The organism is Lelliottia sp. RWM.1 (genome assembly GCF_016859735.1).
Lineage (GTDB): Bacteria > Pseudomonadota > Gammaproteobacteria > Enterobacterales > Enterobacteriaceae > Enterobacter.
This window is the reverse complement of sequence record NZ_WLVC01000017.1, coordinates 1-57671: the sequence shown is the minus strand read 5'-3', so window position 1 is coordinate 57671 and position 57671 is coordinate 1. Positions and strand designations below refer to the sequence as shown.

General features: G+C 51.6%; 51 protein-coding genes, 1 tRNA gene, 1 other RNA gene and 3 pseudogenes (1 of these 56 running past the window's edge). 21 read left to right on the top strand and 35 right to left on the bottom strand.

From position 1 onward, the window contains the following. Together GF617_RS13975 and GF617_RS13970 are read left to right on the top strand one after the other, a co-directional pair. Window positions 1-401, top strand: partial view of a multidrug/biocide efflux PACE transporter gene (locus tag GF617_RS13975; RefSeq protein ID WP_181620650.1) — the 3' portion only. Its footprint begins 61 nt before the window's first position; the window shows 401 of its 462 coding nt (coding positions 62-462); the start codon falls outside the window, past its left edge; it ends in the stop codon at window positions 399-401. Window positions 402-520: 119 nt separating this feature from the next. Next, a complete protein-coding gene (locus GF617_RS13970; RefSeq protein ID WP_203451858.1) occupies window positions 521-1750 on the top strand; it encodes an amino acid permease in 1230 nt (409 codons plus the stop codon). Window positions 1751-1768: 18 nt separating this feature from the next. Here GF617_RS13970 and GF617_RS13965 read toward each other — a convergent pair whose 3' ends face one another. Together GF617_RS13965 and GF617_RS13960 are read right to left on the bottom strand one after the other, a co-directional pair. Next, the gene (locus GF617_RS13965) at window positions 1769-2296 is read right to left on the bottom strand and encodes a GNAT family N-acetyltransferase (RefSeq protein ID WP_203451877.1); all 528 of its coding nucleotides are present in this window, start codon (window positions 2294-2296) and stop codon (window positions 1769-1771) included. Window positions 2297-2300: 4 nt separating this feature from the next. Continuing rightward, the gene (locus tag GF617_RS13960; RefSeq protein WP_203451856.1) at window positions 2301-2771 is read right to left on the bottom strand and encodes an Lrp/AsnC family transcriptional regulator; all 471 of its coding nucleotides are present in this window, start codon (window positions 2769-2771) and stop codon (window positions 2301-2303) included. A gap of 115 nt (window positions 2772-2886) precedes the next feature. Here GF617_RS13960 and GF617_RS13955 point away from each other — a divergent pair, with 115 nt between their 5' ends. After that, entirely contained in the window at window positions 2887-3498 is a 612-nt protein-coding gene (locus tag GF617_RS13955; protein WP_181620653.1) for a LysE family translocator, read from the top strand. 28 nt (window positions 3499-3526) lie between these two features. Here the strand turns inward: GF617_RS13955 and GF617_RS13950 are convergent, their stop codons facing one another. Both GF617_RS13950 and yjdI read right to left on the bottom strand, forming a co-directional pair. Continuing rightward, window positions 3527-3799, bottom strand: a complete 273-nt coding sequence (locus tag GF617_RS13950) for a GNAT family N-acetyltransferase (protein ID WP_181620654.1) — start codon at window positions 3797-3799, stop codon at window positions 3527-3529. A 10-nt stretch (window positions 3800-3809) separates the two neighbouring features. After that, entirely contained in the window at window positions 3810-4040 is a 231-nt protein-coding gene (gene yjdI, locus GF617_RS13945; RefSeq protein ID WP_181620655.1) for a 4Fe-4S mono-cluster protein YjdI, read from the bottom strand. Window positions 4041-4218: 178 nt separating this feature from the next. Between yjdI and GF617_RS13940 the strand changes: the two are divergent. The 5 genes and pseudogenes from GF617_RS13940 (at window position 4219) to GF617_RS13920 (ending at window position 10746) form a co-directional block, all read left to right on the top strand. Beyond that, window positions 4219-5856, top strand: a pseudogene (locus tag GF617_RS13940) (ATP-binding protein). A gap of 3 nt (window positions 5857-5859) precedes the next feature. Continuing rightward, on the top strand, window positions 5860-6561 hold the full coding sequence (locus GF617_RS13935; RefSeq protein WP_181620657.1) for a response regulator: 702 nt from the start codon (window positions 5860-5862) through the stop codon (window positions 6559-6561). A gap of 176 nt (window positions 6562-6737) precedes the next feature. Then, window positions 6738-7826 (top strand): ABC transporter substrate-binding protein, encoded by a 1089-nt coding sequence (locus tag GF617_RS13930; RefSeq protein WP_203451855.1) that lies wholly within the window; start codon window positions 6738-6740, stop codon window positions 7824-7826. Between the two features lie 87 nt (window positions 7827-7913). Beyond that, window positions 7914-9683 (top strand): iron ABC transporter permease, encoded by a 1770-nt coding sequence (locus GF617_RS13925; protein WP_181620659.1) that lies wholly within the window; start codon window positions 7914-7916, stop codon window positions 9681-9683. After that, entirely contained in the window at window positions 9676-10746 is a 1071-nt protein-coding gene (locus tag GF617_RS13920; RefSeq protein ID WP_181620660.1) for an ABC transporter ATP-binding protein, read from the top strand. Before GF617_RS13925 ends, GF617_RS13920 begins: the two co-directional genes overlap by 8 nt. Window positions 10747-10815: 69 nt before the next feature. Here the strand turns inward: GF617_RS13920 and GF617_RS13915 are convergent, their stop codons facing one another. Then, window positions 10816-11055, bottom strand: coding sequence for a hypothetical protein (locus GF617_RS13915; RefSeq protein WP_203451853.1), 240 nt, complete (start codon window positions 11053-11055; stop codon window positions 10816-10818). Between the two features lie 568 nt (window positions 11056-11623). On the opposite strand from GF617_RS13915, the pseudogene GF617_RS13910 reads away from it, so the two are divergent. Further along, window positions 11624-12112: pseudogene (locus GF617_RS13910) on the top strand (hypothetical protein); the annotation flags it as partial. A gap of 514 nt (window positions 12113-12626) precedes the next feature. On the opposite strand, the gene GF617_RS13905 reads toward GF617_RS13910, so the two are convergent. The 3 genes from GF617_RS13905 to GF617_RS13895 form a co-directional block, all read right to left on the bottom strand. After that, window positions 12627-12700, bottom strand: a tRNA-Gly gene (locus GF617_RS13905). 80 nt (window positions 12701-12780) lie between these two features. Then, a complete protein-coding gene (gene actS / locus GF617_RS13900) occupies window positions 12781-13530 on the bottom strand; it encodes an amidase activator ActS (RefSeq protein ID WP_181620663.1) in 750 nt (249 codons plus the stop codon). A gap of 44 nt (window positions 13531-13574) precedes the next feature. Next, window positions 13575-13763, bottom strand: a complete 189-nt coding sequence (locus GF617_RS13895) for a hypothetical protein (RefSeq protein ID WP_375290289.1) — start codon at window positions 13761-13763, stop codon at window positions 13575-13577. Window positions 13764-13799: 36 nt separating this feature from the next. On the opposite strand from GF617_RS13895, the pseudogene GF617_RS13890 reads away from it, so the two are divergent. Together GF617_RS13890 and idi are read left to right on the top strand one after the other, a co-directional pair. Continuing rightward, window positions 13800-14142, top strand: a pseudogene (locus tag GF617_RS13890) (DUF554 family protein); the annotation flags it as partial. 70 nt (window positions 14143-14212) lie between these two features. Then, the gene (gene idi / locus GF617_RS13885) at window positions 14213-14755 is read left to right on the top strand and encodes an isopentenyl-diphosphate Delta-isomerase (RefSeq protein ID WP_181620664.1); all 543 of its coding nucleotides are present in this window, start codon (window positions 14213-14215) and stop codon (window positions 14753-14755) included. A gap of 49 nt (window positions 14756-14804) precedes the next feature. Here idi and lysS read toward each other — a convergent pair whose 3' ends face one another. The 5 genes from lysS to xerD all read right to left on the bottom strand — a co-directional run bounded on the left by lysS (window position 14805) and on the right by xerD (window position 20898). Further along, window positions 14805-16322, bottom strand: coding sequence for a lysine--tRNA ligase (gene lysS / locus GF617_RS13880; protein ID WP_181620665.1), 1518 nt, complete (start codon window positions 16320-16322; stop codon window positions 14805-14807). A 9-nt stretch (window positions 16323-16331) separates the two neighbouring features. Beyond that, a protein-coding gene (gene prfB / locus GF617_RS13875) for a peptide chain release factor 2 (protein ID WP_181620666.1) occupies window positions 16332-17430 on the bottom strand; the annotation gives its coding sequence in 2 pieces (ribosomal slippage) (window positions 16332-17354 and window positions 17356-17430; 1098 coding nt in all). 90 nt (window positions 17431-17520) lie between these two features. Beyond that, window positions 17521-19254, bottom strand: coding sequence for a single-stranded-DNA-specific exonuclease RecJ (recJ, locus tag GF617_RS13870; RefSeq protein ID WP_203451851.1), 1734 nt, complete (start codon window positions 19252-19254; stop codon window positions 17521-17523). A 5-nt stretch (window positions 19255-19259) separates the two neighbouring features. Then, entirely contained in the window at window positions 19260-19973 is a 714-nt protein-coding gene (gene dsbC, locus GF617_RS13865) for a bifunctional protein-disulfide isomerase/oxidoreductase DsbC (RefSeq protein WP_181620668.1), read from the bottom strand. 28 nt (window positions 19974-20001) lie between these two features. Beyond that, window positions 20002-20898 carry a site-specific tyrosine recombinase XerD gene (gene xerD / locus GF617_RS13860; RefSeq protein ID WP_181620669.1) on the bottom strand — a complete coding sequence of 299 codons (897 nt, stop codon included), beginning with the start codon at window positions 20896-20898 and terminating at the stop codon, window positions 20002-20004. Between the two features lie 100 nt (window positions 20899-20998). Between xerD and fldB the strand changes: the two genes are divergently transcribed. Beyond that, on the top strand, window positions 20999-21520 hold the full coding sequence (gene fldB / locus GF617_RS13855) for a flavodoxin FldB (protein ID WP_181620670.1): 522 nt from the start codon (window positions 20999-21001) through the stop codon (window positions 21518-21520). Window positions 21521-21527: 7 nt separating this feature from the next. On the opposite strand, the gene GF617_RS13850 is transcribed toward fldB, so the two are convergent. Both GF617_RS13850 and sdhE read right to left on the bottom strand, forming a co-directional pair. Then, window positions 21528-21938: a protein YgfX gene (locus GF617_RS13850; protein ID WP_203451850.1), complete on the bottom strand. Its 411-nt coding sequence runs from the start codon at window positions 21936-21938 to the stop codon at window positions 21528-21530. Next, the gene (sdhE, locus tag GF617_RS13845) at window positions 21919-22185 is read right to left on the bottom strand and encodes an FAD assembly factor SdhE (protein ID WP_181620672.1); all 267 of its coding nucleotides are present in this window, start codon (window positions 22183-22185) and stop codon (window positions 21919-21921) included. The genes GF617_RS13850 and sdhE overlap by 20 nt, the downstream gene beginning before the upstream one ends. A 304-nt stretch (window positions 22186-22489) precedes the next feature. Between sdhE and ygfZ the strand changes: the two genes are divergently transcribed. Further along, a complete protein-coding gene (gene ygfZ / locus GF617_RS13840; protein WP_203451849.1) occupies window positions 22490-23470 on the top strand; it encodes a tRNA-modifying protein YgfZ in 981 nt (326 codons plus the stop codon). A gap of 63 nt (window positions 23471-23533) precedes the next feature. Here the strand turns inward: ygfZ and GF617_RS13835 are convergent, their stop codons facing one another. Continuing rightward, the gene (locus GF617_RS13835; RefSeq protein WP_181620674.1) at window positions 23534-24193 is read right to left on the bottom strand and encodes a hemolysin III family protein; all 660 of its coding nucleotides are present in this window, start codon (window positions 24191-24193) and stop codon (window positions 23534-23536) included. 165 nt (window positions 24194-24358) lie between these two features. Then, window positions 24359-24670 (bottom strand): N(4)-acetylcytidine aminohydrolase, encoded by a 312-nt coding sequence (gene yqfB, locus GF617_RS13830; RefSeq protein WP_181620675.1) that lies wholly within the window; start codon window positions 24668-24670, stop codon window positions 24359-24361. A gap of 52 nt (window positions 24671-24722) precedes the next feature. Between yqfB and GF617_RS13825 the strand changes: the two genes are divergently transcribed. Both GF617_RS13825 and bglA read left to right on the top strand, forming a co-directional pair. Continuing rightward, the gene (locus tag GF617_RS13825) at window positions 24723-25454 is read left to right on the top strand and encodes a MurR/RpiR family transcriptional regulator (RefSeq protein WP_181623827.1); all 732 of its coding nucleotides are present in this window, start codon (window positions 24723-24725) and stop codon (window positions 25452-25454) included. A gap of 116 nt (window positions 25455-25570) precedes the next feature. Further along, a complete protein-coding gene (bglA, locus tag GF617_RS13820) occupies window positions 25571-27004 on the top strand; it encodes a 6-phospho-beta-glucosidase BglA (RefSeq protein ID WP_203451848.1) in 1434 nt (477 codons plus the stop codon). Between the two features lie 77 nt (window positions 27005-27081). Here bglA and GF617_RS13815 read toward each other — a convergent pair whose 3' ends face one another. The 8 genes from GF617_RS13815 to GF617_RS13780 form a co-directional block, all read right to left on the bottom strand. Next, complete coding sequence (locus GF617_RS13815) at window positions 27082-27825, bottom strand: SDR family oxidoreductase (RefSeq protein ID WP_181620677.1); 744 nt, start codon at window positions 27823-27825, stop codon at window positions 27082-27084. A gap of 69 nt (window positions 27826-27894) precedes the next feature. Continuing rightward, window positions 27895-30768, bottom strand: a complete 2874-nt coding sequence (gcvP, locus tag GF617_RS13810; RefSeq protein ID WP_203451847.1) for an aminomethyl-transferring glycine dehydrogenase — start codon at window positions 30766-30768, stop codon at window positions 27895-27897. 67 nt (window positions 30769-30835) lie between these two features. Continuing rightward, window positions 30836-31225, bottom strand: a complete 390-nt coding sequence (gene gcvH, locus GF617_RS13805) for a glycine cleavage system protein GcvH (protein ID WP_203451846.1) — start codon at window positions 31223-31225, stop codon at window positions 30836-30838. Window positions 31226-31248: 23 nt separating this feature from the next. Next, window positions 31249-32343 carry a glycine cleavage system aminomethyltransferase GcvT gene (gene gcvT, locus GF617_RS13800; protein WP_203451845.1) on the bottom strand — a complete coding sequence of 365 codons (1095 nt, stop codon included), beginning with the start codon at window positions 32341-32343 and terminating at the stop codon, window positions 31249-31251. A 429-nt stretch (window positions 32344-32772) separates the two neighbouring features. Beyond that, window positions 32773-33975 carry an FAD-dependent 2-octaprenylphenol hydroxylase gene (gene ubiI, locus GF617_RS13795; protein WP_181620681.1) on the bottom strand — a complete coding sequence of 401 codons (1203 nt, stop codon included), beginning with the start codon at window positions 33973-33975 and terminating at the stop codon, window positions 32773-32775. 12 nt (window positions 33976-33987) lie between these two features. Then, entirely contained in the window at window positions 33988-35166 is a 1179-nt protein-coding gene (gene ubiH, locus GF617_RS13790; protein ID WP_203451844.1) for a 2-octaprenyl-6-methoxyphenyl hydroxylase, read from the bottom strand. Beyond that, the gene (gene pepP / locus GF617_RS13785; RefSeq protein WP_181623828.1) at window positions 35163-36476 is read right to left on the bottom strand and encodes a Xaa-Pro aminopeptidase; all 1314 of its coding nucleotides are present in this window, start codon (window positions 36474-36476) and stop codon (window positions 35163-35165) included. The genes ubiH and pepP overlap by 4 nt, the downstream gene beginning before the upstream one ends. A 31-nt stretch (window positions 36477-36507) precedes the next feature. After that, a complete protein-coding gene (locus tag GF617_RS13780) occupies window positions 36508-37086 on the bottom strand; it encodes a YecA family protein (protein WP_181620683.1) in 579 nt (192 codons plus the stop codon). A 168-nt stretch (window positions 37087-37254) separates the two neighbouring features. On the opposite strand from GF617_RS13780, the gene zapA reads away from it, so the two are divergent. The 3 genes from zapA (at window position 37255) to GF617_RS13765 (ending at window position 38444) form a co-directional block, all read left to right on the top strand. Next, window positions 37255-37584 carry a cell division protein ZapA gene (gene zapA, locus GF617_RS13775; RefSeq protein ID WP_181620684.1) on the top strand — a complete coding sequence of 110 codons (330 nt, stop codon included), beginning with the start codon at window positions 37255-37257 and terminating at the stop codon, window positions 37582-37584. 41 nt (window positions 37585-37625) lie between these two features. Next, window positions 37626-37809: non-coding RNA, 6S RNA (gene ssrS / locus GF617_RS13770), on the top strand. Window positions 37810-37844: 35 nt separating this feature from the next. Beyond that, window positions 37845-38444, top strand: coding sequence for a 5-formyltetrahydrofolate cyclo-ligase (locus GF617_RS13765; RefSeq protein WP_203451843.1), 600 nt, complete (start codon window positions 37845-37847; stop codon window positions 38442-38444). An 80-nt stretch (window positions 38445-38524) separates the two neighbouring features. Here the strand turns inward: GF617_RS13765 and serA are convergent, their stop codons facing one another. After that, window positions 38525-39757 carry a phosphoglycerate dehydrogenase gene (serA, locus tag GF617_RS13760; RefSeq protein ID WP_181620686.1) on the bottom strand — a complete coding sequence of 411 codons (1233 nt, stop codon included), beginning with the start codon at window positions 39755-39757 and terminating at the stop codon, window positions 38525-38527. A gap of 264 nt (window positions 39758-40021) precedes the next feature. Beyond that, window positions 40022-40681 (bottom strand): ribose-5-phosphate isomerase RpiA, encoded by a 660-nt coding sequence (gene rpiA, locus GF617_RS13755; RefSeq protein ID WP_181620687.1) that lies wholly within the window; start codon window positions 40679-40681, stop codon window positions 40022-40024. Window positions 40682-40870: 189 nt separating this feature from the next. Between rpiA and argP the strand changes: the two genes are divergently transcribed. Continuing rightward, window positions 40871-41764, top strand: a complete 894-nt coding sequence (gene argP, locus GF617_RS13750) for a DNA-binding transcriptional regulator ArgP (protein ID WP_181620688.1) — start codon at window positions 40871-40873, stop codon at window positions 41762-41764. Between the two features lie 49 nt (window positions 41765-41813). On the opposite strand, the gene GF617_RS13745 is transcribed toward argP, so the two are convergent. The 8 genes from GF617_RS13745 to tkt form a co-directional block, all read right to left on the bottom strand. Then, window positions 41814-42554, bottom strand: a complete 741-nt coding sequence (locus GF617_RS13745; RefSeq protein ID WP_181620689.1) for an oxidative stress defense protein — start codon at window positions 42552-42554, stop codon at window positions 41814-41816. A 91-nt stretch (window positions 42555-42645) separates the two neighbouring features. Further along, the gene (argO, locus tag GF617_RS13740) at window positions 42646-43281 is read right to left on the bottom strand and encodes an arginine exporter ArgO (RefSeq protein ID WP_181620690.1); all 636 of its coding nucleotides are present in this window, start codon (window positions 43279-43281) and stop codon (window positions 42646-42648) included. A gap of 143 nt (window positions 43282-43424) precedes the next feature. After that, window positions 43425-44279, bottom strand: a complete 855-nt coding sequence (locus tag GF617_RS13735) for a small-conductance mechanosensitive channel MscS (RefSeq protein WP_181620691.1) — start codon at window positions 44277-44279, stop codon at window positions 43425-43427. 188 nt (window positions 44280-44467) lie between these two features. Further along, complete coding sequence (gene fbaA, locus GF617_RS13730; protein WP_181620692.1) at window positions 44468-45547, bottom strand: class II fructose-bisphosphate aldolase; 1080 nt, start codon at window positions 45545-45547, stop codon at window positions 44468-44470. Between the two features lie 92 nt (window positions 45548-45639). Further along, on the bottom strand, window positions 45640-46803 hold the full coding sequence (gene pgk / locus GF617_RS13725; protein ID WP_100779013.1) for a phosphoglycerate kinase: 1164 nt from the start codon (window positions 46801-46803) through the stop codon (window positions 45640-45642). Window positions 46804-46852: 49 nt separating this feature from the next. Continuing rightward, the gene (gene epd / locus GF617_RS13720) at window positions 46853-47872 is read right to left on the bottom strand and encodes an erythrose-4-phosphate dehydrogenase (protein ID WP_181620693.1); all 1020 of its coding nucleotides are present in this window, start codon (window positions 47870-47872) and stop codon (window positions 46853-46855) included. Between the two features lie 349 nt (window positions 47873-48221). Next, the gene (locus GF617_RS13715; RefSeq protein WP_203451842.1) at window positions 48222-52415 is read right to left on the bottom strand and encodes an Ig-like domain-containing protein; all 4194 of its coding nucleotides are present in this window, start codon (window positions 52413-52415) and stop codon (window positions 48222-48224) included. Between the two features lie 536 nt (window positions 52416-52951). Next, entirely contained in the window at window positions 52952-54943 is a 1992-nt protein-coding gene (gene tkt, locus GF617_RS13710; protein WP_181620695.1) for a transketolase, read from the bottom strand. Between the two features lie 271 nt (window positions 54944-55214). On the opposite strand from tkt, the gene GF617_RS13705 reads away from it, so the two are divergent. Together GF617_RS13705 and GF617_RS13700 are read left to right on the top strand one after the other, a co-directional pair. After that, entirely contained in the window at window positions 55215-55973 is a 759-nt protein-coding gene (locus GF617_RS13705; protein ID WP_181620696.1) for a M48 family metallopeptidase, read from the top strand. Window positions 55974-56321: 348 nt separating this feature from the next. Continuing rightward, window positions 56322-57590: an OprD family outer membrane porin gene (locus GF617_RS13700; protein ID WP_181620697.1), complete on the top strand. Its 1269-nt coding sequence runs from the start codon at window positions 56322-56324 to the stop codon at window positions 57588-57590. Window positions 57591-57671 lie beyond the last annotated feature (81 nt).

The following is a 57671-nucleotide window of genomic DNA, read 5'->3' as shown; positions in this document are numbered from 1 at the left end:
TTGAAGGAATTGCGACGGCTATTCTCGCCCCGACGGCAGCGTGGTTAATGCAGCGTTCCGTTGTCGAAATGGGCGGACTGACCATTATTCTGGCAACTACGGCGATGCTCTGGAACATCATCTATAACTTCGGATTTGACCGTTTCTGGCCAGTTCAGCGCGTCACGCGGACGGCAAAAGTACGTGCGCTACACGCTCTGGGCTTCGAGTGCGGCTTTATTGTGATCGGCGTGTCCATTGTCTCCGCCGTTCTGGGCGTCACGCTGCTTCAGGCATTCACGCTGGAAATAGGTTTCTTCCTGTTCTTCCTGCCATACACCATGTTCTATAACTGGGCATATGACACTCTGCGTGAGAAATTCATCAAACGACGCCAGCAACGACGTGCCCTCGCAAGCTAATGCCCTCCTGGCCGGAACCCGTGTCCGGCCACTACCTGCCAAGTCAGTTACGCCCTCCAGCCATAATTATGGTAAATTGCACTCCTTTTTGTTCGTTTTATAGTTGATACGTTGCTCTAATGTCGAAAATTTGGTCAAAAGAAGAGACTCTCTGGAGTTTCGCCCTCTATGGCACAGCCGTGGGCGCAGGAACGCTGTTCTTGCCCATCCAGCTTGGCTCCGCAGGCGCAATTGTCCTGTTTATTACCGCCCTTGTGGCCTATCCATTAACCTACTGGCCGCATAAAGCGCTGGCGCAATTTATCCTGTCCTACAAAACAAACGGGAATGAAGGGATCACCGGTGCGGTCACTCACTACTACGGAAAAAAGATTGGGAATCTGATCACCACCCTCTACTTTGTCGCCTTCTTTGTGGTGGTGCTGATCTACGCTGTCGCGATCACCAACTCAATGACTGAACAGCTGGCGAAACATATGACGGTCGACACCGCCGTGCGCATGCTGGTAAGTTTTGGCGTGGTGCTGGTGCTGAATCTGATCTTCCTGATGGGACGTCACATCACCATAAAAGTGATGGGTTTTCTGGTATTCCCGCTGATCGCCTACTTCCTGTTTGTCTCGATCTACCTGACGGGAAGCTGGCAACCATCGTTGCTTACCAGCCAGATGGCGTTTGATCAACACACGCTTCACCAGGTCTGGATTTCGATCCCGGTGATGGTTTTCGCTTTTAGCCATACCCCGATTATCTCGACGTTTGCTGTTGATCGCCGGGAGAAGTACGGTGATGCCGCCATGGGTAAATGCAAAAAAATCATGAAGGTGGCGTACCTGATCATCTGTCTGAGCGTACTGTTCTTCGTGTTCAGTTGCCTGCTCTCTATCCCGCCGTCTTACATTGTGGCGGCAAAAGAGGAAGGGGTAACGATTTTGTCAGCGCTGTCGATGATGCCCTCCTCTCCGGCCTGGCTCGGCATTTCCGGGATTGTGGTTGCCATCGTCGCGATGTCGAAATCGTTCCTGGGAACCTATTTTGGGGTGATTGAAGGGGCGACTGAGATCGTGAAATCATCCCTGAATCAGGTCGGCGTCAAGAAGAGTCGTGCCTTTAATCGCGCGATTTCTATTTTAGGTGTGTCGCTGGTTACGTTCGTGGTTTGCTGCATTAACCCGAATGCAATCTCGATGATTTACGCCATCAGCGGCCCGCTTATCGCCATGATCCTGTTTATCATGCCAACGCTCTCGACGTATCTGATCCCGTCCCTGAAACAGTACCGTTCCATCGGCAATCTGCTGACGCTGATTGTCGGCGTGCTGTGTGTATCCGTGATGTTCGTCGGTTAATGGCCTTCGTGCCCGGCGCTATGCCGGGCGCGTCTTGCCATACAGAACATGCTGCGAAAGCCTGTCCCTCGTCGTCAGGGCCGGATGAGCAAACTCGCCACGTTTTTCCATGCCCAACCGCTTCATCAGACTCTGTGAGGGCACATTCAATACGGAGGTAAATGACACCACTTCAGCTAACGCTAATTGTACAAACGCGTAATCCAGACACACCTGCGCCGCCTCTGTTGCCAGTCCCTGATGCCAGAATCTCTTATCCAGCCGCCAGCCGATTTCAGTGCAGGGTGAAAACGCAAACCGATCTGGCTGAGGATGCAGGCCAACACAGCCCACAAACTCGCCGTTTTCTCTGGACTCAACGGCCCAGAATCCCCATCCGCGTTCCTCAATTCCGTCCTGAAAGCGGGCCGCAAGGCTATCACTCTCATCGCGTGTGAGCGTTGCGGGGAAAAAACGCATCACCTCAGGATCGTCATTCAGCGCCGCAAAAGGGGCAAAATCGCCCTCATGCCACTGACGTAAAATCAGGCGCGGCGTAGTGATAATCGGTTTATTCACGACTCAGTGTCTCCAGCGGAAAAGGCCTGTCCTGCACCACCGTTTTCATTACCAGCGTCGAGCGCAGATGCTGAACACCGGGCATTGCGGACAGCTTCTCGTCATAGAGTTTCTGGAAAGCAGGCAGATCACGCGTCACAACGTGCATCAGATAATCAGGATCGCCAAACAGCCGTTGCGCCAGCACAATTTGCGGGATCGCTTCAACGGCCTCTTCAAACGCACTGACCGCTTTTTTATCGCCCTCTTTAAGCGTCGCGAAGACAATCGCCAGAAAGTTAAACCCCATTTTGGCCGGATCAAGGTTGGCACGGTAGCCGGTAATCGCTCCACTTTGCTCCAGCGCACGTACACGCCGGTGACATGGCGAGAGACTCAGGTTGACCCGCTCCGCCAGCTCAGTGAGAGATAAACGGCCATCGGCCTGTAGCTCAGCAAGAATTTTTCTATCTATGCTATCCATCTGGAAGATTTTCTCAATTTCACCGTATTTTCAGCATAACATTGAAAGCTCATTTCATGCGGATATCGATATTCTTTCTCTCCACTGAAGCGGTTTCTAAGGAGAAAGTAAGACGATGGACATGAGCGTTATTGCCGGGTTTTGGATCGTGTCTTTCCTGCTTATCATGACGCCAGGGGCAGACTGGGCCTACACGATCAGTGCCGGAATTAATGGACGCCGCATTGTTCCGGCGGTCATCGGCCTAATGTCCGGGCATCTGCTTGCCACCATCATTGTGGTAGCAGGCGTTGGTGTCATGATTGCCCGTCATCCAGTGGCACTATCGGTACTGACAATCGCAGGTGCGTTCTATCTCCTGTGGCTTGGGATCTCACTTCTGCGTCATCCTGCAACACCTCAGGAAGCGCAGCAGCAGTCCGGAAGCTGGAATCAATGGGCAGTAAAAGGGCTGTGTATTAGCGGCCTGAACCCGAAAGTCTTCCTGCTGTTTCTGGCTTTACTGCCACAGTTTACAGATCCAAAAGGAAGCTGGTCGATAGCACTACAGATGTCTGCGCTTGGTATGATGCATCTCATCACCTGCACGCTGGTCTACCTGCTGGTCGGTTATGGTTCCAGGACGGTGTTAGCTGCGCGTCCACAGGCGGCACGCCTGGTTAGCACCGCATCGGGTGGGATCATGGTGTTGATTGCGGCCATATTACTTCTGGAGCAGATGAGATAAAAAAACACCGGCTATTGCCGGTGCTGTATCACGCGCGGATATCGTCGTATTCCCGCGTGCTATCAAACTCATGTTTGGCAAATGGACAGAGCGGGATGATTTTACGGTTCTCACCGCGCATTTTCGCCACCACTTTCGCCACCAACTGCTTGCCTACGCCCTGCCCTTTAAGGCTGGGATCAACATCCGTATGTTCGATAATACTCAGATGCTCGCCAGTCGGAACGAAGACAATCTCAGCAACCTGATTTCCCTCGGCATCGTTCACATAAAATTTGTTATGGCCTTCCAGAATATCCATGGTTCCTCGCTTATTTTTGGCGATACGTCAGCGCACCGCTTGGGCAGGTATCAATCACACGTACAACCGTTTCAACATCGACTTCATCCGGCGCGATCCAGGGCTTACGTTTCAGGTTGAACAGCTTCGCACTGCCCCGCACGCAGTTCCCTGAGTGTTTGCAGATCCCGGTATTGAAGTAGACATCAATTTTCTCACCGGTATAGGCCCGAAACCCCGCGTCCAGTAGCTCTTTATCCACGACATTGCCTCTCTATTTTTTATGGTAATACACGAAGCATAGCCTCCCGGAAAACTGATGGATATGAACTCAAAAACGAAAAGCCAGCTCACAACTCTGCCTTTGTCATATTACGCCTGGGATAACCTCATGCTAGGCTCCGCGAATGTCTCTCTTTTGTATTACTGCCGCAGGTTGTATGAAACGCAGACTCACTTTTCAGGTGAAACTCTTTTTATCACTGGTTTCCTTTTCCTGCCTGCTATTAGCCCTGCTGGGGGCGATCCTGTTTCATTTTATTGACCGCCAGCTGCATCACGATCTCGGCCAGCGCGCACGCGTCCAGGCAAGTGAAATTGCGCTCATGCCGGGCCTTGCGGAAAAAGTGGCGGCGAGAGATATCTCCGGGATTGCCCGTTTAATTCAGCCTTTGCGGGATCAGAGCGACGCCAGTTATATTGTGATTGGTGATACAGACGAACAACACCTGTATCACTCTGAATCCCCGGAGCGGCTTAACTTACCCATGATTGGCGGGGACAATGCCGAGGTGTTACAGGGGAAAACCATTATTTCCGTCCGCAAAGGCGGAATTGGCGTGTCATTACGCAGTAAAGCCCCTGTCTTTAATGCGCAGCATCAGGTTATAGGGATTGTTTCGGTCGGCTATCTCACCTCGTATATCGCCAATATTAATGCCCGTATTTTCTGGCAGGCGGGTTTATATGGCCTCGCCCTTTTGCTCCTGTTATTTATCTTTTCCTGGCTATTTACCCGCAATCTCAAAAAACAGATGTTCCGCCTTGAGCCAAAAGATATTGCCCTGCTGGTTCAGCAACAAAAAGCGCTACTTGAGGCCATGTACGAAGGAATATTTGCGGTTAACGATGAGAAACAACTTATTTTAATCAACCGCGCGGCACGGGAATTACTGGATATACAGCAGAATGAAAAAGAGCTTATCGGCAAGCCACTGGCCGATGTTCTGCAAACGCCACCAGGTTTCTTTTCTCAGCCGCATGATGCCGCAGACACTGACCGCCACGACCAGATTGCCGTGTTAAATCAACGCGAGGTCATCGTTAACCGCGTGGCGATAGAACTGGAGCCAGGCGCAGCACGTGGGTGGGTATTCAGTTTTCGTGATAAAAACGATATCAACACGCTCAGCAGTCAGTTAAGCTAGGTCAGGCGCTACGCCGACAATTTACGCATCATGCGCCATGAGCAACTTAACTGGACTGCGACACTCGTGGGGCTGTTGCAGATGCAGCATTATGATGAGGCGATACGCTATATTCAGGCGCAATCGGAAGGTGCGCAGAAGGTACTGGATTTTGTCTCAGCACATTTTACCTCCCCGGCGTTGTGTGGCCTGCTGCTGGGAAAATACGTGAGCGCGCGTGAAAAAGGTATCGAACTCCTGTTCGATCCTGCGTGCCAGTTAACCCGCCTTCCGGCAGCGCTCAACGAAACCGAACTCATGTCGGTGATAGGCAACCTGCTGGATAATGCCGTTGATGCCACCCTGAACGCCCTGGTTCCCGCAGCGGTTGAACTCTATATTTCTGACAGAAACCAGGAGCTCCTGATTGAAATCGCCGATCGCGGGTGTGGCGTGGATGACGCCATGAAACCTCATATTTTTGAGCAGGGGTTCAGCAGCAAGCCCGCCAGCAGTAACGAAATAGTCGGCTCTGAGCACGGTATCGGCTTATTTCTGGTGGCAGGATATGTCGGTAAGGCAGGTGGCAGTATCGAAATCAGCGATAACACCCCACAAGGCACTATTTTTTCTGTGTTTATTCCATACACACGTCCAATTCGACAGGGCTAAAGCATGACCACTACCCGGCCAATTGATGTTGTCATTGTTGAGGATGAACCGCACCTCGCTGAACTGCATCGTGAGTACATCGAACAGAATTTTCATTTACGGATTGTCGGCATCGCCGCTTCGCTGGAGCAGGCCCGCATGCTGATCGCGCAGTACCAGCCGCGCCTCATTCTTCTCGACAACTACCTCCCGGATGGTAAAGGTGTGGAGTTGATCGACAGCCCGCTACTGAAAAGTATTGAGTGCGCCGTGATTTTCATCACCGCCGCCAGTGATATGCAAACCTGCAGCCATGCGATGCGCAGCGGCGCTTTCGACTACCTGATTAAACCCGTTTTTTTCCAGCGCCTGCATGCATCGCTGGAGCGTTTTATGCGCTTTATTCACACTGTGCGGCAGGTCAAAGTGGTTGATCAACATGCCCTGGATCGTCTCTTTAACTTGCCCACAGCGGAATCCTCCCCTTCGCCCTCCACTAAAGGGATCGAGCCGAATACCCTGGAACGGATCAAGCGCTTTTTCGCAGACAACCCAGAGAGAAACCTGTCGGTGGAAGAGGTTGTAGATAACGTGGGCATCAGTAAAACAACGGGCCGCCGTTATCTGGAATATTGTGTGGAGAGCGGTTTGATCAGCATCGAAATGCTGTATGGCAATATTGGCCATCCGAGAAGGCTGTACCGAAAAGTCCCCAACGCGGAATAATGCCCGGCAAGGGGGCTGTATTCGCCCCTTTTTTTGCGGATTTAATGGTGTTAATTGCCGAAACAACGCCGACTATCACACTTCAGACCCGGAGCTTTCTCCCCCCTATTGCCTGCCTTGCGCCATACGCTATGTTGACCATTAGTTCCTCAAATGTAACTAAAAGGTTAATTATAATGTCGAACATATTCCGCATCTCTCTGATTACCGCTGCTGTATTGATCTCTTCCTCTGCAATGTCTGCCTTACCGCAGGGCTACCCTGCTGACTATCAAAAAGTCGTGGATGCTGCGACTAAAGAAGGCAAAGTGGTGGTGTATTCCACTACCGATACCAAAGCTGCGGGTCCGCTGATCGAAGGCTTCGAAAAGACCTACCCAGGCATTAAAGTTGAATACAACGATATGAACAGCACTGAGCTGTACAACCGTTTTATCAGCGAACAAGCTTCCGGTGGCGGAAGTGGTGATGTGGTCTGGAGTTCATCGATGGACACCGGGCTGAAGCTGGCCACCGACTATGCGCAGGAATATCAGTCTCCTGAGCAAGGTCAGTTACCAAAATGGGCCGTCTGGAGTAATAAAGCCTACGGGACAACCTACGAACCCGTGGTCTTCATCTATAACAAACGTCTGATCCCGGCAGGTGACGTTCCTGATTCCCATGCAGCACTGGCGAAGCTTATCGCCAGCCAGCCAGACAAATTCAAGAGCAAAGTCACGACCTACGACATCGAAAAATCAGGTCTTGGATTTATGCTTTCTGTTCAGGATTTCAAAGCCGATCCCAACTACTTCAAAACGCTGGCTGACGTTGCCAAAGGCGGCTTAGCGGTACAGTCCTCCACCGGGACGATGATGGAGCGCGTCTCATCCGGGGAGAACCTGATCGGTTTCAACATCCTGGGTTCTTACGCCGAAGCCCGTGCGAAAACCGATCCATCGCTGGGGATCTCTTATCCGAAGGATTACACCCTGGTCCTGTCACGCGTCTCCTTCATCAGCCAGCAGGCGCAAAACAGCAATGCCGCCAAACTGTGGCTGGACTATGTCCTTTCCGAAAAAGGGCAAAGTATTCTGGCGAATCAGGCGGATATTCCCTCTATTCGTAACGATATCGACGGTAAAAATGATATCGACGGCATGACCAAAATGCTGGGTAATGCGCTGAAACCGATTCCGGTTGATGAAAGCCTGCTGGAATACCTGCAGCCGAAAAAACGTCTGGATTACATCAAACAGTGGCGTGAAGCCGCGGCCAAATAGAGCCATGACAACGCGCGACGCGTGCCGCCGCGCTTCTTTTCACTTACCTGATTTCATTTGTCTGGGTTCCAACACCAGGGATACTCTATGAATGCATTACACCGAAAGTGGCAAAGCCTGCCGCGTGGCATCGTAGTGTTGATAACCGCTCTGGTTATCTACATTCCGCTGTCGTTCATCGTGATACAGAGTTTTTTATCTGCGCCGTTTTTTTCGCCAGCAAAAGCGTGGAGCTTCGAATCATTCGAATTTATCTTCACCGACCCGGATTTCTATAAGGCGCTCAAAAGCGGCTTTATCCTCGCCTTTGGCCTGGTGGCCATCGCCATCCCGCTTGGCGGAATACTGGCATTTTTGATGGTACGTACTGATTTACCCGGCAGACGTCTGATTGAGCCGCTGATCCTTGTGCCCATCTTTGTGTCTCCTATGGTTCTGGGCTTTGGCTACGTTGTCGCGGCCGGTCCCGTCGGGTTCCTGTCGCTGTGGGCGCAGGCACTGATTGGGTTTGTTCCCTGGAACATTTACGACATGTCGAGCATCGTGGTCATCGCCGGACTGACGCATGTTCCGCATGCCTACCTTTATATCTCTTCGGCGCTGCGCAGCGTGGGCTCAGATGTTGAAGAAGCCGCGCGTATCGCCGGCGCCTCTCCGTTACAGGTGATGACCGCCGTCAGTTTACCGATGGTTCGCCCGTCCATTCTGTATGCCGTTGTACTGCTGTTTTTCCTCGGTCTGGAAGTGTTCGGGCTGATGCTGGTGTTGGGCGATCCGGAAGGCAATATGGTGCTGGCAACCTACCTTTACCAACTCACCAACAAACTCGGTACACCGTCCTATCACCTGATGGCTGCGGTCGCGGTGGTACTGATCTGCATCACCATTCCACTGGTCATGCTTCAACGTCGGCTGATGCGCACCGCCAACCGTTTTGTCACCGTCAAGGGTAAAGCCTCACAGGCTCGCGCCTTACCCCTCGGAAAATGGCGCTGGGTCGCGGGGGCGGTCGTGGCGTTCTGGTTGACCGTGACGATTGGCGTTCCTTTGCTGGGCGTCGTACTGCGTGCGTTTATCTCCAACTGGGGGGTTGGGGTGTCTCTCTGGGATGAACTTTCCCTGAGCACCTTCCGGACCATCTGGGCACAGCCAAACCTGCTGCGCGCCATTGTTAACTCCATGGCTATAGGGGTATTTGGCGGCGCACTGGCGGTCGCCTGCTATCTGTTTGTCGGTATTGCGATGCACCGTAAACCTGACAATACCACCCGTTTTCTCGATTACAGCGTTCTGGTTCCCCGCGCAGTTCCCGGCCTGCTCGCCGGGCTGGCATTTTTATGGGTCTTCCTGTTCCTGCCGATGTGGCTTGATAACGCGCTGAAGTCAGGTTGGTTATCCGGAATGCCCTGGTCTGAATGGCTGCGCGATAACCTGGTCGTCTGGTTGCGCTCGTTACGCAGCACCATTTTCAGCGTCTGGCTGGCCTACACCGTGGTGTGGATGGCATACGGGTTACGGCTTATCTCCTCAACGCTGTTGCAGGTCGGGCCTGAACTTGAAGAGGCGGCACGCAGCACTGGCGCGACACGGGGTCAAATTACCCGCCATGTCACCATTCCGTTATCACGCTATGGGCTTATTGGCTCGTGGTTACTGATGTTCCTGATATTTGAGCGTGAATATTCAACAGGGGTGTACCTGCTTTCCCCTGGAACAGAAACCATTGGTTCAATGCTGGTCTCTCTGTGGGCGGCCGGGGCGATTGATATCGTAGCTGCGCTCTCCTTTATTAACATCCTGCTGGTCGTGGTAGGTCTGGGTATTGCCCTTCGCTTTGGAGTCAAATTACATGATTGAATTATCGGTCGACGATCTGCACTTAACCTACGGCGATAACCCGGTGTTAAAAGGCGTTTCTATGAATCTGAAGCGCGGGGAAGTTGTCTCCTTACTTGGCCCATCAGGCAGCGGTAAAACTACACTGCTGCGCGCCGTGGCCGGTCTGGAAAAACCTACTCAGGGTTCGATTGTTATTGGCAAAAATAAGGTCTACGACGGCACGCCACGCAGTGAGATCCCAGCGGAAGAGCGTAACCTGGGACTGGTGTTCCAGTCTTATGCGCTCTGGCCGCACAAAACCGTGTTTGAGAATGTGGCCTATCCGCTGAAACTGCGAAAAGTCGCCGCGAAAGAAATCGAACAACGGGTTCAGGGGGTGCTGGATCAACTGGGTCTTGGTCATCTTGGCAAACGCCACCCCCACCAGCTTTCTGGGGGGCAGCAACAGCGTGTAGCAATTGGTCGGGCGCTGGTCTATAACCCGCCGGTGATCCTGCTGGATGAGCCGCTGTCTAACCTTGATGCAAAACTGCGTGAAGAAGCCCGCGTGTTCCTGCGCGAGCTGATCATCAAACTGGGGTTGTCCGCACTCATGGTCACACACGACCAAAATGAGGCCATGTCGATTTCTGACCGTATTCTGCTGCTCAACAATGGCAAGATTGAACAGCAAGGTACGCCACAGGAGATGTACGGTTCACCGAAAACCCTGTTTACGGCAGAATTTATGGGGAGCAATAACCGCCTGCACGGTAAAGTCACTGAAGTACGCGATGGCAAAGCGCGCATCGAAGGGCGTGGCTGGGTGCTGAGGGGACAGGCGGGTGAAGGTGTGAAAGCGGGTCAGGACGCAACTGCGGTGATCCGTGTTGAGCGGGTGGAGCTCGTGGGTGAGCCGGGTGAAAACCAGCTTGAATTACCGCTGCTCACCAGCATGTATCTTGGCGATCGCTGGGAATATCTGTTCCGAACGTCAGAAGATGATTTTGTCATTCGGGCCTACGGCAAGGAGATTCGCGATCCACAGCATTGCCGCTTGTCGTTACCTGAAAAGCATGTCTGGATCTTCCCGAAATCCTGATGCCTTAAGGGAGCGGCTTGGCCGCTCCCTTATGTCTGCCGTTAGCGTGCAGTCGTTCGTTTTCGCCAGTCACTGACGACCAGCCCGGCAATCATCAGCATGCTCGCGAAGCCGAAAATCAGGCTGGTCATGCGTGGATAACAACTGAGGCACTGATTTGATCTGAGCCTGGCTCAGGCTGACAAGTGGCACTGCCGCTTTGTGCATCGAGGCAGCATCACAGCTCTGACGAAAAACAACAAAAGCAACGAGAGCAGCACCCAACAGCAGACCAATGGCAATCAACGGCCTTGAGCGTAATAAATTCATCGTCATCCACTTCCGGGCAGAAATGACGCTAGCCTGCGTGCGAGATCCCGACATGAAGGGGTTAGGAAAATAACAATCCTGTCATCTAAGGCTGAAGCAGTTTGTTACCTGGAATGGGCTGTAAGTATCTCATCTTTAGTTCCACGCACTTTGGTTTATCAGCCATCAGCCAGTACGTCCGACTTCGACGGACTTCAGAACGACAATGATCTGGTGTTCGGTGAATTAGGTTTTATGCATGGCGATCGCCTCAGAGGGCGTAATCAGTATGTCGGAAGACCTCTAAAAGTGAATGATTCGGATTGCCGAGAGACTTACGCCACCATGCTCAATGCAACTCATATAGTTACGCGCAAACGCACACCGATTCGCAAAGACCTCCTGATTCATTCCGGTGGCGATGTGCAATGCTTTTATTCATTGTCCAAACAATTTTCGCAGGATCTTTTCATCCCCTGAATTTGTGCAGATGTCCACTAAAGAGCCACACCCCAATAGTGATATTCCGAATTAAAGGTCTATGATGCGATGACTAACACCGCTGGGGTGGATTCGGAGGAATAACAACATGTCAAAAATACGGCTTAATAAGCTCAGCTTTTCAGCCAACTCTTTGCTGGCCATCATGTTAATCACTGCGTCATCTGCATCTTATGCAGCCGAGAACATTGATCAACTGGCAACACGCATTGGAATGGATCACTTCCGGGAGGCAATAAAAAAGGGGGATCGCAACGCCTTTAAAACGCTGCCAGCAAAAGGCTACAAAAACGGCTTTACCGGTCTGCTCATTAAGACGAACGCTTACGTTAACCCCGAAGATAGTTTTGCTGATTGCGACACAGATACTGTCTTTGTTTCAGTTAAAGACCACAAAACCATTCCAGGTTGTCGGGTTTCGTTAAAGTTGGCAAGTAAAGATGCTGACGGGAGCTATCACGACAGTGGCATTCGAGTCGAATACGGTATCGCGACCGATTCGAAGAAGTTCATCGCCAACAATTCTGCCTGGGCGCAACACGCAATTTCCGGTGACAAGGTGCTGGAGAACGAATTAACCAGTGCTAAAAACGAGACTCTTTGTCATTCGTGGGCCACGATGGCCCGAAACATTACAGTAGGCAGAGATAATCAAGACCCGCAATCTATGTTTGATCAGCAAATAGAAGGGCTAAGAGGCAAACCGGGCATTACGGAACAAAACATCGTGTTTGCACACTACATCGCCCACACGGTTTATACTGACTTAGCGGGTAAAACGCCGAAAGAAGCTGAAGCCATTATTTACAATGTTTGCCGGAAAAGCATGTAATCACTTAACCCCCCATGGGCAAGACTGTAGCAATAGTCGCTCTGGCATTTGCAAGGTGGATAGTGCGGATAATCATACGGCCCTGTCGGGGCGAAATAACGAACCGGAACGGTGATCCGCAGAACGTAGATCCCACTGGAACGTCGATAAAGATTATCACGCTGCGCCATCGGCTGTATGACCCCTTTGTAGGAGGATCACGAGTGCCGTCACGCATGAATCAGAAAAAAGCTGAGGGATGAATACGTTAGGGGAATTCTGGAGCGGGCGAAGGGAATCGAACCCTCGTATAGAGCTTGGGAAGCTCTCGTTCTACCATTGAACTACGCCCGCGTTGAGGTGCGTAAGGCATTATAGACCTTACGCATTTTCAGGCAAGACTCCAGCTGACTAACCGGCGATTAAATAATCACTTAGCATTTCGGTTTACTGCCCTGCGCGGGAAGATAGCGCTGCGGATCGATAGCCGTAGCGCGATAGCGGATCTGGAAGTGGAGTTTCACCGAGTCCGTCCCCGTATTGCCCATGGTCGCAATCTTCTGCCCTGCCTTCACGTTTTGCCCATTGTTGACCAGCATCGTATCGTTGTGTGCGTAGGCCGTTATGTAATCTTCGCCGTGCTTAATCATGATTAAATTACCGTACCCGCGCAGTTGATCGCCCACATACACCACTTTTCCGGCCCCAGAGGCATAAACAGGAGCACCGCGCGCACCAGCGATATCGATACCTTTATTTCCCCCCTCAGAGGTGGAATACGGCGCAACCACTTTCCCACTGGCAGGCCATATCCAGCAACGTTGTCCAACCGGCGGCCAGGACGATTGCGGAACGGCGTAAGACGGCGTGACTTTGGCTGTTTTGCCTTTAGATGAAGTCGTTTTTTTGGCTGTTGCGGACGAGCTGCCGTTAACCTTCAGCTTTTGTCCCACTTCAATGGTGTAAGGGGGGGAGATATTGTTCAGACGAGCAAGATCCTTCACGCTGGTCCCCGTCACACGCGAAATACGGTACAACGTATCCCCGCGCTTAACGGTATAAACCGCCCCGGAATAGCTGCCCATATTCGATGATTTACTGCCTGAACATCCCGCCAACAGTAGCGTTAGCGTAAGAAGGAAAATGGCAGTGATAGGATTTCTCGTCAGGCTTCCTGCAAACAAAACAGATCCTCGGTCAGCGTGAATGGCGCACCATGATACCAGTCTCAATCCTGATGCCCAATATTTGCCGAAAATGGATAGCCACGCGCAATAATCTCCATCATTTCGGGCATATACGGCATCGCGGGTAACGTCACCAACGCAGGATAAAATATCTGCGGCGAGGCCACATAGCAATGGCTGAGTTTATTGGCGACGCCCTCTGAAGACGGCAGCAGCATCGCGGCCTGCAAACCGGATTCCAGTCAGTCCAGAATCACGCCCGGCTGGGTAATAAGCATGAGGGGATGACCGGCGCTCCCTCCATTCTCTACATCAAGACCGTACTGGAGCTGTTTACCACCGCCATCTTTGCCACCATGCCTGGTTTCTCTGATGACGATCAGAAGCCCGCTACTCGCCGTACAGATTGCTCTGACCACATTAGTCGTATTTATCCGGAATTTGATCACCCCAGATATGATGGCCGGTTTCTCCTGCGCAGGCGAGTTGATTATGATGGCGACCGGGCTTCAGATCTGTAACATCAAGGCCTTTCCGGTGGCGAACATGTTATCCGGCCTGATACTGGTCATGCCTTTTTCCGCTCTGTGGGCCAAACACTTTGTTTAAGGGTGCGATATAATCCCACCGCCGGAGAGCCTCAGAGCGGCCCGCCGGCGTTTTTGGCACTGGAGCAAGAATGAGCACTCAAGAACACGTTATTTTACTCAGCGCTCAGGGAGAGATTATCGGCATTCAGGAGAAATATGCCGCGCACACCGCACACACCCCGCTACATCTGGCCTTTTCGTCCTGGCTGTTTAACGCTGAAGGGAAATGTCTGATCACTCGCCGTGCGTTGAGTAAAAAAGCCTGGCCGGGCGTCTGGACGAACGCCGTCTGCGGACACCCGCAAACGGGCGAAACCCTTGAACAGGCGATTATTCGCCGCTGCCGCTTTGAAGTAGGTGCTGAAATTACCACTATCACCCCCGTTGCGCCGGAGTTCCGCTATCGGGAAACCGATCCTTCCGGGATCGTCGAAAACGAGATTTGCCCGGTCTTTGCCGCTCGCGTCACGAATGACATCATCGTAAATGTCGACGAAGTGATGGAATATCAGTGGGTTGATTTGGAATCGCTTTTCCGTTCGCTGGACGCCACGCCATGGGCCTTCAGCCCATGGATGGTCAAGGAGGCAACGACCGCACGCGAAAAACTCAGAAGCTTTTCAGCCCAATAAAAAAGCCCCGGCGATACACGCTCGGGGCTTTTTTTGAGGTCCTGAAAACTTATTTCACTGGACGCATCGCCGGGAACAGGATCACGTCACGGATGGTGTGGCTGTTCGTGAACAACATCACCATACGGTCAATACCAATACCCAGACCAGCCGTTGGTGGCAGGCCGTGTTCCAGCGCTGTCACGTAGTCTTCGTCGAAGAACATCGCTTCGTCATCGCCTGCTGCTTTCGCGTCAACCTGATCCTGGAAGCGCTGCGCCTGATCTTCTGCATCGTTCAGCTCGCTAAAGCCGTTGCCGATTTCTCGGCCACCGATGAAGAATTCAAAGCGGTCAGTGATTTCCGGGTTTTCGTCATTACGACGCGCCAGCGGAGACACTTCAGCCGGATATTCAGTGATGAAGGTTGGCTGAATCAGGTGCGCTTCCGCCACTTCTTCGAAGATCTCGGTCACGATACGGCCCAGACCCCAGCTCTTCTCAACTTTGATACCGATGCTGTCAGCGATTGCCTTCGCAGAATCGAAGTTATCCAGATCAGCCATGTTGGTTTCTGGACGGTATTTCTTGATCGCTTCACGCATGGTCAGCTTGACGAATGGCTTACCAAAGTCGAACACTTCTTCGCCGTAAGGCACTTCAGTTGTACCCAGAATGTTCTGTGCCAACGTGCGGAACAGTGATTCGGTCAGCTCGATCAGGTCTTTGTAATCTGCATACGCCATATAGAGTTCCATCATGGTGAACTCTGGGTTATGACGAACGGAAATGCCTTCGTTACGGAAGTTACGGTTGATTTCAAACACGCGTTCGAAGCCGCCAACCACCAGACGTTTCAGGTACAGTTCCGGCGCGATACGCAGGTACATGTCCAGATCCAGTGCGTTGTGATGGGTGATAAATGGGCGCGCGGACGCACCACCAGGGATCACCTGCATCATTGGAGTTTCCACTTCCATAAAGTCGCGGCCCACCATGAACTGGCGGATACCGGCCATGATCTGGGAACGAATTTTGAAAGTCTTGCGGGATTCATCATTAGAGATGAGATCCAGATAGCGCTGACGATAACGCGCTTCCTGATCCTGCAGTCCGTGGAATTTGTCCGGCAACGGACGCAGCGCTTTCGTCAGCAGGCGCAGTTCAGTGCAGTGGATAGACAATTCACCCGTTTTCGTTTTGAACAGTTTACCTTTCGCGCCCAGGATATCGCCCAGATCCCACTTCTTGAACTGTTCGTTATAGATACCTTCCGGCAGATCGTCACGGGAAACGTAAAGCTGAATACGGCCGCCAACGTCCTGCAGTGTAACGAACGATGCTTTCCCCATGATACGACGCGTCATCATACGGCCAGCAACGGACACTTCTACGTTCAGCGCTTCCAGCTCTTCGTTTTCTTTGCCGTCGAAGTCAGCATGCAGTTGGTCTGAGGTGTGGTCACGACGAAAATCGTTCGGGAACGGCACGCCCTGCTCGCGCAGTGCTGCCAGCTTCTCACGGCGGGTTTTCAGTTCGTTATTAAGATCGACTACCGCGTCAGCGCCCTGTGCTTGTTGTTCAGACATGTTGGTTCCTCATAACCCTGCTTTCAAACTTGCTTCGATAAATTGATCCAGGCTGCCATCCAGCACCGCCTGCGTGTTACGGGTTTCAACACCGGTACGCAGATCTTTGATACGGGAGTCATCAAGGACATAAGAACGGATCTGGCTGCCCCAGCCGATGTCAGATTTGTTGTCTTCCATCACCTGCTTCTCAGCATTTTTCTTCTGCATTTCCAGCTCATAAAGCTTCGCTTTCATCTGCTTCATGGCCTGGTCTTTGTTCTTATGCTGGGAACGATCGTTCTGGCACTGTGTCACCAGACCGGTTGGAATGTGGGTAATACGCACCGCAGATTCCGTACGGTTAACGTGCTGACCACCCGCGCCAGAAGCACGGTATACGTCAATACGCAGATCGGCCGGGTTGATTTCGATATCAATATCGTCATCCACTTCCGGATAAACAAAGGCAGAACTAAAGGAGGTATGGCGACGGCCGCCTGAGTCAAACGGACTCTTACGCACCAGGCGATGGACGCCTGTTTCAGTACGTAACCAGCCATATGCATAGTCACCCATAATTTTGATGGTGACGGATTTAATCCCCGCGACTTCGCCTTCGGATTCTTCGATGATTTCAGTCTTAAAGCCGCGTGCTTCTGCCCAACGCAAGTACATACGCGTCAGCATACTTGCCCAGTCCTGAGCTTCTGTACCACCCGAACCGGCCTGAATATCAAGATAGCAATCGGCGCTATCGTACTCGCCGGAGAACATACGGCGGAATTCAAGCTGCGCCAGCTTCTCGTCAAGAACATCGAGTTCAGCGACAGCCTCATTGAAGGTTTCTTCGTCGTCGGCTTCAACAGCCAACTCCAGCAGACCGGAAACATCTTCCAGTCCCTGAGACATCTGATTGAGAGTGTCAACGATGGCTTCGAGAGAGGAACGCTCTTTACCCAGCGCCTGAGCGCGTTCAGGTTCGTTCCAGACGTCTGGCTGTTCCAGCTCAGCGTTTACTTCTTCGAGACGCTCTTTCTTGGCATCGTAGTCAAAGATACCCCCTAAGAACGTCGGAGCGCTCCGTGAGGTCCTGAATGCGGTTTTTTACCGGATTAATTTCAAACATGGTCTGTTTTCTTTTATTGACTTGTCAAAATGCGGTGATAAGAGCGGGATTGTACCGAATCCACGCTCTTTTTTATAGAGATTACTGACGCTAAATTGGCCAGATATTGTCGATGATGATTTGAAGACTACGGTTGCCGCGGAATTCGTTAATATCCAGTTTGTAGGCGAGTTCGACTTCCCGCACGCCGTTATCCGGCCAGATAGCGGTATCAACGTTGAACGCAATCCCGTCAAGCAACGGACCGCCGCCCACGGGTTCAACCATCACTTTCAGGTGGCGTTCTCCCACAATGCGCTGGTTGAGCAAACGAAAACGGCCGTCAAACAGTGGCTCCGGGAACATCTGTCCCCATGGGCCTGCATCACGCAGCATCTGTGCAACGTCCATGGTCATTTCCGCCGTCGATAGCGCACCGTCTGAAACCACCTCCCCCTGTAGCAGGGACGGGTCCAGCCATTCGGTGACAAGCGCGCCAAAGCGCTGCTGAAACTCACCAAACTTCGCCTCTTCAAGCGATAACCCCGCCGCCATGGCATGGCCACCAAACTTAATCATCATGCCGGGATAAAGCGTGTCGAGACGCTCCAGGGCATCACGCATGTGCAGCCCCTGAATCGAGCGACCAGAACCTTTCAGCGTGCCATCACCTGCTGGTGCAAATGCAATGACCGGACGATGAAAACGTTCTTTAATGCGGGAGGCCAGAATTCCCACCACGCCCTGATGCCACTCAGGATGGTACATCGCCAGCCCGCCCGGCAACTGCTCGCCGCTGCGCTCAAGCTTCTCGCACAGGATGAGCGCTTCAGCCTGCATCCCTTGCTCAATCTCTTTACGGGTTTGGTTCAGGGCATCAAGTTCGTTCGCCAGGACGCGGGCTTCACCGATGTTGTCACACAGCAGTAGCGCCACTCCCACGGACATATCGTCCAGACGCCCCGCCGCGTTCAAACGAGGACCAAGCGCAAACCCCAGATCACTGGCCGCAAGTTTAAGTGGATCGCGATTAGCGATTTCCAGCAATGCTTTGATACCCGGACGGCATTTTCCCGCCCGGATACGGCTCAAACCTTGCCACGTCAGAATACGGTTGTTGGCATCCAGCGGGACAACATCCGCCACTGTGCCCAACGCCACCAGATCGAGGTATTCAGCCAGGTTAGGTATCGCCATCCCACGCGCGTCGAACCATCCCTTTTCGCGCAATAACGTCCGTAACGCCAGCATCAGATAAAAGGCCACGCCAACCCCCGCAAGAGATTTCGACGGGAAGCCGCAGTCGCGCAGGTTCGGGTTAATGATCGCTTCCGCGTCGGGTAGCGTCTCGCCCGGTAAATGGTGATCGGTGACCAGCACCGGGATCCCCAACTGGTGTGCACGATCAACCCCCGCATGGGATGAAATCCCGTTATCTACGGTCATGATCATCTGCGCACCAAGAGCGTGCGCTTGCTCAACGACTTCCGGGCTAAGGCCGTAACCATCTTCAAAACGGTTGGGAACAAGGTAGGCAATATTGCTGCAACCAAGCGCTTGCAGGCTTAATACACTCAGGGCAGTGCTGGTTGCGCCGTCAGCATCAAAATCACCGACGACCACAATGCGCGTCCCTTTACAGAAGGCGTCGTAAAGCATTTCGGCGGCTTTCTCGACGCCATTGAGCTGCTGCCAGGGCAGCATACCTTTTACGCCACGTTCAAGATCGGCAAGACTTGATACGCCTCGGCTGGCATAAAGCCTGCGCAAAAGGGGTGACATATCCGCAGGCAAGTCTGCGTTTTCATTCACTTCACGACGGCGGAGTGGGATCGGGGCTTTCACGCGTCTTATTTACCGCCAAACTGTTTCTGGTGTGCATCAAGGAACTCTTTCATCTCTTTCGGCCCTTGATAGCCCGGTACAACATAACCGTTGTTCAGAACAATCGCTGGCGTACCGCTCACACCAAACTGCACACCCAGTGCATAGTGGTTGGCGATATCGATATCACAGGAGGCTGGCTGGATGGTTTTACCGTTCATCGCATCATCAAAGGCTTTGTTGCGATCTTTTGCACACCAGATGGCCTTCATGTCCTGCTCTGGCTGGCTCTGCACACCCGCGCGCGGGAACGCCAGATAGCGAACGGTAATCCCCAGTGCGTTGTAGTCTTTCATCTCTTCGTGCAGCTTGTGGCAGTAGCCACAGGTGATATCAGTAAAGACGGTAATCACATGCTTTTCCTGCGGCGCTTTATAGATGATCATCTCTTTTTCGAGCGCATTCAGGTTTTTCATCAACAACTGGTTGGTGACGTTAATCGGCTGTGCGCCACTCACGTCATACATCGGCCCCTGAATGATATGTTTGCCGTCTTCGGTTACATACAGCACACCGCTGTTCGTCAGCACAGTTTTCATCCCGGCAACCGGAGCAGGCTGGATTTCACTGCTGGTCACGCCGAGCTTCGTCAGTGACTGTTTGATCGCTGCGTCATCAGCATGGGCAACACCGGTAAACGAGGCTGTCAGCAGAGATAACAGCACAAAAGACTTTTTCATATTCAATCCTATTACAATTCATCGGCACTCACGCTCGTGGGTGGTGCTGTTGGTGTAGCTGCCGCAAACGTTCCGTCGCAACATGGGTGTAAATTTGCGTCGTAGAAAGATCGCTGTGTCCAAGCAACATCTGCACGACGCGTAAGTCAGCCCCGTGGTTTAACAGATGTGTTGCAAAGGCATGGCGCAGAACGTGCGGCGAAAGTTTTTCACTGTCGATACCGGCCAGTGTGGCGTAATGTTTAATGCGATGCCAGAAGGTTTGTCGCGTCATCTGTTGCGCACGCTGACTGGGGAACAATACATCGATAGAGACGCCATTCAGTAGCCACGGCCGACCATGTTCCAGATACGTCTCCAGCCAGTACACCGCCTCTTCTCCCAGCGGGACAAGTCGTTCTTTATTCCCTTTACCTATCACGCGTACCACACCCTGGCGCAAGCTAATATCGCTCATCGTCAGCCCGACTAATTCGGAGACGCGTAAACCCGTAGCATACAATAGCTCAAGCATGGCTTTATCGCGTAACTCAAGCGGCAGGTCAACTGCGGGCGACTGTAATAATCTCTCAACCTGTGCTTCGCTCAGATCTTTCGGTAAACGTTGAGGGAGTTTGGGTGAGGCCAGTAGCGCACTGGGATCGTCCGCACGCATTTTTTCGCGGTAAAGATGCTGGAACAACCGCCGCATCGCACTCAACAGACGAGCAGAACTGGTGGCTTTGTAGCCACCTTCCATCCGTTCAGCCAGTAATGTCTGAAGGTCGTCATGCTGGGCGTTCTCCAGTGACAGCCCCCGGTGTGCCAGCCATTCCACCAGCATGGTGAGATCGCGTCGATAGGCACTGAGCGTATTTTCAGCCAGATTTTTCTCCAGCCAAAGCGCATCGAGAAACTGTTCGATAAATGCGAGATCCTTTTCCACATCAGCCCCCTGATTCGGCAATCCTTGCATTATGCCTGATTGCTACGGCTTTCTGGTACACTACGCGCAAAGTCAAAGCAAGAATTGAGATATTTACGCGATGAATATTGGTCTGTTTTATGGTTCCAGCACCTGCTACACCGAAATGGCAGCAGAGAAAATTCGCGACATCATTGGTCCGGAACTGGTGACGTTGCATAACCTGAAAGATGACGCGCTCACGCTTATGGAGCAGTACGATGTGCTGATTCTTGGTATCCCGACCTGGGATTTTGGTGAAATACAGGAAGACTGGGAAGCTCTCTGGGATCAACTGGACTCGCTCAACCTTGATGGCAAAATTATTGCGATGTACGGGATGGGTGACCAGCTAGGCTACGGCGAGTGGTTCCTTGATGCCCTCGGCATGTTGCACGATAAACTGGCCCCGAAAGACGTGACGTTTATCGGCTACTGGCCAACCGAAGGCTACGAATTTACCAGCAAAAAACCCATCATCGCTGATGGTCAGTTGTTTGTCGGACTCGCACTGGATGAAACCAACCAATACGATCTGAGTGACGAGCGGCTGCAAAACTGGTGTGAACAAATTCTCGGCGAGATGGCAGAAAAATTCAGCTAACGCGTGCTTACTCCTGCGTCGGTAATTGCAGCATCATCCGGCGAAGATCTCTCCACTCCAGCGCATCCATACTGTCTGCTGCCAGCCACAAGTGCTGGCGGCGACCGCCTCCCGCCTTACGCAACCGTAGCATCATGCCCGAATTGAGCATCCAGGGCGTGCCAATGAGTTCCCACTCTTTCCCCTGCCAGCGCAGACGGGAATCCACCAGCAGTTTGATTTCCCCCTGACGGGCATTGATACGGCGCTGACTGCGCACGCTGTCAAACACCACAAACGACAGCAGCAGTAACCACAAAGGCGTGTAGCTAAGCGGCCACGGCATCAGCAGTACAAATGCCGCGACCAGACCGTGGAGCAATAGAGACATCCACTGTGAGCGCCACGAGACGCGTAGATCAGATTGCCACAGGACCACGTTCCCGATTCCGTGTTTGAATTAATTGCACCATCCGTTGCAACTCGGTGTCGGCGGGCTTGCCGTGATTCATCAGCCAGTTGAACAAATCAGGATCGTCCGCTTCAAGCAGGCGTACAAACAGACGCTTATCGTCATCGCTTAAGCTGTCATATTCGTATTCGAAGAAAGGCATGATGGAAATATCAAGTTCACGCATGCCGCGACGGCACGCCCAGTGAATACGGGGCTTGTTGTTAATATCCATGTTCTGTTTCCTGCATTACATGTGGCACAGTTGGTATCCCTTTTTTTGCACCTGAGGTGTTCTTAATTTCGGTCAGGGACATTAGCTAGTGTAACGTGTTTTTAGCTGTTTCTTTACTGGAATATTACGGACCCGAAGCATGCTTCCAGAAAAACCCATAAAAAGAAAGTGGATTACTCTATTTTGCGTAGCGCTACGCAAGAGGCAACGATGGCACAAATGGCCTGCTGAAAGCGCTTGCAATGGCGACAGTCTCTTTTACCATTAGGCATTATCAAAGCGTTAAGCAATTCAGGACATCACTATGGCTTTTACTCCATTTTCTCCTCGCCAGCCCGCCGCCTCTGCGCGACTGCCGCTGACGCTGATTACCCTTGATGACTGGGCACTGGCAACGCTCACTGGTGCTGACAGCGAAAAATACCTGCAAGGCCAGGTGACGGCGGATGTCAGCCAGATGACGGAACATCAACATCTGCTGGCGGCACATTGCGATCCAAAAGGCAAAATGTGGAGCAACCTGCGCCTGTTTCGCCGTCAGGATGGTTTTGCGTTTATTGAGCGTCGTAGTCTTCGTGACGCCCAACTGACGGAGCTGAAGAAATATGCGGTCTTTTCGAAAGTCACCATAGCCGCAGACGATGAGCATGTTTTGCTTGGTATAGCTGGCTTCCAGGCGCGTGCTGCGCTGAAAAATCTGTTCAGTGAATTACCGGATGCCGACAAACAGCTAATAAATGATGGCACAACCTCCATCCTGTGGTTTGAACACCCGGCGGAACGTTTCCTGCTGGTAACTGACGTTGCAACGGCAGAGCGTGTTACCGAAGCGCTGCGCGGTGAAGCCCAGTACAATAACAGCCAACAATGGCTGGCACTCAATATTGAGGCCGGTCTGCCAGTGATTGACGCTGCAAATAGCGCGCAATTTATTCCTCAGGCCACCAACCTTCAGGCGCTGGGGGGCATCAGCTTCAAAAAAGGCTGCTATACCGGCCAGGAGATGGTCGCCCGCGCGAAATTCCGTGGCGCTAACAAACGCGCGCTGTGGTATCTGGCGGGCCACGCAGGCAGAGTGCCAGTCGCTGGTGAAGATCTAGAGCTGAAAATGGGTGATAACTGGCGTCGTACCGGCGCAGTATTAGCCGCGGTGCAGCTGGATGATGGCCGTCTGTTGGTACAAGCCGTGATGAATAATGATATGGAAGCAGACAGCGTTTTCCGCGTGCGCGACGATGCTCACACGTTAAGCATTGAGCCACTGCCGTATTCGCTCGAAGAGTGATGATTCAGTCCACCCTCTCCCACCGGGAGAGGGCTGGAATCAGGGCATCAGGTAGCTCTATCGCTACGCCTGCCCTACATACAGATAAATTGCCAGGAAGTGACACACGCTACCGCCCAGTACAAAACCGTGCCAGATCGCGTGGTTATAGGGAATGCGCTTACAGACGTAGAAAATCACGCCCAGCGAATAGACAACACCGCCTACCGCCAACAACGTCACGCCACCCGCCGCCAGTTTTATTGCCAGTTGATAAACCACAATCAGTGACAGCCAGCCCATCGTCAGATAGGTCACCAGCGACAGCACCTTAAACCGGTGCGCAATCGTCAGCTTAAACAGGATCCCCAGCAGCGCCAGGCTCCAGATAACAATCATCAGCCCGCGTGACAACGGCGAGTTCAGTCCCACCAGTAAAAACGGGGTATAAGTACCTGCAATTAAGAGATAGATGGCGCAGTGGTCAAACTTCTTGAGCCAGATCTTGGCACGCTGATGCGGAATAGCGTGATACAACGTCGACGCCAGAAAGAGCAAAATCATGCTCCCGCCATACAAACTGTAACTGGTGATCGCCATTACGCTGGCGTTTGTATCCGCCGCCTGCACCAGCAGCATCACCAAACCGACAATTCCAAATACCAGCCCAATGCCGTGGCTAATACTGTTGGCAATTTCCTCTGCCAGTGAATATCCCTGCGCGATTAATGGTTTACTAACCATGGGTAACTCCGGGGGAAAACAAAAGATGATTATTCATCGCCTTACTATGCTAACTGAGAATGATTCCAGTGAACACATGTTAGCTAAAATATAATTAAAAATTCATCTTTCTCTTATTAATCATCACATTGGATTGCATTTTCAACTAACAGCTGTGAGTTTAAGTCAAAGACATTTAAAATCAATCACATAAAACTGAGTCTGGTTTGGGTAGATTTCCGTGATCACCTGCTTGAGCGCGTCCAGAGACATATTCTCCTGCTGAGCATGCTTTTCCGTCAGTGTATCGAGCGTTATCGTCGACGTGCCAAGCACAGCAATCGAACAAAAGTACCCGTCATCTTCATAGCGTCCCACGCGCAAAACGTCCCCGGCTTTGAAATGTGATTCGCTCTCGTCGCGGATCGTGATGGTCTTACGTCCGGCCAGAATGTCGTCCTGAAAGCGCTGAAAAAAAGTGATGTCGTTCGGCTGCATGGTATTATTCCCTGAAGATAACGTCTGATGAGTGAGTTTAACCATTGTGAGTATGTTCTCCCATTCTGCCATTGCCAGCCTCAATAATCTGGAAATGATGGTCTACAACTATGTCATCAAAAACCGTGACAAAGTGACGTACATGACCATTCGTGAACTGGCGGATGCTGCGGGAGTATCGACCACCACTATCCTTCGCTTCTGCCGCAAACTCAACTGCGACGGCTATTCTGAATTTCGTGTACGCTTCAAGTTATATCTTGAGCAAAATGAGCCCCAGCAGGCCAACTTTGGTACGAGTGAAATTATCAGCTTTTTTAAAAGCGTAAATAACGACGAATTTGACGCCCTTTTGAATAATGCTGTCGATATTATCTTATCGTCAGAACGTATTATTTTTGTCGGTGCAGGCACATCAGGATCGCTTGCGAAATATGGTGCAAGGTTCTTTTCCAATATCGGTAAATTCAGTAATCACATTGACGATCCTTATTTCCCGGTCACTAACGACATGGCGAAAAATGCGCTGGCGATTGTACTTTCGGTGTCAGGTGAAACCGAAGAGATCTTGCGCTTTGCCAGCCAGTTCAGCCTTCATCACTGTAAAGTGCTGTCAATTACCAGCCACGAACACTCCCGCCTGGCAAAACTGGCCGATTTTAACCTCTCCTGGCATGTTCCACAGACACGCATTGGCGGCGTTTACGATATTACGACTCAGATCCCTGTCATCTATATTCTGGAATCGTTAGGCCGTAAGCTGGCGAAGAAATTAACAGAATAAAACATCTTGTTTTTTTGATGTGACAAATCACATTTTCCACGAATTGTTATATCGTGACATTTAATTTCGCTTTGCTAGACTCAAAACCAACAAGTAATAATTTGAGAATAGCCGAGATGAAAAAACTTACATTACCAAAAGACTTTTTATGGGGCGGAGCAGTGGCCGCTCACCAGGTTGAAGGTGGCTGGAACAAAGGCGGCAAAGGGCCGAGCATTTGTGATGTGTTAACCGGCGGCGCGCACGGTGTTCCTCGTGAAATCACGCAAGAGGTCATTGAAGGGAAATACTATCCTAACCACGAAGCGATCGATTTCCACGGCCACTACAAAGAGGACATTAAGCTGTTTGCTGAAATGGGCTTCAAGTGCTTCCGTACCTCTATCGCCTGGACCCGAATCTTCCCAAAAGGCGACGAAACTCAGCCAAATGAAGAAGGTTTAAAGTTCTACGATGACATGTTTGATGAACTGCTGAAATACAATATCGAGCCAGTCATCACTCTCTCTCACTTCGAAATGCCGTTGCACCTGGTTCAGGAATACGGCGGCTGGACCAACCGTAAAGTGGTGGATTTCTTTGTACGCTTCGCTGAGGTGGTTTTCGAGCGCTATAAGAGCAAGGTCAAATACTGGATGACCTTCAACGAAATCAACAACCAGCGTAACTGGCGCGCACCGCTGTTCGGTTACTGCTGTTCCGGCGTGGTCTATACCGAACACCAGAATCCTGAAGAGACGATGTACCAGGTGCTGCATCATCAGTTCGTGGCCAGCGCACTGGCGGTGAAAGCGGCGCGTCGCATCAATCCGGAGATGAAAGTCGGCTGCATGCTGGCGATGGTGGCGCTCTATCCCTTCTCCTGTAAACCAGAGGATGTGATGTTTGCTCAGGAATCCATGCGCGAACGTTATGTTTTCACCGATGTACAGTTGCGCGGCTACTACCCCTCTTACGTTCTGAACGAGTGGGAACGTCGTGGCTTTAGCATCAAAATGGAAGCCGGTGACGAACAGATCCTGCGCGAAGGTACGTGCGATTATTTAGGCTTCAGCTACTACATGACCAACGCAGTGAAAGCGGAAGGCGGTACTGGCGATGCTATCTCAGGCTTCGAAGGGAGCGTACCTAACCCGCACGTTAAAGCTTCCGACTGGGGCTGGCAGATTGACCCGGTAGGCCTGCGCTACGCGTTATGCGAACTGTACGAGCACTATCAGAAGCCACTGTTTATCGTGGAAAACGGGTTTGGCGCCTACGATAAAGTGGAAAACGATGGCAGCATCAATGACGATTACCGCATTGACTACCTGCGCGCTCACGTGGAAGAGATGATAAAAGCCGTCACTTATGATGGTGTGGACCTGATGGGCTATACCCCATGGGGTTGCATCGATTGTGTCTCCTTCACGACCGGCCAGTACAGCAAACGCTACGGGTTTATCTACGTGAACAAGCATGACGATGGAACGGGCGATATGTCCCGCTCCCGTAAGAAAAGCTTCGAGTGGTATAAAGGTGTGATAGCCAGCAACGGCGAGACGCTTTAATTTTCTCCTCTCCCTAAAGGGACAAGAGAGGGAAGATCCCACCAGGCAGCCCTCTCTCCTTTAGGGAGAGGGGGCATTTATTTCCCGCCCGCCAACTCGATAAAGCTTCCCGTCACATACGATGCTTTCTCGCTCAGCAACCAAATGATCGCCTGCGCAACCTCTTCCGGCTGACCACCACGCTGCATCGGTAACGCTGATTTCACCCTGTCGACACGACCAGGCTCCCCACCAGATGCATGAATATCGGTATAAATTAGCCCCGGACGTACACCGTTGACACGGATCCCCTGCGCTGCAACTTCCAGCGCCAGTCCCGTCGTCAGCGAATCCACCGCACCTTTGGAGGCGGCATAATCCACATATTCGCCCGGCGCGCCCAGACGTGACGCTGCAGATGAAACATTCACAATCGCCCCCCCCTTGCCGCCATGTTTGAGCGACATACGCTTTACCGCTTCGCGGCAGCAGAGAAAATAGCCCGTCACATTGGTCGCCAGCACCCGGTTAATGCGCTCAGCGGATAAATGCTCAATGGTACTTTGCTCAAACAGGATACCGGCATTATTTACCAGCGCAGTAAGCGGCTCGCCTCGCTGATCGATAATGCGAAACATCGCCATGACCTGAACTTCATCGCTGATATCTGCCTGAACCGCAAACGCAGTGCCCCCTGCGTCAATGATTTGATTGATCACATCCGTCGCGGCCCTGATGTTATCGCGATAATTCACCGCTACCGTGTAGCCTTCGTTTGCCAGCTGCAGCGCTGTCGCTTTGCCAATCCCCCGGCTCGCGCCGGTCACTAGTGCCATTGCCATTCACGTTCTCCAGATGAAAAAAAACCGGGTGGCGCGAACGCCGACCCGGTTTACATTACCGCAAAACAATTACTGATATTCGCTCATCGGTACGCAGGAGCAGAACAGATTACGGTCGCCGTACACGTCATCAAGACGCTTTACCGTCGGCCAGTATTTGTTCGCGACACCTGCCGGGAAGACTGCCAGTTCGCGGGTGTAACCGTGAGTCCACTCCGCCACCAGCTCATTCTGGGTATGTGGTGCATTCACCAGCGGGTTGTCTTCAAGCGTCCACTCGCCGCCTTTCACGCGATCGATCTCACCGCGAATCGCAAGCATCGCCTCGATAAAGCGGTCCAGCTCAACTTTGCTTTCAGACTCAGTAGGCTCAACCATCAGCGTCCCTGCCACCGGGAATGACATGGTTGGCGCGTGGAAGCCGTAGTCGATCAAACGTTTAGCAATATCCAGCTCGCTGATACCGGTTTCTTCTTTCAGAGGGCGGATATCCAGGATGCACTCGTGCGCCACACGACCATCACGGCCCGTGTACAGCACCGGATAAGCATCTTTCAGGCGAGTCGCAATGTAGTTGGCATTCAGAATCGCCACCTGGCTTGCCTGTTTCAGACCTTCCGCGCCCATCATGCGGATGTACATCCAGCTGATTGGCAGAATGGATGCGCTACCGAATGGTGCCGCAGACACTGCGCCCTGACGGGTCAGCATGCCTTCGATCTGCACAACGCTGTGGCCTGGAACAAACGGAGCCAGGTGCGCTTTCACGCCGATTGGTCCCATACCTGGACCGCCACCGCCATGTGGAATACAGAAGGTTTTATGCAGGTTAAGGTGTGAAACATCAGCACCAATAAAGCCCGGAGAGGTAATGCCGACCTGGGCATTCATGTTCGCGCCATCAAGATAAACCTGGCCGCCGAACTGGTGAACCACTTCACACACTTCACGGATCGTTTCTTCATACACACCGTGGGTGGACGGGTAGGTCACCATAATACAGGAGAGCTTATCGCCCGCCTGCTCTGCTTTTGCACGCAGATCGACAAGATCGATGTTGCCATTTTTATCACAAGCCACGACCACCACTTCCATCCCCGCCATCTGTGCAGAAGCCGGGTTGGTTCCGTGTGCGGAGCTTGGGATCAGACAGATATCGCGGTGGCCTTCGTTGCGGCTTTCGTGGTAATGGCGAATCGCCAGCAGACCCGCGTATTCACCCTGCGCACCTGAGTTTGGCTGCATACACAGCGCGTCATAACCGGTCAGTTTCACCAGCCAGTCGGAAAGCTGGTTAATCATCATATGATACCCTTCCGCCTGGTCTGCCGGGCAGAACGGGTGCAGTTCGGAGAACTCCGGCCAGGTGATAGGGATCATCTCGGCAGCGGCGTTCAACTTCATGGTGCAGGAGCCCAGCGGGATCATCGCCTGGTTAAGCGCCAGATCTTTGCGCTCCAGAGAGTGCATATAACGCATCATCTCGGTTTCGCTGTGATAGCGATTGAAAACCGGGTGCGCCAGAATCGCGTCATCACGCAGCATGTTTTCCTGGAGAGAACGGCTGTCATACGCCACGTCTTTATCCAGCGCATCAATGTCGAGGCCGTGCGCATCGCCCAGCAACACGTTGAACAGATTTACGATATCTTCGCGAGTGGTGGATTCGTCGAGCGTGATACCTACCGCATTCAGAATGTCACTACGCAGGTTGATTTTAGCCGCGTCGGCACGTGCCAGAACCGCAGCTTTGTCTGCCACTTCGACACACAGAGTGTCAAAGTAGTGAGCATGACGCAGCTTGAGACCTTTCTGCTGTAAACCACAGGCCAGAATATCGGCCAGACGGTGAATGCGGCTGGCAATACGTTTCAGGCCTGCCGGGCCATGGAAGACGGCGTACAGGCTGGCGATGTTCGCCAGCAGTACCTGCGAGGTACAGATATTGGAGTTCGCTTTCTCGCGGCGGATATGCTGCTCGCGAGTCTGCATCGCCATGCGTAGCGCGATGTTACCGGCAGCATCTTTCGATACACCAATAATGCGGCCAGGCATGGAGCGTTTGAATTCATCTTTCGCCGCGAAAAACGCCGCGTGAGGACCGCCGTAGCCCATCGGCACACCGAAGCGCTGTGCAGAGCCGAACACAATGTCCGCGCCCTGTTTGCCCGGCGCCGTCAGCAGGACCAGCGCCATAAAATCGGCCGCGACGCTAACGACCACTTTACGGGCTTTCAGCTCAGCAATCAGTGGGCTGTAATCATGTACTTCACCGGTCGTTCCCACCTGCTGCAACAGCACGCCGAAAACATCCTGGTGATCCAGCACTTTGTCAGCATCATCAACAATGACGTCAAAACCAAAGGTTTCGGCGCGGGTACGAACCACATCCAGCGTTTGCGGATGAACATCAGCCGCCACGAAGAAGCGGTTGGCATTTTTCAGTTTGCTTACGCGTTTCGCCATTGCCATGGCTTCAGCCGCAGCAGTCGCTTCATCCAAAAGGGAAGCTGAAGCGATATCCAGACCAGTAAGATCCAGCGTCACCTGCTGGAAGTTCAGCAGCGCCTCCAGGCGCCCCTGAGACACTTCAGGTTGATACGGCGTGTAGGCGGTATACCAGCCCGGATTTTCCAGCATATTACGCAGGATCACTGGCGGTAACTGCACGTTGGTGTAACCCATGCCAATGTAAGACTTATAACGCTTGTTGAGGCCGGCAATCGCCTTAAGCTCCGCCAGCGCGGCGAATTCAGTGGTGGCTTCACCTACCTGAGGCGGCTTGGCAAGCTGGATGTCTTTTGGCACGATCTGGCCGATCAGTGCAGTTAACGAATCCGCGCCAACCGTGTTCAGCATCTCCTGCTGTTGCTGAGCATCCGGCCCAATGTGACGTTCAATGAAAGCGCCACGGTTTTCAAGCTGGCTTAAAGTCTGTGTCATGAGCGATGGTTCCTGAAACGTGCAGTGAATTTAAGTTCCCTCTCCCACCGGAGAGGGGGATAAACAATTACTCGTCTTCTAACAGTGCTTCGTACGCGGTAGCATCCAGCAGGGCGGCAACTTCCGCTTCATCGCTGGCTTTGATTTTAAAGATCCAGCCATCCGTATACGGATCGCTGTTCACCAGTTCAGGGGAGTCGCTCAGCGCGTCGTTCACCGCCACAATTTCACCGCCCACTGGCGCGTAGATATCAGATGCGGCTTTGACTGATTCTGCCACTGCACAATCATCACCTGCGCTCACGGTCGTGCCCACTTCCGGCAGGTCCACAAACACCATGTCGCCCAACAGCTCTTGCGCATGCTCGGTGATCCCAACAGTGTAAGTACCGTCTGCTTCTTTGCGCAGCCACTCATGTTCTTTGCTGTATTTCAGTTCTGCTGGCACATTGCTCATTGAAGTTCTCCTGATAAAAATGATTAGGCGACCGGCTTACCGGCGCGAACAAAAATCGGTTTGGTCACATGGACCGGCATTTCACGGTTGCGGATCTGCACCACCGCCGTTTCGCCGATGCCAGCCGGGACGCGAGCCAGCGCAATACTGTAGCCCAGCGTCGGTGAGAAGGTTCCGCTGGTGATAATGCCTTCACGGTGATTACCGTCCGCATCGGTGAAACGCACCGGCAATTCACCGCGCAGTACACCCTTTTCCTTCATCACCAGGCCAACCAGTTGTTCAGTACCTTTCGCGCGCTGCTGCTCCAGCGCATCACGGCCGATAAAGTCGCGCTCGGCAGGTTCCCACGCAATGGTCCAGCCCATATTGGCGGCCAGCGGAGAGATACTTTCATCCATCTCCTGACCGTACAGATTCATACCTGCTTCCAGACGCAGCGTATCACGCGCCCCCAGACCTGCAGGCTTCACTCCGGCTTCCATCAGCGCACGCCAGAAATCAGCCGCTTTCTCATTAGGCAACGCAATTTCATAACCGGCTTCACCGGTATATCCCGTTGTCGCAATAAACATGTCACCGGCCTGAACACCGAAGAACGGTTTCATGCCATCGATGACTTTACGCTGTTCATCACTCAGCAGAGACGCGGCTTTCGCCTGCGCGTTTGGCCCTTGTACAGCGATCAGGGACAAATCATCCCGCACGGTAATATCGACAGCGAAGGGTTCAGCGTGTTGGGAAATCCAGGAGAGGTCTTTTTCGCGGGTGGCGGAGTTTACAACAAGGCGGAAGAAATCTTCAGTGAAGTAGTAGACGATAAGGTCATCAATCACGCCGCCCGAGGCATTGAGCATCCCAGTGTAGAGCGCTTTGCCCGGAATCTTGAGCTTAGCGACATCATTCGCCAGCAAATAGCGCAAGAACTCCCTGGTGCGACTGCCGCGCAGATCGACAATGGTCATGTGCGACACGTCGAACATACCGGCATCAGTGCGCACCGCATGGTGCTCATCAATTTGTGAGCCGTAATGCAGTGGCATCATCCAGCCATGGAAATCCACCATGCGTGCGCCGCATAACGTATGTTGTTCGTATAAAGGAGTCTGTTGAGCCATCTTTTCCTCGTTGAATAAGCAGGGCTGTCTTGCGTTTCAGTCGCGTAAAAAGCGCCATAAAACCCGACGTCGGCATCACGTATGGATGCCGACGCAAACGTTCTCTTTTACCTGAACTTACCACCGAAATTGGTGATTAACCATAAGCTAAAACGGGTCATCACATTAGCTTATGACTAAAAACGGCCAAAATCATAACAGAGTTATTAACTAGCTAAATGCAATAAAAACAGCATAAAGCCAACATCAAATTCACAATATTTAGTTCAGGATAATATTTAATAGGGAAAAGAAGGCTGATTTTCCATCATTTAAAAATCATAAGATTAGATAAACTAATGCGAAAAGTGGCGTGAAATTAGAATATTTCAAATGAGTGAAATGTCCCGGCGCAGTGGCCGGGAGAGGAAAGTGTGACAGGGGTCTAACTTAGCGCAGCCAGTCCGGAAGATCGTTAAGACCCATCGCCTGACGTAAGAGTTGGGGTTTAACACCGGGAAGCGTATCAGCCAGTTTCAGTCCAATATCGCGCAACAGTTTTTTCGCAGGATTTGCTCCTGCAAACAGCTCACGGAATCCCTGCATACCAGCCAGCATCAACGCAGCACTGTGCTTACGGCTGCGTTCATAACGGCGCAGATACAGGTGCTGACCAATATCTTTGCCTTCGCGATGCAAACGGCGTAGCTCATCAACCAGTTCTGCCGCATCCATAAAACCAAGGTTAACCCCCTGCCCGGCCAGCGGATGAATGGTGTGCGCCGCATCCCCCACCAACGCCAGACGGTGCGCCGCAAACTGGCGTGCATATCTGCCGGTTAGAGGGAAAACCTGACGTTCACTTTCAAGTGAGCATAGCCCCAGACGATGATCAAACGCCACGCACAGCGTCTGGTTGAAGGCTTCAGATGTTGCCTCCTGCATCTGCTGTGCCTTCTCAGGGATCAGGGACCAGACAATAGAGCAAAGATGGGGATCGCTCAGCGGTAAAAACGCCAGGATGCCATCATTGTGGAAAATCTGGCGCGCAACGCCGCCATGCGGTTCTTCCGTACGGATTGTGGCAACCAGCGCATGATGGCGATAATCCCAGAACGTCAGCGGAATATCAGCCTTGTTGCGTAACCACGAGTTTGCCCCGTCAGCCCCGACCACCAGCCGCGCAGTCAGCATTTCGCCGCTTTGCAGGGTGATAAAGGCCTCGTTTTCACCCCACGCAACCTGATTGATATGCGCCGGAGCCATCAGCGTAACATCGCTGCAGCCTTGCGCTTTTTCCCACAATGCATGGTGGATCACCGCATTTTCAATAATGTGCCCCAGATGGCTATAGCCCATGCTTTCATCATCAAAAGCAATGTGGCCAAAGCTGTCTTTGTCCCACACTTCCATGCCGTGATAACAGCTGGCACGGTGCGCCACAATGTCAGACCAGACACCGAGATGCGTCAGCAGCTTTTCACTGGCAGCATTAATAGCCGACACGCGTAGCTCTGGCGGTGCATCAGACGCCACAGGCTGCGGCTGTTTTTGCTCAAGCACGGCCACACGCAGACCACTCCCCTGTAACCCGCAGGCCAGTGCCAGTCCTACCATTCCGCCGCCAACAATAGCGACATCAACATTCAGCACGTAGTTAACTCCTTAACGAGCGACCCAACCAAGAGTCCTCTGCGCCAGCACATCACGTGCCGGAATGAATAATTCCATCGCCATCAATCCGAGATTGCGTCCGGCAACCAGCGGCGTCCAGCGATTGGCAAACAGATGCACCAGACCGTCCGTGACGCCAATGGTCATTTCTTTATCAGACCGGCGTCGTTGCTGGTAATGGCACAAGACAGCGTAAGCACCGTAGTCCTGTTGTGCTCCCCACGCCTGTGCGAGCGTTTCCGCCAGACTCATCACATCCCGCAACCCAAGGTTGAAACCCTGGCCCGCAATAGGATGCAGCGTCTGAGCAGCGTTTCCAACCAGCGCCACGCGATGGGAGACAGGCTGAGACGCCGTCGTCAGGGACAAGGGATAAACCGACCGTTTACCCGCATGCGTAATACGCCCTAGTCGCCAGCCAAACGCTTTTTGCAGCTCAGTGCAGAAACGATCGTCTGACCAGGCCAATACGTCGTCTGCATTCTCTTGCGGGTGACACCAGACCAGCGAGTAGCGTCCTTGCGACATAGGCAACATGGCCAGCGGGCCATGTTGCGTGAAGCGTTCAAACGCGCGGCCATGGTGCTCTCCCGCCGTTGTGACATTGGCAATAACAGCCACCTGCCCGTATGGCTGTTGTTGCCATTCAATGCCGCATTGCGCGCCAAGAGCAGAGCGGGAACCATCTGCCGCGACCAGAAGTTGCCCTTCCAGCGTTGTGCCATTTTCCAGCGTGACGCTAACAGCCCCTTCACTCCGGCTAAAATGAGCCACTCGCTCAGGGCAATGTAACGTGACACCCGGTGCATCCTGTAACATGCGGAATAAGCGCAAACCCACGTCATGCAACTCAACCACCTGGCCTAACGCGTCAATACGATAATCCTGCGCATCCAGCGTCACAAACCCGGCATGACCGCGATCGCTGACATGCACCGTGTTAATGGCTGTTGCACAATCCGCAATCGCCTGCCAGATCCCAATACGCGCCAGTTGCTGACAGGTTCCTTGCGCCAGCGCAATCGCGCGGGCATCAAAACCGGGGTGATCCGTTGCCTGCGGTGCAACGGCCTCAACCAGATGAACCGGGAGTTGACCCTGTGTTAAATGGGAAATAGCCAAAGCCAGTGTGGCCCCGGTCATCCCACCACCGACGATGATCACGCTCATACGCGAGCCGCCGCCATCAGCGCCTCAATATCATCGGCGTTTTTCACCACACTGGCGGTCAGATTCTCATTTCCGGTTTCAGTAATTACAATATCGTCTTCAATACGAATGCCGATCCCGCGGTACTCTTCAGGCACATCAGCATCCGGCGCAATATAGAGGCCCGGCTCAACGGTTAACACCATACCCGGCTCCAGCACGCGTGAACGCTCAGGACCGTAACCGCCCACATCATGCACATCCAGCCCCAACCAGTGGCTCAGTCCATGCATAAAGAACGCGCGATGCGCATTCGCAGCAATCAGCGCATCGACATCACCTTTCAGAATACCCAGCTTCACCAGCCCGGTAATCATGATACGGACCACTTCCCCGGTGACGTCCTGAATAGACGTCCCAGGTCGGTACAGGGTCAGCGCCGTTTCCAGCGATTCCAGAACAATGTCGTAAATTGCGCGCTGTGCTGGCGTGAACTTACCATTTACCGGGAACGTGCGAGTGATGTCCCCGGCATAGCCCTGATATTCGCAACCGGCGTCAATCAGCACCAGGTCGCCATTGCGCATTTCGCTTTCATTTTCGGTGTAATGCAAAATACAGCCGTTTTCACCGCTACCCACAATGGTATTGTAAGAAGGATAACGCGCGCCATGGCGGTTAAATTCATGATGGATTTCGCCTTCGAGCTGATACTCGAACAGACCAGGGCGACACTTTTCCATCGCCCGGGTATGAGCCAGCGCGCTGATCTCGCCAGCGCGACGCAACACACTCAGCTCTTCCTGAGATTTAAACAGGCGCATTTCATGCACCACAGGACGCCAGTCGGTCAGCGTGGCAGGCGCAGACAAATTCTGACGCGAGCCTTTACGCAGTTTATCCAGCGCGGTAAAAACAATCTCGTCAGCATAGGCATACTCGCCCTGCGCGTGGTAGAGCACATTGAGACCGTTGAGCAACTGATAGAGCTGCTGGTTGATTTCGCTGAAGGCCAGGGCACGATCAACACCCAGCTTAGCGGGTGCGGCATCCTGGCCTAAGCGGCGACCAAACCAGATTTCGGCAGTCAGATCACGGACGCGATTGAAAAGTACACTGTGGTTATGGGTGTCATTGCTCTTGATCAGTACCAGCACGGCTTCCGGCTCGTTAAACCCGGTGAAATACCAAAAATCGCTGCTCTGACGGTAGGGGTATTCGCTGTCAGCACTGCGTGTCACTTCTGGCGCTGCAAAAATGAGAGCGGCGCTTCCCGGTTCCATTTTTGCCAGCAGCGCCTGGCGACGGCGGGAATACTCAAGCTGTGAAATAACCATGACACCCTCCTGTGCGTTATTTTTCTTAGTGTAAGGTTGGTTTGCGAACTTCTGGAGCCGTTGGCTGCGGACGCGTAAAGGTTTCATGGCACAGCAAGGAAGCCACGCGAACGTATTCGATAATCTCTTCGAGAGACATTTCCAGCTCTTCCTGGTCTTCTTCTTCGTCGTAACCGAGTTGCGCAATATTACGTAAATCGTCGATCGCCTCGCCCGCTTCACCGGTCACTTTATCGAGCTTAGGCTGTGTGACACCCAGTCCCAACAGATAGTGATTTACCCAGCCTGCCAGCGCATCAGCGCGATCGAACACGCTAACATCATCACCCTCAGGCAGATAAAGCTGAAAAAGGAAGCCATCATCTTCGAGAGAATCACTGGTGGCGGAGTGCATTTTTCGCAACGCTTCAGCCAGCTCGTGACCAAACGCCAAACCTTCGTTCGTCAGGTCGTGAACCAGCGGCTGCCATGAGCTGTCGCTGTTTCCGCCGCACAGCATGCCACTGATCAGACCGTGCATTTCAGCAGGGGTTAAACCCACGCCCTGCTGGTTCAGTAACTGGTTTAAATCGTTGTAACCAGGCATTTCGTTCTGTATAGACATGCGCATTCGTCATCGTTGGGAGGAATATTCATGATATGCTACCACTTTGGACCCTGGTGATACCAGAAAAGGGCTTGTATCTTCACATCAGGGTAGCTATAGTGTCGCCCCTTCGCCGCCCCCAGGGCGCTGAGCGAAGGTAGCGCAGTCAATCAGCAGGAAGGTGGCATGTCTGCACAACCCGTCGATCTCCAGATTTTTGGCCGTTCACTGCGAGTGAATTGTCCGCCTGAACAAAGGGATGCTTTGAATCAGGCTGCGGACGATTTGAATCAGCGGTTGCAAGATTTAAAAGAACGCACTAGAGTCACAAATACTGAGCAGCTGGTCTTCATCGCCGCGTTGAACATCAGCTATGAACTGACTCAGGAAAAGGCCAAGACCCGCGATTACGCGGCGAGTATGGAACAACGTATTAAAATGCTCCAGCAAACCATTGAACAAGCATTGCTTGATCAAGGTCGCATAACCGAAAGACCGGGGCAAAAGTTTGAATAACACTTCGCAGTTGACTATGGTAGAGTAACTGCGAAGGAAAAATTTCTCTGAGATGTTCGCAAGCGGGCCAGTCCCCTGAGCCGATATTTCATACCACAAGAATGTGGCGCTCCATGGTCGGTGAGCAAGCTCGGTTCGTCCGAGAAGCCTTAAGACTATGACGACATATTCACCTTGAACCAAGGGTTCAAGGGTTACAGCCTGCGGCGGCATCTCGGAGATTCCCTCCCTTCCTACCGACTACCTACCAGCTCATCATTATGACGCAACCTCCTGCCGTTTCGGCATTACGACAAGAAATCCGACAGCTTATCCGTAAACGTCGCCGTGCGTTATCGTCAGAACAACAAGCCCATTTTGCACAGCAAGCCGCCGCCCGAATGATGGCGTATCCGCCTGTCATAATGGCGCGCACCGTCGCTCTGTTTCTCTCCTTTGATGGTGAGCTGGATACGCAACCGCTGATCGAGCAACTCTGGCGTGCCGGGAAGAAAGTCTATCTGCCCGTCTTGCATCCGTTTAGTGAGGGTAATCTGCTGTTTCTGCATTACCACCCACGCAGTGAGCTGGTCGTGAATCGTCTGAAAATCACCGAGCCGAAACTCGACGTCCGCGATGTGCTGCCGCTGGCAAAACTCGATGTGCTGATCACGCCGCTTGTCGCGTTTGATGAACAAGGTCAGCGTTTGGGTATGGGCGGCGGTTTTTATGACAGAACACTGCAAAACTGGCAGCAATATGGGTTACACCCAGTAGGCTACGCACATGATTGCCAGGGTGTGGAAACGCTGCCAGTGGAAAAGTGGGATATTCCGCTGCCTGCGGTAGTGACACCGTCGAAAGTGTGGGAGTGGGCGTAAAAACAAAACGGTAACACCCGTTACCGTTTTTAATGTTTGCGCCCTCGCCTTGCGGATGAGGGCATCAGGCCGCGATAAAATCAGTAAAGCAGGCGTGCGCGAATCGTCCCCGGAATCGCTTTCATGCTCAGCAGCGCTTTCTCGGCAACATCTTCGTCCGCTTCAATATCAATAACCACATAGCCCATCTGAGAGTTAGTTTGCAGATACTGTGCGGCGATGTTTACGCCCTGCTCAGCAAAGATCTGGTTAATCGCGGTCAGCACGCCTGGACGGTTTTCATGGATGTGCAACAGACGACGTCCACCATGGAGCGGCAGGGAGACTTCCGGGAAGTTCACTGCAGAAAGCGTAGAACCGTTGTCTGAGTATTTGCTCAGTTTACCCGCCACTTCCAGGCCGATGTTTTCCTGCGCTTCCTGAGTAGAGCCACCGATATGTGGCGTCAGGATCACGTTATCAAACTCGCACAGCGGAGAGGTAAACGGATCACTGTTGGCTGCGGGTTCAGTCGGGAAGACGTCGATAGCCGCCCCCGCCAGATGTTTACGCTTGAGCGCATCACACAGCGCAGGAATATCCACCACCGTGCCGCGTGCTGCGTTGATCAACAGTGAGCCCGGTTTCATCAGTGCCAGCTCTTCCGCGCCCATCATATTCTTCGTGGAAGCATTTTCCGGTACATGCAGGCTCACTACATCGCTCATATTCAACAGATCGGAAAGGTGCTGAACCTGAGTAGCGTTCCCCAGCGGCAGTTTGCTTTCAATATCGTAAAAGAAGACGTGCATACCCAGAGATTCAGCCAGAATACCGAGCTGAGTACCGATATGACCGTAACCGATAATCCCCAGTTTCTTGCCACGCGCTTCAAATGAGCCAGAAGCCAGCTTGTTCCACACACCACGGTGCGCCTTGGCATTCGCTTCAGGGATGCCACGCAACAGCAGAAGCAGTTCGCCGATCACTAACTCCGCCACGGAACGGGTATTGGAGAAAGGAGCGTTGAAAACAGGAACACCGCGTTTTGCCGCTGCATCCAGATCAACCTGGTTAGTACCGATACAGAAGCAACCAATTGCGACAAGTTTTTCAGCACAGGCAATAACGTCAGCAGTCAGGTGAGTACGGGATCGCAGACCAATGAAGTGGGCATCACGGATGGACTCTTTTAACTGCTCGGTGTCCAGTGCACCTTTGTGGAATTCAATGTTGGTATAACCCGCTGCACGAAGGCTATCGAGTGCTTTCTGATGCACGCCTTCGACGAGCAGAAACTTAATCTTGTCTTTTTCCAGTGATACCTTTGCCATTTACCCGACCCTGTTTTATCTGAACTGATGTTGTGCTGGATTTAAATCCGCTCTAGCCAACATATCAAAAAAAACTATTGCAGCAATATGAACGTTTGCGTCAGCACACTGAAGAAAAGTCATGCAAGGCAAAATGACAGAGTAAAATGCTGAAGAGGTTTACTAACGCGGCAGGATCATCAAGAGAGTGGCAAAAACGTGATACAAGTCACCAAATTTAGCTTTTCAAAATTTTTTATCGGGGGGAGGCTTCCCCCCATCAGATCATTTTACGATGGTTTTCACACCGTCAGCCGTACCGATCAGCGCAACATCCGCGCCACGATTGGCGAATAACCCTACAGTGACTACGCCTGGGATCGCATTAATGGCATTTTCCATTGCGACAGCATCCAGAATTTCCAAGCCGTGCACATCGAGGATCACATTACCGTTGTCCGTCACAACACCCTGACGGTATTCCGGGCGACCTCCCAGTTTCACGAGCTGACGAGCGACTGCACTTCGCGCCATCGGGATCACTTCGACCGGTAGCGGGAAGTTACCCAGGATATCCACCTGCTTGGACGCATCAGCAATACAGATAAATTTATCCGCAACAGAGGCAATGATCTTCTCACGCGTAAGCGCTGCACCACCGCCTTTGATCATCTGCATATGGCCGTTGATTTCGTCCGCGCCATCGACGTAAATCCCCAGACGATCCACCTCGTTAAGATCAAAAACAGTAATACCAAGGCTTTTCAGCTTTTCCGTGGATGCATCAGAGCTGGATACCGCCCCTTCAATCTGCCCTTTCATTGTGCCCAGCGCATCGATAAAGTGCGCCGCTGTCGACCCCGTGCCGACACCAACGATGGTTCCTGGCTGCACGTACTGGAGCGCGGCCCATCCTACTGCTTTTTTCAGTTCATCCTGCGTCATGATCGTTTTGCCTGTGGTATGAAAACGTAGGGCGCATTATAGAGCATGGAAGCGGGAAATGTCCCTGTGACCATTGTCACATTACCGCGCAAAGCTCTGACAGATCCGATGTGGGTGCATTTCGTCTGTATCAAACGTAAATTTGTGTCATAGTGCAGAATAAGCACTTTTCAGGAGTCAGCCAGAGCAATGAAACGTCCGGACTACAGAACACTACAGGCACTTGATGCGGTTATTCGTGAACGAGGTTTTGAGCGCGCAGCGCAAAAGCTGTGCATCACTCAATCAGCCGTATCACAGCGTATCAAACAGCTTGAAAATATGTTCGGACAGCCCCTGCTCGTTCGTACTGTTCCACCTCGCCCGACAGAGCAGGGGCAAAAACTCCTCGCCCTTCTGCGCCAGGTAGAACTGCTGGAAGATGAATGGCTCGGTGACGAACAGACAGGTTCCACGCCGCTTCTTCTTTCGCTGGCGGTGAACGCCGACAGTCTGGCAACCTGGTTACTTCCCGCCCTGGCCCCCGTCCTGGCCGACTCCCCCATTCGCCTGAACTTGCAGGTGGAAGATGAAACCCGTACCCAGGAACGCCTGCGTCGCGGTGAGGTTGTGGGAGCCGTCAGTATTCAACCTCAGGCACTGCCAAGCTGTCTGGTGGATCAACTGGGGGCACTGGATTACCTGTTTGTCGGTTCCAAAGCCTTTGCTGACCGTTACTTTCCGAATGGTGTGACCCGTGCAGCCCTCCTTAAAGCGCCGGCCGTGGCATTTGATCATCTGGACGACATGCATCAGGCATTTTTGCAGCAAAACTTTGATCTGCCGCCAGGCAGTGTCCCGTGTCATATCGTGAATTCATCCGAAGCCTTCGTTCAACTGGCACGTCAGGGAACCACCTGCTGTATGATCCCGCACCTGCAAATTGAGAAAGAGTTAAAAAGCGGTGAGCTGATTGATTTGACGCCTGGGCTTTATCAGCGTCGGATGCTGTACTGGCATCGCTTTGCGCCGGAAAGCCGAATGATGCGCAACGTCACCGACGCACTACTGGCTTTTGGGCATAAGGTATTGAGACAGGATTGATGTACCGAATCCCCTCTCCCGGCGGGAGAGGGTCAAGGCGGTGGGCAAATTACTGTGCCTTTGCCGCTTCAGTCTGCGGGTTCTGAGCGGGTTCCAGTTGGAAGACAACATCAACTTGATCGCCAAACTGAATGGTTGGCTGCTCATACGTTTCCTGAGCAGAAACCGGCGCGGCATCTGCCTTCATCATACGAACCATTGGGCTTGGCTGGTAGTTAGAGACGTGGTAACGCACGCTGTACACGGGACCAAGCTTGCTGTTAAAACCTGCAGCCAGTTGCTGAGCCTGATGAACAGCATCATCGATAGCTGCTTTACGTGCTTCGTCTTTGTATTTTTCCGGTTGCGCAACACCCAGTGAGACGGAACGAATTTCGTTCAGACCCGCCTTCAGCGCTCCATCCAGGAGTGCATTCAACTTATCAAGTTGACGCAATGTGACCTCTACCGTTCGCACCGCACGATAACCTTTGAGAATGCTTTTCCCATTCTGGTAGTCATAGTCCGGCTGTGTACGCAGATTTGCGGAATTGATGTCTTTCTTCGCTACACCATTCTGCTCCAGGAAAGAGAGATATTGCGCAACGCGATCATCTGCCTGCTTTTTCGCAGAGGCTGCATCTTTCGCCGCAATATTAACTTCAATGGCCAGTGTCGCGACATCCGGCACAGCATCTACACTCGCCGTCCCTGACGTGACAATGTGGGGACCATCAGGCAATTCATTTGCCTGTACTGACACCGCGCCTAAACTTACTAATGCCGCCAGAGCCATCATCTTTAACTTCACTGTCATTCCTCCATGTTGCGAAGAGTGCCCAAAAACAGGGCGCATGCCAGCAAGCTTAGCGGGTATGGTTCAGTTGTCCATAAGACAACGCTTAGTTGAACAACCCTTGCACATGATGAATCCCCTCTTTCGCCAACTGAAAAGCGATAAACCACATCACCGCGCCGACTAACGTATTAATGATGCGCTGCGCTTTTGCCGTGCGTAAACGTGGAGCAAGCCAGGCTGCCATTAATGCCAGACCAAAGAACCATAAGAAGGATGCACTCACCGTTCCCAGAGCAAACCAGCGTTTTGGCTCAACATCAAGTTGGCCGCCGAGGCTGCCCAGCACCACAAACGTGTCCAGATAAACATGCGGGTTGAGCCACGTTACCGCCAGCATAGTGACGATGATTTTCCAGCGGCCCTGTTTCATCACCTCAGCGTGGGTCAGTTCAAGGTTGCTGCTCATCGCCGTTTTCAACGCACCAAAACCGTACCACAACAGAAACGCCACGCCACCCCAGGTGACGAATGCTAACAGCCAGGGAGACTGCATTAGCAATGCGCTACCACCAAAGATCCCGGCGCAAATCAACAGCAAATCACTCACCGCGCACAGCAAGGCAATCATCAAATGGTACTGACGACGGATCCCCTGGTTCATCACAAACGCATTCTGTGGTCCCAGAGGAAGGATCATCGCCGCACCAAGCGCAAGACCTTGAAAATAATAAGATAACATTCGATACATCTCATGCAGTTTGTCCTGGGTGCTGACTATACTGCGAGAGTGTCATTAGAGGAAATTGATAATATTAATCACAGATTAGTATCACTAATAAAAAGCCCGGTAGCGTTATGCTGACCGGGCCTGAGGAAAAAGGATTACTCGCCTTCTTTCACACGTTTTACATTCACATCCATCTGCGGATACGGGAAGCTGATACCGTTGGCATCAAAATCACGTTTAATGCGCTCCAGCACATCCCAGTAGACGTTCTGCAGATCGCTGCTTTTGCTCCAGATGCGCACGACAAAATTAATGGAAGATGCACCCAGCTCATTCAAACGAACGGTCTGCTCTTTATCTTTCAGAATACGATCGTCAGAAGCGATTATATTTGAAATCAGCGATTTAACCTTATCGATATCCGAATCATACGCCACACTGATAATCAGCTCATTGCGGCGAACCGGCTCACGGGAGAAGTTAATAATATTCCCCGCGATAATTTTCCCATTCGGCACAACAACAATACGCCCATCGGTAGTACGCATCGTGGTAGAGAAAATCTGCACCTGTAATACCGTTCCGGCAACACCGCCCAGATCAACATATTCCCCTGATCGGAATGGACGAAAAGTCACCAGCAATACGCCTGCGGCGAGGTTCGACAATGACCCCTGCAATGCCAGACCAATAGCCAAACCCGCAGCACCAAGTACAGCGATAACCGATGCAGTCTGTACACCTACGCGCCCAAGTGCGGCGATCAAGGTAAATGCAATAATCCCGTAGCGCACCAGTGCGGAGAGAAAATCAGCGACTGTGGCATCAATCTGACGAGCCCGCATCACACGATTCACGGTATTCGATACGATGCGTGCCACGAGCATCCCGACGATAATAATGGCGATTGCCGCGACGATGTTCACGGCATAGCTCAACAGTAATTCCTGATTGCGCACCAGCCAGGAGCCCGCGTTATTGATGCTGTCTACGACGTCGAGTTGTTCCATTCATTCTTCCTTATGCTAAACCAAATCACAAAAATCCATCCCCCATGGAGACAGGCAGGTGAGTAAAGGGTAAACAAAAAGAGAGGGATTTGCCAAACAGATCACAAAAACAGCGAGGACAGGCTGTTGAAAATGCATAAAAAAAGGCCCGCAATTGCGGACCTCTCCGAGGCATTTAGCGACTCAAATTACAGAACGTCAACCGCGTTCAGTTCTTTGAATGCCTGCTCCAGACGCGTGATCATAGAGGTCTGTGCAGCACGCAGCCATACGCGTGGATCGTAGTATTTTTTGTTCGGCTGATCTTCGCCTTTAGGGTTACCCAACTGACCCTGCAGGTAAGCTTCGTTAGCTTTGTAGTAGCCCAGGATGCCGTCCCATGTTGCCCACTGGGTATCGGTATCGATGTTCATTTTCACCACACCGTAGCTTACGGAATCTTTGATTTCCTGAGCAGAAGAACCGGAACCGCCGTGGAATACAAAGTTCAGGCTGTTGTGCGGCAGGTTATGTTTCTTAGAAACATAGTCCTGAGAATCGCGCAGGATAGTTGGAGTCAGAACAACGTTACCTGGTTTGTACACGCCGTGCACGTTACCGAAAGATGCCGCGATGGTGAAACGTGGGCTGATTTTGCTCAGCTCGGTGTACGCGTAATCAACATCTTCTGGCTGGGTGTACAGAGCAGAAGCGTCCATGTGGCTGTTGTCTACGCCGTCTTCTTCACCACCAGTGCAACCCAGTTCGATTTCCAGGGTCATGTCCATTTTGGACATACGTGCCAGGTATTTGGAGCAGATTTCGATGTTTTCGTGCAGGGACTCTTCAGACAGGTCGATCATATGAGAAGAGAACAGCGGTTTACCGGTCGCAGCGAAGTGTTTTTCACCCGCGTCCAGCAGGCCATCGATCCACGGCAGCAGTTTCTTCGCGCAGTGGTCAGTGTGCAGAATAACAGGAACACCGTAGTGCTCAGCCATCTGGTGAACGTGATGTGCACCAGAGATTGCACCCAGGATTGCAGCACCCTGAGGAACGTCAGTTTTCACGCCTTTACCTGCGATGAACGCAGCGCCACCGTTGGAGAACTGAACGATAACCGGTGCTTTAACTTTTGCAGCGGTTTCCAGTACGGCGTTGATGGAGTCGGTCCCCACGCAGTTAACTGCTGGCAGAGCAAAGTTGTTTTCTTTAGCTACCTGGAACACTTTCTGAACGTCATCACCAGTGATCACGCCAGGTTTTACGAAATCAAAAATTTTAGACATGTTACGTAGTCCTGTATCTTCGGCCGTTAGAAAAGGTGCGGGCTCTAAAAAGCACGCTGAAAATTGGGCAGGTTTCCCTGCCCTTGAATGGCTTACTTCTTAGCGCGCTCTTCGAGCATTGCTACTGCTGGCAGGACTTTACCTTCCACGAATTCGAGGAATGCACCGCCACCAGTGGAGATGTAGGAGATTTTGTCGGAAATACCGAACAGGTCGATAGCTGCCAGGGTATCACCGCCGCCAGCGATAGAGAACGCTTCGCTATCTGCGATGGCGTTAGCAACGATTTCAGTCCCTTTACGGAAGTTCGGGAACTCGAACACACCAACCGGGCCATTCCACAGAATGGTTTTGGCGTTTTTCAGGATATCAGCCAGTTTCTGTGCAGAAACGTCACCCAGATCCAGAATCTGCTCTTCATCTTTGATGTCGTTTACAGATTTCAGAGTAGCGGTCGCCGTTTCGGAGAACTCAGTCGCTACGCGAACATCCGTTGGGACTGGGATATCACAGGTCGTCAGCAGGCGTTTCGCTTCATCAACCAGGTCTGCTTCGTACAGGGATTTACCGACGTTGTGGCCTTGAGCAGCAACGAAGGTGTTTGCGATACCGCCACCCACGATCAGCTGATCAGCGATTTTGGACAGAGAATCCAGAACGGTCAGTTTGGTAGACACTTTAGAACCACCAACGATAGCGACCATTGGACGAGCAGGTTCTTTCAGGGCTTTGCCCAGCGCTTCCAGTTCGTCAGCCAGCAGTGGACCTGCGCAAGCGACGTCAGCAAATTTGCCGATACCATGAGTGGAAGCCTGTGCACGGTGAGCCGTACCGAAAGCATCCATTACGAATACGTCGCACAGTGCAGCGTATTTTTTAGACAGCGCTTCGTCGTCTTTCTTTTCGCCTTTGTTGAAGCGAACGTTTTCCAGAACAACCAGTTCACCTGCAGCCACTTCAACGCCATCCAGATAATCTTTCACCAGGCGAACCGGGCTGGACAGTTTGTCTTTCAGGTAATTAACAACCGGCAGCAGAGAGAACTCTTCGTTGTACTCGCCTTCAGTCGGACGACCCAGGTGGGAGGTTACCATCACTTTAGCGCCCTGCTTCAGTGCCAGTTCGATGGTTGGCAGAGAAGCACGGATACGCGCATCGCTGGTCACTTTGCCATCTTTAACCGGTACGTTCAGATCAGCACGGATGAAAACGCGTTTACCAGCCAGATCCAGATCGGTCATCTTAATTACAGACATGGTGAATCCTCTCGTTGATTCTTAAAGTTTTGCAGACGCACAATGCGTCTTACCTGAAACCTTGAGCGGCCATTGCTAACGTGGTGTCGAGCATTCGGTTAGCAAAGCCCCATTCGTTATCACACCAGACCAGCGTCTTGATAAGGTGTGCGCCACTGACGCGCGTTTGTGTACCATCAACGATGGCACTGTGCGGATCGTGGTTAAAATCTACTGAGACCAACGGTAATTCCGTATAGTCAACTATACCATGAAATGCACCCTGTGCCGCTTTTTGCAGCAACAGGTTGACTTCACAGGCTTTTACCGGTTTTTTCACCGTTACACTGAGATCAATTGCAGTGACGTTAATCGTCGGAACTCTTACCGCAATCGCTTCAAAACGGTCGTTAAACTGCGGGAAAATACGGGTGATCCCCGCAGCCAGCTTCGTATCCACAGGAATGATCGATTGGCTTGCGGCGCGAGTGCGTCGTAAATCGGGATGATAGGCGTCGATCACCTGCTGATCATGCATGGCGGAGTGGATCGTCGTAACGGTCCCAGACTCGATACCGTAAGCATCATCCAGTAATTTAATGACGGGTATTATGCAGTTTGTTGTGCAAGAGGCGTTAGAAACAATGCGATGCTCCGCACGTAATTGCTCCTGATTAACACCAAATACAACTGTAGCGTCGAGGTCGTTGCTGCCGGGATGTGAAAAGAGCACTTTCTTCGCACCAGCGGCGATATGCGCCTCGCCGTGCTCGCGATTACCGTATACACCGGTACAGTCCAGTACGACATCAATACCCAGTTCCCGCCAGGGAAGTGCATTGAGCGTACGTTCGTGCAGAATGCGAATGACGTCGTCGCCAACCATGAGCTGTTCACGCTCCTGGCGAACATCCCATGCAAAACGTCCATGGCTGGTGTCATATTTCAACAAATGCGCCATGCCTTCGGCATCCGCCAGTTCGTTGATGGCCACCACGGTGATTTCCGCCCGACGTCCGGATTCATATAAAGCACGAACCACGTTACGCCCGATGCGACCAAAACCATTAATCGCTACGCGTACGGTCATAGATCTCCTGCAAGGCTATCCCTGAGTTTGAGGTGGCTGAAAGAGTAATCCAGCTATGCTCAGAGGGGAATCCTCGCCTGTCACAAACTGCGACTGATTGGTCAATTGTCGAACACTTAATCAACTGAAACGCTTCAGCAAGAATAAGCGAAACAAGGAATAAAAGGAATGTCTGTCCAGGTGGATTCGCAATTTATCTGACTTGCGTCACATTTTACTGTTTGATGCCGACAAAAGCAGATGAAGGTACGGAGGAAAATTATGTTGAAGCATTACTCACTCATATGTGCTGGTTTCATACTTATATAGCTCTCCCGCAGCAGATGCTGGCGCTGCGGGAGAGATAAGGTTAGTTCACTTTCAGCGTCGTTGTAATGGTATAGTTCAGCGCCCAGGAGGTATGCCAGTCACGACCATTAAATGTAATGACACCACGATAATTCCCCTTAGGCAGCGAGGCGTTATTTCCATCTTCTGGTATGTAGGTAATCTTCGGTGCATTACCCGGTGCTGTGCACCCTGAAGCATTGTTAAATTCAAAGAAAGTACATCTGTTCGATACCTGTCCTCTGAACGTAACAGTCTGAATGTTGCCTTTTTCATCTGTCAGCTTAGCTGTCAATACTGAATACGCCCCATAATTATGTGTCCATATTAAGGATGCAGGACCCGTAGTGTCTCCGGTTACAACAAAACCAAGGTTGAGAAAGTTATAAATCGTTTCTCCTGTGTAAGCACTGGACTGAGCAGCGCTGGGAATATTCCACGTATCGTCAATCGTCCCCATAAATACGGCAGAGGAGTTTGAAATATTACTACCATTAATACTGGCCGTAACTGTTACCTTGCCAAAGTCAGAACCGGACACTTGTATCGCCGCTTCACCTTTATCATTCGTATTGCTGGTCGTAGCAGAAAGTTTATTTATAGTGGTCGTCCATGAGACCGTTTCCCCTTTCAATGGATTATCGTTAGCATCTGTAATAGTAGCCATATAGATAATAGGTGTGGTGTTAGCCGCTACGTGGTCAGTACTGGCGATCAGTTTGACGACTTTCGCCGTTTTGGCATTACCGATAAAAGTGACGACATTCGCGCTACGCTGGCCCGCTGGCGAGACCAGCGAGGCCATCAGTTTCACACTTCCAGCTTTAACTGACGTGCCGCTGACACTCGCTTTACCGCTATCTGATGTGATGCTATTTACAGAAGACAGTTGTATATTTTGATTATCCGTTGTCCAGTTTACCGTCACCCCTTTCAGCACATTACCGTTGGCATCTGTGATATCCGCGGTCCACATAACTGATGAAGCGCCATCTGCGATGGCCTGTGAATTACCCGCAGTAACAGTATTGATTTGCGCCGTTCCGGTATTCCCAATCACATGCAGTATTTGCGACTGACTGCTTACACCTGCCGTAGCATTTACAGTAATACTCCCTGTTTTCAGACTAGAAAATGCCGTCACCGCCCGCCCATTTTCATCCGTTACGGACGACACGTGGCTGAAACTACTACTGATTTCGCTACTGCTCCAGTTTACCGTCACACCCGAAACCGGGTTGTTGTTTGCGTCCATCACACTAGCCGTCAAGGCCACACTATCCTTATCGGCAACAATATCAGTCAACTTATCGGCAACCAATGTCCTCAGCTGCGAAGAAGTGCGGTCAGCCGTAAAATTTAGCCCGGACAAACGCTGCGAAGCACCATTAATGCCAGCATCCACGCCATAGCTACCCGCCACTTTCGAGGACACCTGTACCTGAGCGACGCCACTTCTGTTGGTTTTACTCTTCTGTACCGACATTTCTGCGCCAGAAGGTGAGACGCTCCAGTTAACCTCAGCCCCTTCCAGCAAATTACCGTCGGCATCAGTGACAGTTGCGCTGACGATAATAACTTCTTTTCCATTGGCGACAACGCTCTGGCGATCTGTGACAATATTCGCCAGTTTAGCTGTCGTCGCATCGGCGACAAACATCACCCGCTCAGCCTGAAGCGCAGTGCTTTCTTGCGTGCGAGCAGAGATAACCATACTACCAGCGCTGGTTGACATCACCGCTACTTGCGAACGACCATTCTCATCGCTGGTAGTCTCTGTCTCGCTGAACCGGGTATTCTGGGTATCAGATGACCAGAATATCCTCATATTTTTCAGTGTTTCACCCTTCGCATTTGTCACGATAGCAGTATATGTAATGCCGTCATTACCATTAGCAATAGCCTGCGTTTTACTCGCAGAAATGGCACTAATCTTCTGCGTACTACTGTCAGCAACAAAGGTAATAGACTCTGTTTTCTGCGGCGATTTTCCGTTCACATCCGCAGTTACTGTCACTGTTCCCGCTTTTGCCGACTTCAATGCAAACGTCGCTTTTCCCTGCCTGTCAGTTAATGACGATTGGCTTCCAATACGGGTGTTATCTGTTTTCTCTACAGTCCAGTTAACGGTTACACCTTCCAGAGGGTGATTAAAATCATCTATCACCAAGGCCGTGAGCATGCTGGTGTCGTTATTATTCGCAATAATCTGCTGTTTTTCACTGTCAATAGAGACTACTTTGGCCGTCGCAGTGTCCGCCACAAAACTCAACACAGGCGAACTTAATGATGCCCCTTTCTCCAACTGTGCGGTTATGATTGTGTTCAATATGGCATTACTCGTGACCTGAATCTGCGCGTCTCCCTGTTCATTGGTCGAGACCCGGGATGAAGACAGCGTTACCTGCGTGGAATCCGCAACCCAGTTGACGGCAATACCCTTCAATGCCCGGCCGTACTGGTCAGTAACATGCGCCATCAACATTATTGGCGCAGCCCCACTCGCCTGGGCGCTCGTAGCTGAAATATCGAGCCCGGCAAGTTGTGGAAGTGTCTCAACTGCCTCTTCGATCAATTTTGTGCTAGCCAGTCTTTCCGTTCCGTCAATCAGTGGTTGAATAAGCAACGTTTCAGGTTGGTTGCCTGATGTAAGCGTCGCTACGTACTCTCCTGGCGCAGTTTCACTATAATCTGTCATAGTGGCTTTTTTCAGCAGACCCGCAATACCAGGATCAACCGTTGTTGAGGGGGATAGTGTGGTGGTCAAACGCGAAGCCAATCCTGCTGCACTAGCTCCTTGGCTGGTTTTAAGGCTCACTGTAACCGTGGCAGTACTCACTCCATCGGCTGGAACCTTACCCGGAGTCACAGCAACAGAAGACTGGAGAACAGTAATATCAATGCCACTGATATTGATCTTCATCTCGCTGGCATTTGATTTATTGCCATTTTTATCCCATGCCGTCCCCATCAACGTGTAACTATTGATACCATTGCCCTGCCACGCGGGTAGGGTCAGGACAAACTGATCCGGAGCACTACCCTGGACAATTTTTCCGCCATTATTCAGGAAGGATGCCGCCTGCCATTCAATATGGTCAAGGCCATATTTAGTTTTAACCTTCGCGCTGATATTCTGTCTGGATTGTTCTTTCCCTTCCAAAGAAGAAGGGAGCGTCAGCGAGATCAGATCCTGTTTGCGATACTCCAGCACAATATTATTGTTTCTCGCGACCAGATCTTGTCGGCTCCCCATAAGCGAGCGACGTTGTGCCACCACAGAGCTATCTAACTGGTTGCTTAACGGCATTCCCATGAGCCAGTTGAACGTCAGATTAAGCTGGGTATCGTTCTCACCATTTTTACCCCATTTCTGGTCCATACCAAGCGTCAGCAAAGGAAACGGGGTATAGTTCAGTCCAAGCGTAATAGCATGTGGGTTTTTCTGCCGAAAATCGTCATCATCACCAAACAATCCCACGCTGTTACCATAATATTGCTCATAAATAACATTTGCGCCAAGCTGTGGCCAAGCGGGTAAATACCCTTCAGCCCGAATATCGAAACCATTAGCAACACGTTCATTATAATCGGTATAACGGGATGAGGACATCCAGTCACTCAGACGAATATAACCATTAGCAGAGAGCTTAATATAATCCCAACCTAACTCTACCCCATAGCCCAAACGATCATGTTGAACACTTGAGATCTGGCGGTCATAAAAAACATTAGTTCCCAGCATCCATTTGTCAGAGAAATAACGATAACCTATACCAGCATTAATAATATTACGTTCATCATGGCGACGACCACCCAGTTGGGTAAATAGCAGATTTTCCTTATAATCATAAATCGGCAACAATACATCCAGTGCAGAGTCATTTAATGTGAAATGCTCATCTGTGCTGATGTTCACTCGCGCCGTACCAAACTGATTTAACCACTGCTGTAGCTCTTCAGAAGCCATACCTGTCGTGGTAGACACTACTGCCTGACTTAGCTCCCCTGCATTGTCGTTACTTAATAGCGTTCCAGCCTGTATTGTGGCCTTTGCAACACTGTTTTCAGTCTGTTTCTGTGAGGATTCATCAGCACGAACTAACTCCTGTGCACTGACATTCCCGGTTGGTGCTAAATATAATAAAAAGGAAGATGGACATAATTGCAGGACTATCTGAATTGCAGCAAGCAACTTTCCGCCATAAAGTTTCATCTCTACGCTCCATGAAAGAGAATTTCACATTAATCGGCGAAGAGTATATTTGTTAGTTCGATTACACAACCCCTAAATATTTTATTTCTTTCCGAACCCGCATACTCAACACATAATTAATCACCCCATGAATAATCAACCACATAAATATAACCCCCTTAAATATATAATCCATTAATATACTCATGTGGCATGATTCAATTCAAAAAACACATCAATAAGACACGGCCTTCAAATTTATTTTTAAATAATCCAATAAAATAATAATGGAGATTTAAAAAAGACACTGAAACATCTGATGCTTGTCAGTTAAAAACTTGAAAACGAAAGAGAAGAAAGAGAAGAAAGAGAAGAAAGAGAAGAAAGAGAAGGAAATTATTACTTATTGAATTTATGAATAGTATTGAGAACTTAGTTAAGTAGTAAAAAAATCCGTAATCCCTAAAAAGATTACGGATCCTTACACCGTTACTTGTCGGTCGCGACTCCTTAACTAATTGACATTACGCTAAGGAGTCCCTGTTTATGATGCCGAATTACAGCAGTTCTTTCGCTTTCGCGACAACGTTTTCAACAGTGAAACCGAACTCTTCAAACAGCAGTTCTGCTGGCGCTGATTCACCGAAAGTGGTCATCCCGACGATAGCGCCGTTCAGGCCTACATATTTGAACCAGTAGTCTGCAATACCTGCTTCGATTGCGACACGAGCAGAAACGGCTTTCGGCAGTACAGATTCACGGTACGCCGCATCCTGCTTGTCGAACGCATCAGTGGACGGCATGGAAACCACACGCGCTTTAACGCCTTCTGCAGACAGTTTGTCCCAGGCTGCAACAGCCAGTTCAACTTCAGAACCGGTAGCGATGAAGATCAGTTCTGGCTGACCAGCACAATCTTTCAGCACGTAGCCACCGCGAGCAATGTTAGCCAACTGCTCTGGAGTACGTTCCTGCTGAGCCAGGTTCTGGCGAGAGAGGATCAGCGCGGTTGGACCGTCATGACGCTCTACACCGTATTTCCACGCAACTGCAGATTCAACCTGGTCACATGGACGCCATGTGCTCATGTTTGGAGTAACGCGCAGGGAAGCAACCTGCTCTACCGGCTGGTGAGTTGGACCATCTTCACCCAGACCAATAGAGTCATGAGTGTAGACCATCACCTGACGCTGTTTCATCAGCGCAGCCATACGCACGGCATTACGCGCATATTCAACGAACATCAGGAAAGTAGAGGTGTACGGCAGGAAACCGCCGTGCAGGGAGATACCGTTCGCAATCGCAGTCATACCGAATTCACGTACACCGTAATGGATGTAGTTACCGGCAGTATCTTCGTTAATTGCTTTAGAACCAGACCAGATAGTCAGGTTAGATGGAGCGAGGTCGGCAGAACCGCCCAGGAATTCAGGAAGCAAAGGACCAAAGGCTTCGATAGCATTCTGAGACGCTTTACGGCTGGCAATTTTAGATGGATTCGCCTGCAATTTAGCGATGAACTCGTTCGCTTTCGCATCGAAATCAGCTGGCATGTCACCTTTCATACGACGGGTGAATTCAGCCGCTTCCTGCGGGAAGGCTTTTGCATAGGCCGCAAATTTCTCGTTCCATGCGGCTTCTTTCACCTGGCCGGCTTCTTTTGCATCCCATTGAGCATAGATGTCAGACGGGATTTCGAATGCCGGGTGTTTCCAGCCGAGAGCTTCACGGGTCAGCGCGATTTCAGCATCACCCAGTGGTGCACCGTGGGAATCGTGCGTACCTGCTTTGTTCGGTGAACCGAAACCGATGATGGTTTTGCACATCAGCAGGGACGGTTTGTCGGTCACTGCACGAGCTTCTTCAACCGCACGTTTAATCGAGTCAGCATCGTGGCCATCAACACCACGTACAACGTGCCAGCCGTAGGCTTCAAAACGTTTCGCGGTATCGTCAGTGAACCAGCCTTCAACATGACCATCGATGGAGATACCGTTGTCGTCATAGAACGCAACCAGTTTGCCCAGTTTCAAGGTTCCTGCCAGGGAGCACACTTCGTGAGAAATGCCTTCCATCATGCAGCCGTCACCCATGAACGCATAGGTGAAGTGGTCAACGATGTCGTGACCAGGACGGTTGAACTGCGCAGCCAGTGTTTTCTCCGCAATTGCCATACCGACAGCGTTCGCAATACCCTGACCCAGTGGCCCGGTGGTGGTTTCAACGCCAGCGGTGTAACCCACTTCAGGGTGACCTGGCGTTTTAGAGTGCAGCTGACGGAAGTTTTTCAGCTCTTCGATCGGCAGATCGTACCCGGTGAGGTGCAGCAGGCTGTAGATCAGCATGGAGCCATGGCCGTTAGACAGCACGAAACGGTCACGGTCAGCCCAGGATGGGTTCTGCGGGTTATGGTTCAGGAAATCACGCCACAGGACTTCGGCAATGTCAGCCATACCCATAGGGGCGCCCGGGTGGCCGGATTTGGCTTTCTGTACTGCGTCCATGCTCAGCGCACGAATAGCATTAGCAAGCTCTTTACGTGAGGACATTTTAACTCCAGATCGGACTGTTAAAGGCCATGCCCTTGACGACAGCGCGTTTTGGGCTATGCCGGAAAAAAGTGCCAACAATGTAACCCAAGCGAGAAAGCATGTACATGGAGCATTCTTTTGCAGCTTAAGAAATCTCTGGATCATGCTCGCATGTTGCGCAATCTACTCGCCCGCCACTCTCATTCTTCCTTATACTTAGCCCACTCCGGTTTCGCTACCGGTGCATTTTTCAGATTTAATTCAGATTAACAAGTACGGAAGCAACATCATGAAAATGCGTGCAATTGTGCTGGCCTTTGGTACAACGCTCCTGCTGAGCGGCTGTCAGAATATGGACTCTAACGGCTTGATGACCTCAGGCGCAGAAGCTTTTCAGGCGTATTCCCTGAGCGATGCCCAGGTGAAAACGTTAAGCGATCAGGCCTGTAAAGAGATGGACAATAAAGCTACCATCGCACCGGCCAACAGCACTTACACGCAGCGTCTGAATAAGATCGCCTCTGCGTTAGGTGACAATATCAATGGTCAGCCGGTGAACTACAAAGTTTATGTTGCGAAAGATGTAAACGCGTTCGCCATGGCTAACGGCTGTATCCGCGTGTATAGCGGGCTGATGGACATGATGGACGATAACGAAGTCGAAGCGGTGATCGGCCATGAAATGGGTCACGTCGCACTGGGTCATGTGAAGAAAGGCATGCAGGTGGCGCTAGGTACAAACGCCGTCCGCGCAGCAGCAGCCTCCGCGGGCGGAATTGTCGGCAGTTTATCGCAATCTCAGTTGGGTGATTTGGGTGAAAAGCTGGTCAACTCCCAGTTCTCACAGCGCCAGGAATCTGAAGCCGATGACTATTCTTATAACCTGTTGCGCAAGCGTGGCATCAACCCGTCAGGCTTAGCCACCAGCTTTGAGAAACTGGCAAAACTGGAAGAAGGACGTCAAAGCTCCATGTTTGACGATCATCCGGCCTCAGAAGCGCGAGCTCAACATATTCGTGACCGCATGGCGGCAGACGGAATTAAATAAATTAAGTAAGTAAGGAGGCAATATTGCCTCCTTTTCTATAAAGCATCTATTGTTAATTTAAACGCACAGAATGCCAATAACTAACCAACAGACCAGAAGTGTTTTATTCGAAATATAAACTTACCACAGCGTAATATCTCATTCTTTATATTGACCGCCGATGGTATCTCTGCACGGAGGTATATCGCCAAAATAAACCATAGTCTACCCTCTCACCGCTATCCCTTGCGGGCTGAGCGATGGCGTAAAACATGCATTCACATAATGATTGCAATCATTATCTATTCAGGTAACTATTCATTACGCAACAGAACAATTTGATATTATCCAGAAAGAGAAGTTCCCTCCGTGAAAAAAGAATTATCATTAATTGTATTAAGTTTATTCGCATCAATACCTGCTCTGGCAAACCAGCAATCGGATAGCAATGGATTTGTTGATGACAGCCATTTAAATCTATTTTTACGCAATGCCTATATTGGCCGTGATTATCATCAGGGTCAGCAGGATAAAGCCGAATGGGGCCAGGGCATTGTGGCAACATTCGAATCCGGTTATACCGAAGGGCTGATTGGTTTCGGCGTTGATGGTATTGCCCAGTATGGCGTGCGTCTGGACGGTGGCCGCGGCAAGAGCGGCGCTGGCGGTATCGACTTCTTCAAACAAGAAGATGATGGCCGGGCAAAATCAGACCTGGCAAAGTTTGGCGCGACGGCCAAAATGCGCATCTCCAACACCGTACTGAGCTACGGTAATCAGCGCCCGGAACTGCCCATTGTGAATTCAGACAGCTCTCGCCTGCTGTTTGAGAGCTATACCGGCGCAATGCTGACGTCAAAAGAGCTCGACGGGCTGGACATCAACGCCGGTTATTTCACCGATGAACAGCGCAAAAGTGACGATCGTCATGACAGTGGGCTGAAGAGCCTCTCCTTCGGCGGTGCAAGCTACCAGTTCAACGACCAGTTTAGCGGTGCGTTGTATGCTTCTCACGTTGAAGAAGTGCTGAACAAGCAGTACCTGGGCATGAACTTCAAACAACCCTTCAGCACCGGACAGCAACTGGTTCTCGACTTCAACGGCTATAACTCCCGTTTGGATCAAGGTTATGCGAATAGCCTCGACACCGGACGCAGCAACAGTATCTGGAGCCTTGCAGCCAGCTATATCTGGGATATTCATACCTTTAAGGTGGCGTATCAGCAGAGCAGCGGCAGTACCGGTTACCATTACGGCAGTTACCGCGACCAGGGTGGCGTCGGTGATGGTGGCAACACGATCTGGCTGGCGAACTCCTATTGGTCTGATTTTAATGGTGAAGACGAACGTTCCTGGCAAGCCTCTTATGGGCTGGATTTTGCCGGCCTCGGCTTACCTGGCCTGAGCTGGACGACCGCTTATGTTCGTGGCGATAACATCAAAACGTCTGAAACCAGCAACGGTAAAGAACATGAATGGTTTAACCAGGTTCAGTACCAGGTCCAGAATGGCCCGGCGAAAGATCTGAAACTGAAATTACGTTATTCCGTGCTGCGCGTTTCCAGCAATGCCAGCGATTACAACGTCGGCGGGAATGAAATCCGCGCTTACGTGGAATACCCGTTTAACGTGTTCTAAGCACATAATAAATATCCTCCGGCATAGCCGGAGGTTTTTCTGATGCGCCTGTAAGGCTCTCTTACCAGCCACGCCCTAACA

Bases quoted from the DNA above. Each gene is read 5' to 3' on its own strand.
- GF617_RS13970 (WP_203451858.1), top strand. From the start codon at position 521: ATGTCGAAAATTTGGTCAAAAGAAGAGACTCTCTGGAGTTTCGCCCTC.
- GF617_RS13960 (WP_203451856.1), bottom strand. From the start codon at position 2,771: ATGGATAGCATAGATAGAAAAATTCTTGCTGAGCTACAGGCCGATGGC.
- GF617_RS13955 (WP_181620653.1), top strand. From the start codon at position 2,887: ATGGACATGAGCGTTATTGCCGGGTTTTGGATCGTGTCTTTCCTGCTT.
- GF617_RS13950 (WP_181620654.1), bottom strand. From the start codon at position 3,799: ATGGATATTCTGGAAGGCCATAACAAATTTTATGTGAACGATGCCGAG.
- GF617_RS13935 (WP_181620657.1), top strand. From the start codon at position 5,860: ATGACCACTACCCGGCCAATTGATGTTGTCATTGTTGAGGATGAACCG.
- GF617_RS13930 (WP_203451855.1), top strand. From the start codon at position 6,738: ATGTCGAACATATTCCGCATCTCTCTGATTACCGCTGCTGTATTGATC.
- GF617_RS13925 (WP_181620659.1), top strand. From the start codon at position 7,914: ATGAATGCATTACACCGAAAGTGGCAAAGCCTGCCGCGTGGCATCGTA.
- GF617_RS13920 (WP_181620660.1), top strand. From the start codon at position 9,676: ATGATTGAATTATCGGTCGACGATCTGCACTTAACCTACGGCGATAAC.
- GF617_RS13915 (WP_203451853.1), bottom strand. From the start codon at position 11,055: ATGAATTTATTACGCTCAAGGCCGTTGATTGCCATTGGTCTGCTGTTG.
- idi (WP_181620664.1), top strand. From the start codon at position 14,213: ATGAGCACTCAAGAACACGTTATTTTACTCAGCGCTCAGGGAGAGATT.
- lysS (WP_181620665.1), bottom strand. From the start codon at position 16,322: ATGTCTGAACAACAAGCACAGGGCGCTGACGCGGTAGTCGATCTTAAT.
- dsbC (WP_181620668.1), bottom strand. From the start codon at position 19,973: ATGAAAAAGTCTTTTGTGCTGTTATCTCTGCTGACAGCCTCGTTTACC.
- fldB (WP_181620670.1), top strand. From the start codon at position 20,999: ATGAATATTGGTCTGTTTTATGGTTCCAGCACCTGCTACACCGAAATG.
- sdhE (WP_181620672.1), bottom strand. From the start codon at position 22,185: ATGGATATTAACAACAAGCCCCGTATTCACTGGGCGTGCCGTCGCGGC.
- ygfZ (WP_203451849.1), top strand. From the start codon at position 22,490: ATGGCTTTTACTCCATTTTCTCCTCGCCAGCCCGCCGCCTCTGCGCGA.
- GF617_RS13835 (WP_181620674.1), bottom strand. From the start codon at position 24,193: ATGGTTAGTAAACCATTAATCGCGCAGGGATATTCACTGGCAGAGGAA.
- yqfB (WP_181620675.1), bottom strand. From the start codon at position 24,670: ATGCAGCCGAACGACATCACTTTTTTTCAGCGCTTTCAGGACGACATT.
- GF617_RS13825 (WP_181623827.1), top strand. From the start codon at position 24,723: ATGTTCTCCCATTCTGCCATTGCCAGCCTCAATAATCTGGAAATGATG.
- bglA (WP_203451848.1), top strand. From the start codon at position 25,571: ATGAAAAAACTTACATTACCAAAAGACTTTTTATGGGGCGGAGCAGTG.
- GF617_RS13815 (WP_181620677.1), bottom strand. From the start codon at position 27,825: ATGGCAATGGCACTAGTGACCGGCGCGAGCCGGGGGATTGGCAAAGCG.
- gcvP (WP_203451847.1), bottom strand. From the start codon at position 30,768: ATGACACAGACTTTAAGCCAGCTTGAAAACCGTGGCGCTTTCATTGAA.
- gcvH (WP_203451846.1), bottom strand. From the start codon at position 31,225: ATGAGCAATGTGCCAGCAGAACTGAAATACAGCAAAGAACATGAGTGG.
- gcvT (WP_203451845.1), bottom strand. From the start codon at position 32,343: ATGGCTCAACAGACTCCTTTATACGAACAACATACGTTATGCGGCGCA.
- ubiH (WP_203451844.1), bottom strand. From the start codon at position 35,166: ATGAGCGTGATCATCGTCGGTGGTGGGATGACCGGGGCCACACTGGCT.
- GF617_RS13780 (WP_181620683.1), bottom strand. From the start codon at position 37,086: ATGTCTATACAGAACGAAATGCCTGGTTACAACGATTTAAACCAGTTA.
- zapA (WP_181620684.1), top strand. From the start codon at position 37,255: ATGTCTGCACAACCCGTCGATCTCCAGATTTTTGGCCGTTCACTGCGA.
- GF617_RS13765 (WP_203451843.1), top strand. From the start codon at position 37,845: ATGACGCAACCTCCTGCCGTTTCGGCATTACGACAAGAAATCCGACAG.
- serA (WP_181620686.1), bottom strand. From the start codon at position 39,757: ATGGCAAAGGTATCACTGGAAAAAGACAAGATTAAGTTTCTGCTCGTC.
- rpiA (WP_181620687.1), bottom strand. From the start codon at position 40,681: ATGACGCAGGATGAACTGAAAAAAGCAGTAGGATGGGCCGCGCTCCAG.
- argP (WP_181620688.1), top strand. From the start codon at position 40,871: ATGAAACGTCCGGACTACAGAACACTACAGGCACTTGATGCGGTTATT.
- argO (WP_181620690.1), bottom strand. From the start codon at position 43,281: ATGTTATCTTATTATTTTCAAGGTCTTGCGCTTGGTGCGGCGATGATC.
- GF617_RS13735 (WP_181620691.1), bottom strand. From the start codon at position 44,279: ATGGAACAACTCGACGTCGTAGACAGCATCAATAACGCGGGCTCCTGG.
- fbaA (WP_181620692.1), bottom strand. From the start codon at position 45,547: ATGTCTAAAATTTTTGATTTCGTAAAACCTGGCGTGATCACTGGTGAT.
- pgk (WP_100779013.1), bottom strand. From the start codon at position 46,803: ATGTCTGTAATTAAGATGACCGATCTGGATCTGGCTGGTAAACGCGTT.
- epd (WP_181620693.1), bottom strand. From the start codon at position 47,872: ATGACCGTACGCGTAGCGATTAATGGTTTTGGTCGCATCGGGCGTAAC.
- GF617_RS13715 (WP_203451842.1), bottom strand. From the start codon at position 52,415: ATGAAACTTTATGGCGGAAAGTTGCTTGCTGCAATTCAGATAGTCCTG.
- tkt (WP_181620695.1), bottom strand. From the start codon at position 54,943: ATGTCCTCACGTAAAGAGCTTGCTAATGCTATTCGTGCGCTGAGCATG.
- GF617_RS13705 (WP_181620696.1), top strand. From the start codon at position 55,215: ATGAAAATGCGTGCAATTGTGCTGGCCTTTGGTACAACGCTCCTGCTG.